Genomic DNA, 55,002 nt, shown 5'->3' with positions numbered 1-55,002 from the left:
CGACCAGCTCCTCCAGGACGTCCTCCAGCGCGACCAGGCCCACCGTCCGGCCGTCCCCGTCCACCACTCCGGCCAGATGCGCGGCCGCGCGACGCATCGCGCCGAGGGCGTCGTCGAGCGGGAGTTCGCCGGAGAGCGTGATGATCGGCCGCCAGAGCCGCCGCGGCACCGGAGCGTCGCGGTCGTCCAGCTCCAGCACGTCCTTGACGTGCAGGTAACCGAGGAATCCGCCGTGGCCGCCGACGACCGGGTAGCGCGAGAAGCCGGTCCGCACGGCCAGGTCCTCGATCTGGCCCGCCGTCACCGCGCTGTCCACGGTGACCAGCTTCTCCTTCGGCATGACGACCTCGCGCACCGGCCGCAGGCCCAGCTCCAGCGCGTCCTCCAGCCGCTCCTGGGCGTGCCGGCCGAGCAACCCGGCGGCGTGCGAGTCGTGCAGCAGGTGGGCGAGCTGCTCGCTGGTGTAGACGGACTCGATCTCGTCCTTCGGTTCCACCCGCAGCAGGCGCAGCAGCAGGTTGGCCAAGGCGTTGAGGAAGCCGATGAGGGGTCGCAGCGGGCGCGCGATCGCGGCCAGCGGCGGACCGAGCCAGAGCGCGGCCCGCTCCGGCGTGGCCAGCGCGATGTTCTTGGGGACCATCTCGCCGATCACCATGTGCAGCGCGACGACGACCACCAGCGCGAGCACGTAGGCGGCCGGGTGGACCAGCTGCGCGGGCAGGCCGACCGCCTGGAAGGGACGCTCCAGCAGCCCGGCCAGGGCCGGCTCGGCGAGCGCGCCGAGCAGCAGCGAACAGACGGTGATCCCGAGTTGGGCCGCCGCCATCATCGCGGAGAGCTCCTCGAGCGCCCGCACGACCGTGGCCGCCCGGCGGTTGCCCGCGTCGGCCAGAGGTTCGACCTGGCTGCGGCGGACCGAGACCAGTGCGAACTCGGCGCCGACGAAGAAGGCGTTGCCCAGCAGGAGCAGCACCGCGAAGCCCAGGGCCAGGACGCTCATCGCCCGCCCTCCCCATGGCCGCGCTGCCCGTAGCCGTTCTGCCCGCCTTCGTGGTGGGTGCGCTCCAGCCTGACCAGTTCGGTGCGGTGGCGCTGGACCTCGAGTACGGTCAGCCGCCATCCGGGCAGCTCGGCCGAGTCCCCCACCACAGGCAGCCGGCCGAGCAGATCGGCCAGCAGGCCGGCGATCGTCTCGTAAGGGCCCTCGGGCGCGTAGAGGCCGACGGACTCCAGCACGTCGATCCGGCAGCGGCCCTCCGCCTCCCAGACGGGACGTCCCTCGACCGGCTCGGCCGGGCGCAGTTCGGGCCGGTCCTCCGGGTCGTGCTCGTCCAGGACCTCGCCGACCATCTCCTCGACGATGTCCTCCAGCGTGGCGACGCCGGCCGTGCCGCCGTACTCGTCGACGACGACAGCGAGCTGCTGCCGGCGGCGCAGCAGGTCGAGCAGGCGCTCGGCCGGCAGCGTCTCGGGCACGAGCAGCGGCGGTGAGGCGAGCGCTGCGACCCGTACGCTCGTCCGGTTCTCGGCGCGGACCGCGAGCGCGTCCTTGAGGGTGACCACCCCGATCACCTCGTCGATGCTCTGCCGGTAGACGGGGAAGCGCGAAAGGCCGGTCGCCCGGGTCAGGTTGAGCACGTCGGCGGCGGTGGCGTGGTCCTCTAGGGCGGCGACGTCGACGCGCGGGGTCATCACGCTCTCGGCGGTCAGCTCGGCCAGGCCGAGCGTGCGAACGAAGAGGTCGGCGGTGTCGCGCTCCAGCGCGCCCTCGCTGGCGGAGTGGCGGGCGAGCGCGACCAGTTCCTCGGCGCTGCGGGCGGAGGCGAGTTCCTCGGCCGGCTCCAGGCCGAGCATCCGGACCAGCCGGTTGGCGATCCCGTTGAGCACGAGGATCAGCGGCCGGCACAGCGTCGAGAAGAGCCGCTGCGGCGCGGCGACGGATCGAGCCACCGGCAGCGGCCGCGAGATCGCCCAGTTCTTGGGCACGAGCTCGCCGACGACCATCTGCACCACGGTCGCGGCGAGCATGCCGACGACGGCGGCGACGCCTCTCACGACGGAGCCCGGCACGCCGATCGAGCGCAGCGGCGGCGAGAGCAGGACCGCGAGGGCGGGATTGGCGAGCATGCCGACGAGCAGCGAGGTGACGGTGATCCCCAGCTGGGCGCCGGACAGCTCGAAGGAGAGCGTGCGCAGCGAGTGGGACACCCTCGCCGCCCGCCGGTCCCCCTGGGCGGCGGCCCGTTCCACCTCCCCCCGGTCGACCGTGACGAACGCGAACTCGGCGGCGACGAAGAGCCCGTTGGCCAGGATCAGCAGGACGGCGATGCCGAGCAGCAGCCAAGCCACGGAAGTACTGTGAGGGTCCATGGACGGTGGAACTTCTCCAAAGGGTTGGTAAAGACTCTTACCGTAGCAGGATGCCTGCGCGGACGCCGCGAACGGCGCAGGTCAGCGCCGCGCCGTGCCGTAGGCGTCGACGCAGGCGCGCAGTTCCGCCGCTGCGCGGAGCGCCTGACGGCGGCCGGAGCCGGGTTGGATGGCGACGACGGCGAGGGTGTCGCCGTCCGCGAGGTCGAGCAGCACCCAGGGGTCGCCCGCGCCGAGGTGGACGCCGAGGATCTCGGGCCACTCCAGCCGACGGGTCCGCAGGAAGTTGACGACGGTCAGTCCCGTCCGGTCGGCCTTGGCCCGGGGGCGCGCCAGGACCACCAGGACCGTCGCGAAGACGACGCCGGAGCAGCCGATCGCGATCCGGTCGTGCCGCTGCCAGTCGGGTGCGCCGAGCACGGCGATCAGCCCGAAGAACGCCACCGAGACCGCCGCCAGCCCGAGCAGGACGACGCGCGTCATCACCGGCTGCCACGTGTGCGGTAGCTCGGGCGGCGCGGAGACGCGGCTCGGGCGGACGGTCATCGTCGGCCTCCTCGGCCGTCAACTCGGGGAGTGTTCAGAGGCGGCAGGCGTGGATGTTGGTGACCAGAATGGCGCGCGCGCCGATGCTCCACAGGTCGTCCATGATCCGTTGAGCCTCCTTGCGCAGCACCATGGCCCGGACCGCCACCCAGCCCTCGCTGTGCAGCGGGGAGACCGTCGGCGACTCCAGACCGGGGGTGAGCGCGACCGCTTCCGCGACGCGCTCGGCACGGATGTCGTAATCCATCATCACGTACCTGCGGGCCACCAGAACACCCTGCAGACGCCGCAGAAACTGGTCCACCCCGGCGTCCTCGGGCGCGCCGACCGGGCGGATCACCACGGCGTCGGAGACCAGGATCGGCTCGCCGAACACCTCCATCCCGGCGTTGCGCAGGCTGGTGCCGGTCTCGACGACGTCGGCGATCACGTCGGCGACACCGAGCTGCACGGCCGTCTCGACCGCGCCGTCCAGCTTGGTGACGGCGGCGGCCTTCACGCCCGCCTCGGCAAGGTGCTTCTCGACCAGGCCGGTGTAGGAGGTGGCGATCCTGCGGCCCTCCAGCTCCTGCACGCTCTTCGCGACGCCGGGCGGGCCGGCGAAGCGGAAGGTCGACCCGCCGAAGCCGAGCGCGAGCACCTCCTCGGCGTCCGCGCCGGAGTCGAGCAGCAGGTCGCGGCCGGTGAAGCCGACGTCGAGACGGCCGGAGCCGACGTAGATCGCGATGTCGCGCGGACGCAGGTAGAAGAACTCGACCTGGTTCTCCGGGTCGACCAGGACCAGCTCCTTGCTGTCCTTGCGCTGGCGGTACCCGGCCTCATGGAGCATGCCGGCCGCGGGTTCGGCGAGTGAGCCCTTGTTGGGGACGGCGATGCGGAGCATGGGTCTGTGCCTTTCGTCGGAACGGTGCGGGGCAGGGGCTGGTCTGGGGCTGGGCTACGAAGAAACGTGGGCAAAGAAGAAGCGGGGCACCGGATACGGCTCGGTGCCCCGCTGCGTCACAACACGCGGGGTCTACAGATGGGCGTAGACGTCTTCCAGGGTGAGGCCGCGCGCGACCATCATCACCTGCAGGTGGTACAGCAGTTGGGAGATCTCCTCGGCCGTCCGCTCGTCGGACTCGTGCTCGGCGGCCATCCACACCTCGGCCGCCTCCTCGACGACCTTCTTGCCGATGGCGTGCACGCCCTGGCCGACCAGCTCGGCGGTACGCGAACCCGCCGCACCCGCGGCGGCCTTCTGCTGCAGCTCGGTGAAGAGCTCTTCGAATGTCTTGTGCGCCATGATGGCCCTACCCTACGTGGTTCCCCGGGAACGGGTCGTGTCGTCCCACCGTACGGACGGTGTCGCGGACATCAACCTGTGTGTCGGCCGGTGCGTCAGCCGTCCAGCCCGCGCAGCAGCACCGCCGCGGCGAGTGCGGCGGTGGTCGCCTCGTGGCCCTTGTCCTCCTTGGAGTCCGGCAGTCCGGCGCGGTCCAGCGCCTGCTGCTCGTTGTCGCAGGTGAGCAGGCCGAAGCCGACCGGGATGCCGGAGTCGACGGATACCTGGGTCAGCCCCATGGTCGCCGCCTCGCACACATACTCGAAGTGGGGCGTGCCGCCCCTGATGACGACGCCGAGCGCGACGATCGCGTCGTAGCCGCGCGCGGCCAGACCCTTGGCGACCACCGGCAGCTCGAAGCTGCCCGGCACGCGCAGCACGGTGAAGTCCGCGACGCCGTACTCGCGCAGCGCGCGCTCGGCGCCGGCGACCAGGCCGTCCATCACCGTCTGGTGCCACTGCGCCGCGATGACCGCGACCTTCAGGTCCTTGGCGCCCGGCACGCCGAGCTGGGGGGCTCCTTCGCCGCTCACTTGCTACGTCCTCTCAAGGGGATCAGATGGAGATCAGGTGGGTGAAGTTCTGGTGATCCGGGCGCCTCCGGCCCGACGGGCCGGGAAGCGGGTCAGCCCCCGCAGGGTTACGCACTGTGGACAACGGGCGCGGGCTCATCGAGCCAGGGCAGGTCGTGGCCCATGCGGTCGCGCTTGGTGAGCAGGTAGCGGAGGTTGTGTTCGCCGACCTGGGCCTGGACCGGTTCGCGGGTCAGCACCTTGAGGCCGTGGTCGGTCAGTGCCCCGTGCTTGTCCGGGTTGTTGCTGAGCAGCCGCACCGAGCGGACGCCGAGGTCCTCCAGGATCAGCGCCGCCGCGCGGTAGTCGCGGGCGTCGGCGGGCAGGCCAAGTTCCAGGTTGGCGTCGACCGTGTCGCGGCCGTCCTCCTGGAGCTCGTAGGCGCGCAGCTTGCGGACCAGGCCGATGCCGCGGCCCTCGTGGCCGCGCAGGTAGAGGACGACGCCGCGCCCCTCCCGCGCTATCCGGTCCAGCGAGGCGTGCAGCTGCGGGCCGCAGTCGCAGCGCAGCGAGCCGAAGACGTCGCCGGTCAGGCACTCGGAGTGGACCCTGACCAGCACCTCCTCGCCGTCCGGCAGCCGCCCGTCGGCGCTCAGGCCGCCGGCGACCAGCGCGATGTGCTCGACGCCGTCGGGCTCGCTGCGGTAGCCGACCGCGGTGAAGGAGCCGTGCTCGGTCGGCAGCGCGGTGGTCGCCGCGCGGGTCACGCTCGCCTCGGCGCGACGGCGGTAGGCGATCAGGTCCTCGATGGAGATGATGGCGAGGCCGTGCCGGCGTGCGAAGACGACCAGCTCGGGCAGCCGGGCCATGGTCCCGTCGTCGTTGGCGATCTCGCAGATCGCGGCGGTCGGCCGCAGCCCCGCCAGCCGGCACAGGTCGGGACCGGCCTCGGTGTGGCCGTCGCGCTCCAGGACCCCGCCCGGGCGGGCGCGCAGCGGGAAGATGTGGCCGGGGCGGACGAAGTCGCCGCTCACGGCGGCCGGGTCGGCGAGCAGACGCATCGTCAGCGCCCGGTCGGCGGCCGAGATGCCGGTCGTGGTGCCCACCTTCGCGTCGACGGAGACGGTGAAGGCGGTGCGCATGGACTCGGTGTTCTGCTGCACCATCTGGCCGAGTTCGAGCCGGTCCAGGTCCTCGCCGGTCATCGGCACGCAGATCAGTCCGCGGGCCTCGCGCATCGCGAAGGCGACCAGCTCGGGCGTGGCCAGCTCGGCGGCGAAGACGAGGTCGCCCTCGTTCTCGCGGTTCTCGTCGTCCACGACGACGATCGGGCGCCCGGCCGCGATCTCGGCGACGGCGAACTCGATGCTGTCGAGCGTCAGGTCCTCGTAGATCTCGCCGTGCTGCTGGGCCAGCTCCTGAATCGCGTTCATGCCACGGCTCCTTCGGTGCGAACTGCCTGCGGGGCGGCGGTGGTTCGGGTGCGCAGCCACCAGGAGCGCATGCCGAGGATCACCAGGACGAAGTAGACGATGTAGATCAGGCCGGAGAAGGCGAGGCCGCTGTTGAAGGCGAGCGGTACGCCCACCAGGTCCACGGCCAGCCAGGCGAACCAGAACTCGACCCAGCCCCTGCCCTGCGCGACCATCGCCGCCAGCGTGCCGGTGAAGAGGTAGGCGTCCTCCCAGGGGGCCCAGGAGAGGTTGTAGGCCTGGAAGAGCAGCGCGACGCCGATCGTCCCGACGGCGGTGCCGACCACCAGCCAGGCCCGCTCGGTCCAGGTGGCGAAGCGCACCGCGATGTCACCGTTGCGCTGCCGACCGCGGCTCCACTGGAGCCAGCCCCACACCGCCACGGCTATGACCACGAGCTGCTTGCCGATGCCGCCGCTCAGGTGCGCGGAGGCGTAGGCGGAGACGAGCACCAGCCCGGAGAGCAGCTGTACCGGCCAGCTGGCGATCGAGCGGCGCCAGCCGAGTGCGAGCGCGCCGAGGCCCAGCAGGTTGCCGATCATGTCGGACCACTTGATGTGCTCGCCGAGCACCGTGAAGGCGGTGCTGTTGAGATCGTCGATGAAGCTCATGATCCGTCAGGCCCCAGTCTGCGCAGTGTTCACACGGTCGCCGAGCAGGCGCTCGACGTACTTGGCGAGGACGTCGACCTCGAGGTTGACCGGCTCGCCGATCGCCTTCAGGCCGAGCGTCGTGTGCGCCAGCGTCGCCGGGATCAGGCTGACGGTGAACGAGTCCACGGCCGCCTCCACCACCGTCAGGCTCACGCCGTCGACGGTGATCGAGCCCTTCTCGACCAGGTACCGGGACAGCTGCGCCGGGAGGCTGAAACGCAGGATCTCCCACTGCGGATTCCCGTCCGCGCCGGGCTCACCGGGGCTGCGGGAGAGCAGGGCGGCGGCGCCGTCGACGTGGCCCTGGACCAGGTGGCCGCCGAGGCGCGCGCCGAGCGCCATCGCGCGCTCGAGGTTGACCCGGGAGCCGACGCCGATCGCGCCGAGGCTGGAGCGGTCAAGGGTCTCGCGCATCACGTCGGCGCTGAACTCGCCAGGGTGGGCGGCCAGCTCGGCGTCGGTGTCGAGGACGGTCAGGCAGACGCCGTTCACCGCGATGGACTGGCCCTCACGGGCGTCGGCGGTGGTGATCGGGCCGCGCAGGCGCATTCGTGCCGAATCGCCCAAGTCCTCGATCGAGAGGACCTCGCCAAGCTCTTCGATGATTCCCGTGAACATTCAGCTCTCCGTGACCTCGCGCCTACTGCGCGGTCTCCGGGGCTGTAGCGGGAGCTGACAACGGACGACAAGCCACGGGACGCGGCACGACACTGGGCCCTCCGAGGGAACGCCCGCGAAACGGGCTGCCCTGGGAGCACACCCTGGGGAGGGTGCACGCGAAGCGGCGACGCCGCAGCCCGACGTCCGCCGCGCACTGCCTCCCATCCGGACTTTAACCGTCGGTCCAGGAATTTCACCTGGTCAACCGGCCGCTGGAAGCGACCGGGTCGCGGACTGTAACCGCCGGTTCGGACTTTCACCGACCCCGGAGTGCGCAAACGTCGTACTGCTGGAGCCAGTCTGCCACGAACCCGAGCCGCGCACGCAAGACCCCTTGCGCCGCAAGCCCTGTGGCATGAATCACCCGCCGAGCGGGGAATGCGGATCCGGACTCGCGCTCGGGCGGACCAGGCCGCTCTCGTAGGCGAGCACCACCAGCTGCGCTCGGTCGCGCGCGCCGAGCTTGATCAGGGCGCGGCTGACGTGCGTCTTCACCGTGAACGGGCTCACCGCGAGCTGCTCGCCGATCTCGTCGTTGGACGCGCCCGTCGCCACCATGGCCACGATCTCGCGTTCACGGTCCGTCAGCACGGCGAGGCTCGTCGGCCCAGCCCCCGGGCCGCCGGGCTCCGGCTGGCGGAGATAGCGGGAGATCAGCTCCTTGGTCGCCGAGGGCGTCAGCAGCGCCTCGCCGCGGGCGACCACGCGGATCGCGTCGAGCAGCGCCTCCGGCTCGGCGCCCTTGCCGAGAAAGCCGCTGGCACCGGCCCGCAGCGCCTGGAAGACGTACTCGTCTATCTCGAAGGTCGTCAGCACCAGCACCCGGACGCCCGCCAGGTCATCGTCGGCGGTGATCCGCGCGGTGGCCTCCAGGCCGTCCAGCTCGGGCATCCTGATGTCCATCAGCACCACGTCGGCGCGTGCCTCGCGGGCCAGGGCGACCGCCTCGAGGCCGTTGGCGGCCTCGCCGACGACGGTCAGGTCCGGTGCGGAGTCGACCAGCACCTTCAGACCCGCCCGAACCAGCACCTGGTCGTCGGCGAGCAGTACACGGATGGTCATGCACGTCCTGTCTGAGCGGAGGAAGCGGAGGAAGCGGAGGAGTCGGTCAGTCCGGTGGAGCGGAAGGCCGCGCGCCGGGCCCGTGGCGCGGCAGTGCCGTCGCCCGTCCCGCAGGGCAGTTCGACAGCGACCCGGAAGCCACCGCCCGGTCGCGGACCGGCGACGAAGCTGCCGCCGACGGAGGCGGCGCGCTCGCGCATGCCGATGATCCCGTATCCGCCGGACGCCTCCGCGTCGGCTCGTCCGGGCGCGACCCCGCCGGGTCCCTCGTCCTCGACCTCGACCCGCAGCGAGCCCGGCCGGTAGACCAGCCGGACGGTGGCGGCGGAGGTCCCGGCGTGCTTGCGGACGTTGGTCAGCGACTCCTGCACCACCCGATAGGCGGTGAGGTCGACGACGGCCGACACCGGCTGCGGTTCGCCCTCAGTGTGCCGTTCGACGCTGAGCCCCGCCCGGTCGAAGGAGTCCAGCAGCTGCGGCAGCTGGTCCAGGCCAGGGGCCGGCTCGCGCGGGGTGGCCACGTCCTCCCCCTCGCCGGTCTGCCGCAGCACAGCCACCGTGGCGCCGAGCTCGGCCAGCGCGGCCCGCCCCGCCTGCCGCACCTGCGCCAGCGCCTCGCGCGCGGCGTCGGGCTGGCTGGCCAGCACGTGCGAGGCGACGCCGGCCTGGATGTTGATCAGCGCGATGTGGTGGCCGACGATGTCGTGCAGCTCGCGCGCGATCCGCAGCCGCTCCTCGGCGACGCGGCGACGGGCCTCCTCCTCGCGGGTGTGCTCGGCGCGGCGGGCCCGCTCCTCTATCGCGGCGACGAAGGCGCGCCTGCTGCGGACGGCCTCGCCGATGGCGACGGTCATCGCGGTCCAGGCGAAGGCGATGCCGTTGACGGCGGAGTCCCATTTCTCCGGCGAGAGCGCCATGCTGGCGATGCCGACGGAGAGCACCGCGACCGCCCCTATGGCGAGCGCGAGCCGCCGTTCCACGACGGAGCAGACGGTGTAGATCGCGAGCCCGCAACCGGCCAGGATCGGCCCGCGCACCGGGCCGACGAACATGTAGCCGACGGTGGCGGCGGTGGTGCAGCCCAGTACCAGTACGGGGTACCGGCGACGCCACACCAGCGGCGCGTAGACCAGTGCGCCCGCGACGACCAGCACCTCGGAGGGGTCGAGGTTGGACCACGCGCTGGGCCGCCCGCCGGTCGGCCAGGCGATGGTCACCAGGAAGAGCGCGAGGGCGAGCGCCGCGTCCGCCCAGTACGGGTGGGCGCGCGCGAGAAGCCGCAGGCGGCGCAGCAGGTCCATGACTCAACCGTAGAGGCAAACCCTGGGAGCCCGGACCAGCGGTGCCTGCCGAGCAGCACGGTCAGAAGCGGATTTCGATGGCCGCGATCGGATTCCTGCGCCGCCGGCCCGTGAGCGAGGCGTACCAGTCGCCGAGGCGGGCCATCAGATACTTCCGGACGAGCAGGCGGCGCACCTTCTCCCTGCCCTCCTCGTCCAGCACCCGGCCGGTCCCCTCGGCGTCCGCCGCGCCGGGCGCGATCCGGCCGCGCACGTCGCAGACGACGACCTTGACCCTGGGGTCCCGGCGCAGCCGCTTGACCTTCCAGGAACCGGCCTCGGTCCAGACGTAGAGAAGTCCTCCGTCCATCACGTGCCAGACAGGGGTCGCCACGGGCGTGCCGTCCTTCCGGTACGTGGTGAGGCTGACGTAGCGGGCGCGGGTCAGCGCGTCGAGGGTGTGCGGGTCCAGTGCGGTCACGCGGCAGACGTTACCGCGCGGCCGTCTGCCCGGGGGCTCACCTTCCCGGGTGAATCCGGTCGGGGCGTTGCCTGGCGCGCTACGGCGACTGCCTGCGCTTGTGCCCTCCGGAAGCCCGGCGCGCAGTGCGGGCAGGCACGGGCGAAACGCCGGGCAGCCGGTACCGTGGCGGCGTGATCGCTGACCTGACACCGGCGGACATGGTGGCCGATCCGATCAGCTGCCTGGCCATCTTCGAGGATCGGATGCGGATCGAGCAGCGCCGGATGGAGCTGCTGGACGCCGTCCTGCGGGAGCTGCGCCAGATCACGCAGGCCAGGAAACGGCTCCACGCGCTGCTCGACGGCGAGCCCGTCCCCGAGCCGCCGGCCCGTCCACGCCCGCCGCGTCCGGCTGCGTCCGCCGGCGCCGTTCCCCGGCAGGCCGCCCGCCGTCCTCAACGTCCGCGCCCGCAGTTGGAACAGGCGATGGAGATCATGGGCGGCGATCCGCAGCGTCGCTGGAGTGCCCCGGAGATCGCCGCGCTGATCGGCGCGGACGCGGACTGGCTGCGCTTCGTCCTGCACAGCGCCGCCAACCGCGGCCTGATCCAGCGGCACGCCCAGGCGAAGCCGACCGGCGCGCGCGGGCGGCCGGTCGCGATCCAGTTCAGCCTCGGGCCGACGTCGGACAACTGAGCTCAGTGGCCTCGGGCCAGCCACTCCCCCAGGTTCGGGGCCTCCGCACCGATGGTGGTGGCGTCGCCGTGGCCGGTCAGGACGACGGTCTCCGGCGGGAGGGTGAGCAGTCGCCCCCGGATGGAGGCGATGATCGTCGGGAAGTCGGAGTAGGAGCGGCCGGTCGCGCCGGGCCCGCCGTGGAAGAGCGTGTCGCCCGAGAAGAGCACGCCCAGCTGCTGCGCGTAGAGGCAGACCGCTCCCGGGCTGTGGCCGGGAGTGTGGATGACCGTCAGGCCGATCCCGCCGGCCTCGACGCGCTGGTCGTTGGCGAGGTCGCCGTCCGGGGAGCGGTCCGGGTGCGTCTGCTTCCAGAGCGGGAGGTCCGCCGGGTGGAGCAGGACCGGTGCGCCGGTGCGCTCGGCGAGCGCGGGGGCGGCGTCGATGTGGTCATTGTGGCCGTGGGTGGAGACGACCGCGACGAGCCGTCGGCGGCCGACGGCCGCGGCGATCACCTCGGCGTCGTGGGCGGCGTCGATGACGAGGACCTCGTCCCCGTCGCCGACCAGCCAGACGTTGTTGTCCACCTCCCAGCTGCCGCCGTCGAGTTCGAAGCGGCCGGAGGTGACCAGGCGTTCGACGCCCTGCGGGAACCCGTTCACAGCAGCACCACCGAGCGCAGCACCTCGCCCTTCTCCATCCGATGGAAGGCCTCCTCGACCTGGTCCAGCGCGATCGTCTCGGAGACGAAGGCGTCCAGGTCCAGCCGGCCCTGGAGGTAGAGGTCGATCAGCAGGGGGAAGTCGCGGGAGGGCAGGCAGTCGCCGTACCAGGAGGACTTGAGCGCGCCGCCGCGCCCGAAGACGTCCAGCAGCGGGAGTTCGAGCGTCATCTCCGGCGTCGGGACGCCGACCAGCACCACGGTCCCGGCCAGGTCGCGGGCGTAGAAGGCCTGCCGGTAGGTCTCCGGACGGCCGACCGCCTCGATGACGACGTCCGCGCCGTTCCCGCCGGTCAGCGCCCGGATCGCCTCGACGGGGTCGGTCTCGCGCGAGTTGACGGCGTGGGTCGCGCCGAGGCGCTGCGCGGTGGCGAGCTTGCCGGCGTCGATGTCCACGGCGATGATCCGGGCAGCGCCGGCCAGCCGCGCGCCCATGACCGCCGCGTTGCCGACGCCGCCGCAGCCGATGACGGCGACGGTGTCGCCGCGTGAGACGCCGCCGGTGTTGACGGCCGCGCCCAGCCCGGCCATCACGCCACAGCCGAGCAGCCCGGCCGCCGCCGGGGACGCGGCCGGGTCGACGTTCGTGCACTGCCCGGCCGCGACCAGGGTCTTGTCCGCGAACGCGCCGATGCCGAGCGCGGGGCTGAGCTCGGTGCCGTCCTCCAGCGTCATCTTCTGCTTCGCGTTGTGCGTGTCGAAGCAGTACTGCGGGCGGCCGCGCCGACATGAGCGGCACTGGCCGCAGACCGCGCGCCAGTTGAGGATGACGAAGTCACCCGGCGCCACCTCGGTCACGCCCTCGCCGACACTCTCGACGATCCCGGCCGCCTCGTGCCCGAGCAGGAAGGGGAACTCGTCGTTGATGCCGCCCTCGCGGTAGTGCAGGTCCGTATGGCAGACGCCGCACGCCTGCACCTGCACCACCGCCTCCCCCGGGCCGGGGTCAGGGACGATGATCGTCTCGATCCGTACCGGCTCGCCCCGGCCCGGGGCGATGACTCCGCGCACGCGCTGTGCCATCTGTTCGCTCTCCTCTGTCCGGCCCTGTCCCGACGGTCTCCCGCTGACCGTTCCGACCGCCCACGCACCCTGACGCGGCGCGGCCCGCGGTCGTGATCCAAGGCGTACCCCGACAGGCCCCGTACGTACCCCACCTGCCGAGAGCGAACGGATCCGCCGCGCTCAGCCGTCTCCGACCCGCACGGGCAGCGGCTTCTCCTCCGCCACCTCGGCGGCGGGAGGAAGGCGGAGAAGGCGGGAGGCCCAGGCGGGCAGCCACCAGTTGGCCTTGCCGAACAACGAGACCAGGGCCGGGAGGAGCAGCATCCGGACCACGACCGCGTCGAGCAGCACGCCCGCGGCGAGTCCGGCGGCGATCTGACGGACCGTGATGTCGTTCGCGGTCGACAGGGAGGCGAGCGCGAAGAACAGGATCAGCGCCGCGCTGGTGACCAGACGCCCGGTGCGGGAGATCCCCTCCACGATGCCGTCGCGGGTGGAGCCGGTGCGGTCGTAGCCTTCCCGGACGCGGGAGAGGATGAAGACTTCGTAGTCCATCGAGACGCCGAAGAGGAACCCGAAGATCAGCACGGGTGCGAAGCTGTCGACGGCTCCGTAGGACGCGCTGCCCCACAGTGCCTGCATGCCCAGGCCGTGCTGGAAGACCAGCACGAGGATGCCGTAGGCGGCGGCCACGGACAGGGCGTTGAGCAGCACCGCCTTGGCGGGTAGCAGGATCGACTTGAGCCCTCGCGCCAGCAGCAGGAAGGTGACGATCGCGACGATCGCGAACAGCAGCGGGAACGAACCGTAGGTCGACTTGACCTGGTCGATGCTGAGCGCGCCCTCGCCGCCGACCAGAGCGCCCTGGGGCACGGAGCTGCGGATGTCGGCGAGCGCGGTGCCGCCCTGGGAGCTGCCGACCTCGCCCTTGGGGATCGCGATGACGACCGCGCTGCCGTCGACCCGCCAGTCGGCCGCGCTGGAGGTGACCGCGCCGTGCAGGCCGGCCACCTGGTCCAGGGAGCTGACGACGGCGGGCGCGTCGGCGGCGTTGGGGACCCAGACGGGCACCGCCGTCAGCGTGCCGCTCGGGAAGCCGTCGGCCTGCAGCGCGTGCAGCCCGTCGGTGTAGCTGCCGGCGCTGGCGAGGGCGGAGCTCGTGGGCTGGGAGATGTTGATGGTGGCCGCCACGCCGGCCAGGCCGATCAGGATGCCGAGGCCGACCATGGCCGCGGCGACGCGGTGCCTGATGACACCGAGCGACCAGCGGGTCCAGAAGCGGCTGGCGCCCCGCTTGGAGCTGCGCCGCGGCCAGTCGACCTTCGGTCCGATCTTGGACAGCACGACGGGGAGCAGGGTGAGCGCGACCAGGGTCGCGGTCGAGGGGATGAACAGCCCGGAGATGCCGATGCCGCGCACCACCGAGTTCGGGACCACGATCAGCGCGAACAGGCCGAGGGAGGCGACCAGGCCGGAGAACCACACCGAGTGCCCCGCGCGCTTCATCGCCTCTCGCACGGCCTCGTCGTTCGGCCGTCCGGCGGCCCGCTCCTCGCGCCAACGGGTCACGATCAGCAGCGAGTAGTCGATCGACAGCCCGAGCCCGAGCAGCGCGACGATGTACTGCACGGAGGGGCCGATCGGCGAGGACGACGGCATGAGGAACGTCAGCCCGTAGATGAGAAGTTGCATCGTCAGCACCGACACCAGCGCCATGATCAGCGGCAGGAGGGCGAGGAACGAGCCGAACACCCAGGCCAGCACCAGCAACGCGCCGAGCGCGCCGATCAGCAATTCGCCGAGCACGCTGGAGTTGCCCGAGGTGGTGTTGCCTGCCGCCAGCGCCTTGAGGCTGGTGCCGTGCACGGTCAGGTCCGGCGCCGCGGCCTTGGCCGCGCCGGTCAGCGCGTCGACGGCGGCGGTGTCGATGTCGTCGCCGTCGTGCGGCGGGTAGGCGAGCACGATGGTGCTCGTGCCGCCGGTGCCGACCAGGTTCTGGCTGCCCGTCGACGCGTAGGAGACGGTGCGCAGCGTCGGGGCCGCCTTCGCGATGGCGGCGTCCACGGCCTTCAGCTCCGCCTGCGCTGCGGCCGACTTCACGTTCTGTCCGGACGGCAGGTCCAGGACGAGCACGCCGGGGTCGGAGGTGACGCCGCCGTACTGCTTGGCGATCTGCTGGTCAGCGGTGTAGGCGGCGCCACTGAGGTGGTTGCCTGACTTGAGCCGGCCCGACACGGACGGCGCCAGCACGAGCCCGACCACCGTGATCACCACCCACAGCAACCCGACGAGCAGTCGATGTCGGGTCACCCACTTGCTGAGTGCGTCCATCCGGTCCTCCAGTAGTTCACGGTCAGAGTTCTGGTCTGTCGCCGTGGAAGCTACGTGGGTCGACCTTGCGAAACGCTTTCGCGTGCATGCTGGAGCCGTGCACATCCTGGTGATCGAAGACGACGAAGCCCTCGGCGCGTCCCTGACCTGGGGACTGCAGGCGGAGAACTACACCGTGCGGCTGGTGTCCGACGGCAACGAGGGGCTGTGGCAGGCGGCGGAGCACGACTTCGACCTGATCATCCTCGACGTCATGCTCCCCGGCCTGGACGGCTACCAGATCTGCGCCCGGCTGCGGGAGGCCGGGAACTGGACCCCGATCCTCATGCTCACGGCCATGGACGCCGACCTGGACCAGGCCGAAGGCCTGGACCTCGGGGCCGACGACTACCTCACCAAGCCTTTCGTCTACCCCGTCCTCCTGGCCCGCATCCGCTCCCTGCTCCGCCGGGGAGCGCCGCCCCGCCCGGCCCTGCTCACAGCGGGCGACCTTGTCCTCGACCCCGCCACCCGAACCGTCCTCCGCGCCGGTCAGGCCCTCGCTCTCACCCCTGGCGAACTGGCCGTGCTGGAATACCTGCTGCGTGCCGACGGCCGCGCCGTGTCCAAGACCGAACTGCTGGAACACTGCTGGGACGCCACCGCGCAGTCCGATCCCGCCGTGGTCGAGGTCCGCATCCACCATCTGCGTCGGAAGATCGACCAGCCGTTCCCCTCCGCGCTGATCGAGACGATTCGCGGAGCGGGCTACCGCATCGACCCGCACCGCTCCTAGCTGCCCACGGTCTCGAGCCACCCGTGGAAGCTGTCGACACGGTGGCCGGTGAGCGCACTGCCGTGGGCGAAGCCGACGGCCCGCACGTCTCTGGGGATCTTGGCCAGGCTGCCCGCGCGCAGCTGAGGGTCGGCGGCCAGGGCGGCCGGGCCCAGTGCGAGATCACCGCGGTGGAAGACGGCGTCGCCGGTAAGGAGGGTCCCGCTGGGCTCGTGCACGAGCACGAGGTGGCCGGGTGAGTGGCCGGGGGTGTGCAGCACTCGCAGGCCGCCGCCGGCAGGCACCAGGTCGCCGTCGGTGAGGGTCGCGTCGGCGGTCAGCGGATGCCAGTGCAGCTTGGGGAGTCGGTCCAGGACGCGGCCGAGGGCTCCTGACCGGCCGTCGGCCGGGACGCGGCCGTTCTGCAGCCACGCCTGCTCCGCGTGGTGGATGAAGAACTGGGCGCCGGTGAGCTCGCGCAGCTTCGCGGCGCCCTGGACGTGGTCGGGGTGGGCGTGGGTGAGGACGACGCGCCGGATGTCGGACGGTTTGCGGCCGAGTTCGGCGAGTGTGTCGAGGATGGCGTCGGGAGCGTTCGCCCAGCCGACGTCGACGAGGGTGAAGCCGTCGTCGCCGTCGACGAGGAAGGCGTTGTCCCGGCGGGTGGTGGGGATACGGATGACGCCGGGGGCGAGCTGGTCGGGCATGCGAGTACTCCAGTGGGTTACGGTGTGGTCGGCAGGGTCACGTAGCCCTCGCGGGCGAGCTTGGGCAGGATGCCGCCGGCGGCGAGGATGTCGAGCACCATCGTGGGGAGGGCACCGCCTTCGAGGCGGGCGCCGGTGGTGGTGTTCTCGACCCGGCCCGCGGCGAAGTCCAGGCTCATGGTGTCGCCGTCGGCGAAGGCGGCGGTCACGCCGGGCACAGCGAGTGCGGGCAGGCCGTGGTTGATGGCGTTGCGCAGGAACAGGGAGTTGAACTCCTCGGCGACCAGCGCGGCCACCCCGAGCTCGCGGAAGAGCGCCGCGACCGGGCGGGAGGAGCCGAGCCCGAAGTTGCGCCCGGCGACGACGATGTCGCCGGGGGCCACCTGATCGGTCCAGCCGGGGCGCAGCTCGTAGAACACGTGCCGGGCGGCTTCGGGGACCGGGAGTTTCATGGCGAAGGCGGGGTACATGGCGTCGGTGGTGACCGAGTCGCCGACGACCCAGACGCGGCCCGTGATCCGGGTGTCCATCAGTTCAGCTCTCCTCGCGGGTCGTTGGTGCGCGGCTCGATGGTCCGCGAGTCGGTGACGTGTCCGGTCAGGGCGGAGGCGGCGACGGTGGCCGGGGAGGCCATGTAGATCTCGGCTTCCGGGCTGCCCATCCGGCCGGTGAAGTTGCGGGTGGACGAGGTCAGGCAGACCTCGCCGGGGCCGAGCAGGCCCATGTGGTAGCCGAAGCAGGCGCCGCAGGTGGAGTTGGTGACCACCGCGCCCGCGTCGGCGAGGTCCTGCAGGTAGCCGGCGCGCATCGCGTCGCGGTAGACCTGCTGGGAAGCGGGGGTGACCAGCAGCCGCACGCCGGGGGCGACCTTGCGGCCGCGCACGATCGCGGCGGCGATGGCCAGGTCCTCCAACTGCCCGTTGGCGCAGGAACCGATGAAGCACTGGTTGACCGGGCGCTTCTCGATCGCCGAGATCGGCACCGCGTTGTGGCTCACCGTGCCGGGGCGGGCGACGTACGGCTCCAGCGCGGACAGGTCGATGCGGCGCACGGCGGCGTACCGAGCGTCCGGGTCCGGGTCGGCGGCCCGGTAGTCGGCCGGGTCGGCTCCGTGGGCGGCGAGGAAGTCGCGGGCCAGGTCGTCGATCGGGAAGGTGGAGAAGTCGGCGGAGATCTCGGCGCCCTGGGTGGCGATGGTGCGCCGGTCGTTCATCGGGATCGAGGCCAGGCCGGGACCGCCGAACTCGAGGTTGTGGTTGGTGGCGTCGCCGTAGGTCCCGGCGATGTGCAGGAAGATGTCCTTGCCGGAGACGCCGTCCGGTCGCGCGCCGGTGAACTCGTAGCGGATGGTGGGCGCGATCTGGAACCAGGTCCGCCCGGTGCAGAGGATCGAGTAAACCTCTGCGGGCCCGAGCCCTCGGGCGGCGGTGTTGTAAGCGCCGGCGGCGCAGGTGTGGGAGTCGGTACAGGCGAGGATCTCGCCGGGTCGGGCGAGGCCGTTCTCGGCGATGACCTGGTGGCAGATGCCGTGCGCGCCCACGTCGTAGAACTTCTCGATGGCGAAGTCGCGGGCGAAGGCGCGGGCCTGGGTGCCGCCCGCGGCGTCGTTGACGGAGGGGGCGGGGACCGCGTGGTCCATGATGACGGCGACCTTGGCCGGGTCGTTGATCCTCACGGGCTGGACCCAGCCGGTGGCGAACTGGAGGTCGATCATGACGGTCATGTCGACGTCGCAGACCACCGTGTCACCGGCGGCCACCTGGTCCAGGCCCGCCCTGCGGGCGAGGATCTTCTCGATCATGGTCATGCCCATCAGGCACCGTCCTCGGTGTGGTCGCGGTAGCGCTCGCCGACGTCGGCCCATTGGCGCAGGCCGACCAGCTCGAACAGGCCCTCGGGGCCGGGGGTCAGGTCGGTGGGCAGGATGCCGCCAAGGCGCTGGAGGGAGTCGAAGCCGGCGAGCACGGTGGGGCCGAGCAGGGCGCCGGGGTGGATCGCGATCCGGTAGCCGAGTGCGGCGAGCCGGTCGGGGGCTGTGTCGGGTGTCAGGCCGCCCTGGACCATGTTGATCAGCAGCGGCGCGTCCACCTGCGCGGCGATCTTCTCGATCTCCTCCGAGGTCTGCGGGGCTTCGACGAAGAGGAGGTCGGCTCCGGCGGCGGCGTAGCGGTTGGCTCGGTCGATCGCCTCGTCGATGCCGAGCGGGCCGCGAGCGTCGGTCCTGGCGACGATCACCGTGTCCGCGTCGGCGCGCGCGTCGAGCGCGGCGCGGAGCTTCGCCTCGAAGGCCGGGACGTCGATGAGCTCCTTGTCCGGCAGGTGGCCGCACTTCTTCGGGAACGCCTGGTCCTCCAACTGGATGGCCGCGACTCCGGCCCGCTCGTAGGCACGCACCGTCCGGACCACGTGCAGGGGTCCGCCGTAGCCGGTGTCCGCGTCGGCGATCAACGGGACCTCGCCCAGGGCCTCGGCGACGATGCGGGCCCGCTCCACCATTTCGGTCGCGGTGAGCAGCCCGATGTCGGGCAGACCGAAGCCGGCCACGGCCACCCCCGCTCCGGTCAGATAGGCGGCCCGGAAGCCGCAGCGGGCGACCAGATGCGCGCCCAGGCCGTCGTAGACGCCGGGTGCGGTGATCAGACCGCCCTGGGCGACCAGCGACCGCAGTCGGCCGCCGGGCGTGGATTGACTGCGCTGGGGTTGGCACACGAGAGGCTCCTCGTCGGTGGTGGTGGGTCAGTCGAGGGCGCCGCGGGCGGAGGCGGCCAGCAGGTCCCCGAGGCGGTGCAGATCGGTTTGGCGTTCGAGGTCCAGGACGATCCGCTCGATCTCGGCGGAGCGGTCGGCGTCGATGACGCGTGCGGTCAGCGCGCGGTACTTCTCGCGGATCTCACTGTTCGTCAGCGGATCGTCCGGCCCACCGTGGGGCTGGTTCAGCGCCCGGCTGAGTACCTCGCCGCCGCGCAGGACGAGAGTGACCCGGGTGTTGTAGCCGGGCTGCTCCCAGCTCGGGTCCTGCGGGGCGTCGACGAGTTGCACCTCGGTACGGCCGATCAGCTGCCAGACGTCGTCGGAGTCGATCCGCTCAGGGGTGAACTGTTCGGGCCGCACGTGACCGTCCAGGATGGCGACCGCGGTGGCGAAGGCGATGTTCATCTGCGCGCCGATCGTCGTCAGCGGCCGTTCCAGCGCCCACCAGCCGTGGTGGTAGATCGCCTCGGGGATCTCGATGCGGATCGCCTCGATGCCGTCGACGGTGAGCTTGCGGTCGGCGCCGAGGGCGAGCGCCGCATCGACGGCGGGGTGCAGCCCGCCCATCGCGGCGTGGACCTTCACCGTGATCTGCTCGGTGCACCACGTCTCGCCCAGGCCCCGCGTGATCTGGGCAGCGTCGGGGTCGTGGCCCTCACCGAAGGTGGAGAGGAAGCCACCGTAGGGGCGCTCGAAGACCCGCTTGATGCCGGTGTAGCCGCCCGCCGCCAGTCCTGCGGCGTAGAAGCCGTTGCGGGAGGCGAAGCCGTGGTGCATCCGCTTGGACATCGCCTCGTACTGGGCGGCCATCAATCCCGCCGACTGGGTCGCGGCCAGGCCGAGAGCGTCCTCGAACGCGGCCCCGTCCAGTCCGCGCAGGGCGCCGGAGGCGGCTGCTGCCGCATGGGTGCCGAACACCGGACCGGAATGCCAGCCGCGCGACAGCATCTGCGGGCCGTGCAGCGCCAGACCGACGCGCGGCCCCACTTCGAAGCCCAGGACCGCGGCGCGCAGGAACTCGCCGCCGGAGACGGCGCCCAGCTGGGAGGCGGTGGACAGCAGCGCGGGCAGCACGAGGGAGGCGCTGTGCAGCGGCGCGGCCGGGTAGTAGTCGTCCAGCTCGAAGCCCTGGATGAAGCTCCCGTTCAGGACCGCGGCCGCCGGGGCGCTGGTGGTGCGCCCCCATCCGATCAGCGGGACGTCACCTGCGCCCTCTAGTCTCAGAACCGCGTCAACGGCCGTACGGGACCAGGGCAGTTGGGCTCCGATCAGCGAGCAGGCCAGACCGTCGAGAACCAGGTGCGCCGCCCGCTCCCGGACCTGAACGGGGATCTGTTCCAGTGAGGTGTCCGCCAGCCAGTCGGCCAGCCGCCCGGTCGGGCCGCCTGGGTCGGTGGGTCGGCGGGTGGCCCCTGGCGTCGGTGGATGCACCGCGCTCACCTCCAAGATCGATCACAGCAGATGTTAGAAAATATAACATCTAGTTTCGCTGGCTGCGCTGGGTAGCATGAGCAGGTGGCCCTGAACCGAACCTCTCTCCCGCGCACCGCCGAGGCGGTAGCGCTCGCGGAACTGCGCGACGCGATCGTCCGCGGGGACCTCGCCCCCGGGGCGCCGATCCGCCAGAGCGCCGCCGCCGAGGAGCTCGGGCTGAGCGTCATCCCGGTGCGTGAGGCCCTCAAGACCCTGGCCGGGGAGGGGATCGTCACCTACGTCCCGCAGCGCGGCTACACCGTCACCGAACTGAGCCCCGACAGCGTGGACGGCATCTTCCGCATCCGCGAACTCCTGGAGGGCGAGGCGGAGCAGACCGCCGCCGCCCGACTGCGGCCCGAGGACGTCGCCGCGATGCGCTCCGCGCTGAACGACCAACGCGCCGCTGTGGAAGCGGTCGACGTCGCCGCCGTGATCGCCGCCAACCGGCGCTTCCACTTCGCCCTGCTCGACCGCTGCGACAACGAGTGGCTGCTGCGCTTCGTCCGCCAGCTGTGGGAGGCCCTGGAGCCGCATCGCGCCCTGTCCTACCGGCGCGCGGCGGCCGCCGGTGACCCCGCGCGGGCCGACGCGATCCTCGCCGAGCACGAGGCAATCGCCACCGCCTTCGACAACGACGACGCCCCGGCCGCCCTCGACCTGCTGGCCGAGCACCGCCGCGGCGGCCGGGGCGACTTCCACCGACTGCTCAACGTGTCCACGCCGAACCCGTAGCGTCGCAGCGCAACGCCCACGATCGCGCGACGTGTGAAGTGCCTCGGCGAACGGCTACCGCTCGGCTCACGGCACCGCCCAGACCAAACCGGCGCCCTCGGACCGTGCTCCCCACCGCCCTGTGGGCGCACATGCGTGCGGAGAGCGCCGAGCCGCAAGGCTCCGGGAACCCTCGACGGCGGGCGGAGAGGTGCCCGCGTGCCGGTCGTGCCCGAGGCCCTCGCGCCTACCGCCGCCCTCGCGGGTCTATCCCCGGCGCGGACCCGCGTCCAACCAGCCCTGGGGTGGGCAGCGGGTTCCGCGCGGCTCACCCCCGCCGGCGGATCCCGTCCAAGGCGACGGCCAGCACGCGATCGCACTGCAGGTCGTCGAGGAAGCTGGTGGCGGTGATGCCTGGTCCTCTGGCTGGCCGTCGAGGCGCGATCGGCGCACCCGCTGATCGACCTGCGCATCATGCGGCTGCCGACCGTGTGGACCACCAACGCCGCCGCCCTCTTGTTCGGCGCCGGCATGTACGCGATCTGGTCGTTCCTGCCCGGCTTCGCGCAGACCCCGCGATCGGCCGGTTACGGCTTCGGCACCAGCGTCACCGGCGCCGGACTGCTGATGCTGCCGATGCTGGTCGCGATGTTCGGCTCCGGCGTGCTGAGCGGCCGCCTGGAGCCGCGCATCGGGGCCAAGCGCCTGCTGGTCGCTGGCACCGTGCTCGGCGCCGTGGCCTGCGGATTCCTTGCCGCCTGGCACCAGATGCAGTGGCAGGTAGCCTGCGCGCGGCCGGCATCTTCGGGCTCGGCATCGGCCTGGCCTTCGCCGCCATGGCGAACCTGATCGTCCGCAGCGTCCCCGCCGAGCAGACCGGTGCCGCCACCGGCATGAACGCCAACATCCGCACCATCGGCGGCTCGATCGGCGCCTCGGTCACCAGCGTCCTGGTGACCAGCCGCCTCCAGCCCTCCGGCCTGCCCTACGCCTCGGGATACACGCACAGTTTTGGCCTGCTGGCCGTGTTCTGCCTCGGCGCGGCCGGCGCCGCCCTGCTCGTCCCGACCCGAACCGCCCGACGGAAGAGGACCGACCAGACCGCCGTCGCCACGTCGACGTCACACGTCGCCACGCGTCTCGAAGGCGGGGACGAGCGCGAGCCCTCGACCGCAGAGGTCTGAGCCCTGGACTGCGGTCAGTTGGCTGACGTGGGGACTTCGAGGTCGACCAAGGGCGCGTACTGCTGGCCGCCGTAGCTGTCGGAGTCGTGGATGTCGCCCTGACGCACCGGCCGGGGCAGGGAAACCTTCACGGCCTGGGCGCGGTCGTGATGGACGACCAGGACCCGTTCGGGCAGGGCCCCGTAGAGCTGCGCGAACAACTGCGGGGTGAGCAGGCCGGAGTCGCGCAGCCGCTCGTAGCTGTCCTGGTCGTGGCACATGAAGTCGAAGGTCAGCACGAACGGTCCGGCGTTCTTCGAGCGGATCAGGGAGCACAGATCGAGCAGCCGGGTCACGGCGCCACCTCCTCGTGGACGGTGCGGAACATCTCGTGCGGGTCGGCGGGCACGAGGACGTGGTTGAGGGTGAACTGGTAGACCGGCCCGCGATCGGTCTCGGGGGGCGAGAACGGATAGGCGACGGTGCTGGCCAGTCCCTCGTACTGGGGGATGGGCAGGTGCGAGCTGATGTGGGTGACGAAGGTCGACACCGCGTGGGCGAGCTCCTGGGTGGGCGCGGTGACCGTGATCAGGACGCCCAGTTCGTGCGGCAGGCGGTCGCGGTCGGGGTCGAGCGCACCCAGGACGGCGTCCTGGCCGTAGAGGCGGTAGTCGATGTCGATGTCGTCGGGGTTGACCTCGCCGGCGAAGATGTCGCGGATCTTGGCGCGGAAGTAGTCCTGGGCCATCGGCAGCAGCTTCGGTAGCTGCTCGATGACGACGCGGTCGCGGATGCCGCCCACCGCGATGGTCTGGTAGCCGACCAGCCGCGAGCCCTCCAGCTTGATGGTGTAGGCGTCGCTGGGCCGGTAGACCGCGCCGGAGACCCGCACCCGCCGCTCGTCCAGGGCGGTGTAGTCGGCGTCCGTGGTGTCGAGCACGCCGGACGGCTCCGTGATCAGGTAGGGGTTGGCGTTCTCGTAGAGGGTGTGGGCGGCCACCGAGTGCGGCGTCAAGCGGGAGGCGGGGTCCAGGGGTTCGACGTCGAAGTGGTCGTCGCGCAGGTGGACGAAGAGTCCGTCGGCGCTGGGCGGGATCGCGCAGGCGGCCCCGCACTCGACGGTCTTGGCCATGTGCCAGGTCAGGCCGGGGTCCGCGCCCATCGCGTGCGGAACGGCCGCGTACAGGGCGGTGTCGCTGGCTCGGCCGGCGAGGACCACCTGCGCGCCCTGCATCAGCGCCCGCTGGATCGGCTCGACGCCCATCATGCCCACCACGTGGCTGCCCAGCAGCGTGTCGAGGTCGATGGAGGGGGCCGGGTCGAGCGGGCGTATACGGGCCTGGAGATAACGTCCGGTCAGGTAGTCGGGGTCCTGGTCGGCGTAGATCAGCGCGAGCTTGAAGCTCAGGCCCTCCTCGGCGGCGATCTGGCGGGCGAGTCCGGCGACGAGGTCGACGCCGGAGTCCCGGCCGCTGGTGCCGCAGGAGCCGATGATCAGCGGCACCCCGAGGGTGTCCCTGGCCTTCAGCAGCAGCCGCAGATCCCGGGTGACGGCTTCGCGGGAGAGCTTGGGCTGCCCGGTGCCCAGGTAGTAGGGGCCGCTGTCGGTGGAGCCGGCGTCGCAGGCGATGACGTGCGGTTGCAGGGCGACGCCGCGTTCCAGCGACTCGGCGCGGAAGCCCGCGCCGAGGGCGCCGGTGGGCGCCAGGATCCTGATCTCCATGTTCTGCTACTCCCTGTCATTTGCAATATGCGATAGCAAATGGTTCAGACGGCGGTGCCGTCCGCTGCCATCGGCCATCCCTTGGGTCAGGTGTCCCAGCCGGCCAGGTCGTTGGAGGCCGAGCCGGCGTGGGCGCGGGCGAGCTGTTCTGCGCGGTCGCCGTCGTGATCGCGCAGGGCGGCCAGGATCTGGTGGTGCTGCCCGTAGCGCTGGACCTGCCCCGCCGTGCCGCCCGCGTGGATCTGCGCGGAGGCGATCTTCAGCCGCTCGGAGCGGCTGAAGGCCCTGACCTGGTCCAGCGTCCGCGAGAGCTGCACGTTGTCGGCCGCCCGCTCCACCTCCGCATGGAAGTCGCGGACGCAGTTGAAGATCCGCTCGATCTGGTCGGGCGCGAGCTCACGGCCCGCGTCCCGGTCGGCGCGCAGCGACTCCCCCGTCGCATCGGCCAGGTCCAGCAACCGCTGCATCCGGTCCAGTTGCTCGGGTGTGGCCTTCTCGGCGGCGAAGCGCGCGGCGACGCCCTCGAGGACCGCCTCGATCGCGCTGCTCTCGATCCGCTCCTGCGGGGAGATGGTGACCACCCGCAGCGAACGCGGGCCGGTGCGCTCGATCAGCTGCTCCTGCTCCAGGCGGCGCAGTGCCTCACGGACCGGGGTGGGGCTGACGCCGAGACTCGCGGCCAGACCGCGTTCGGTGATCTTGTCGCCCCAGGGCAGATCACCGCTGATGATCGCGGCGCGCAGGGCCCGGTAGGCCTGGTCGGCCAGGGACTGGGCGCTGAGTTCGGGGAGTTTCATAGCGCTCATCTGATATCTGCTACAGCAAAGTGTCAAACAGCTCGAAGCGCTGCGCCCGCGGCGGCGGGCTCGGGCGCTGCGGGGGCGTCGGGCACCGGGTCGTCGGTGACGACGGTGGCGGCGTCGGCGTCCAGGTCGACCTGGACGGTGGCGGTGGTCAGGCGTCGGGTGCTGAGGGCCTGGAGGGTGTGGGGTCCCAGCTGCAGGGTGTAGAGGTAGTGGTCGCCAAGGAAGGTGGTGTGGGTGACCCGGGCGTGCCAGCCGGGGCCCGCCGGGCCGGGGGGCGGCTCGTTCAGGGTCAGGGCCTCGGGCCGAACAGCGAGTGTGACGGCACCGGGCGCCGGCGCGGTGTCGGCCTGGAAGGGGACGCCGCCGGGCAGGCCGGGCGCTTCCAGGACGAAGGTGCCGGGTCCGGTGCGGCGGGCGGTTCCGGTCAGGAAGTTGCAGCGGCCCAGGAATTCGGCGACGAAGCGGCTGCCGGGGTGGTGGTAGACCTCCTGCGGCGTGCCGGAGCGGACGATGCGGCCGCCGTTCATGACCAGGATCTGATCGCTCATCGCCAGGGCCTCGGTCTGGTCGTGGGTGACGAAGACGGTGGTGACGCCCAGGTCGCGCTGCAGCTCGCCGAGCCATTCGCGGGCGCGTTCGCGCAGCTTGGCGTCCAGGTTGGAGAACGGCTCGTCCAGCAGCAGCGCACTGGGGCCGTGGGCCAGGGCGCGGGCGAGGGCGACGCGTTGCTGCTGGCCGCCGGAGAGCTCGTGTGGGTGGGCCTTGGCCCGGTGCCCGAGCTCGACCAGGTCCAGGACCTCGCCGACGCGGCGCTTGGTCTCGGCGCGGTCGGTTCGGCGGATCTTGAGGGGGAAGGCGACGTTCTGCTCGATCGTCAGGTGCGGCCACAGGGCGTAGGACTGGAACACCACCCCCAGCTCGCGCTGTTCGGCGGGGACGTTGCGCCGCCGCGCGGCGTCGAAGAGGACGTGGTCGCCGTGGGCGATGGCGCCGTCCTGCGGGGTGTGGAAGCCCGCGATCGACATCAGGGTGGTCGTCTTGCCGCAGCCGGACGGGCCGAGCAGGGTGACGAAGCGGCCGTCGGGCACGGTGAAGGTGACCTCGTCCAGGACGCGGGTCTTCCCGAAGGTCTGGGTCAGCCGGTGAACGGAGATCTCAGGCATGGCGAGCCTTCTTGCGGAGAGTCCAGCCGAGGCCGACCGCCAAGGCGGCGGCGACCAGCAGGATCTGGATGAGGGCGAGGGCGGCGACCGGTCCGGGGAGGCCCTTGGACCAGGTCTGCAGCATGGTGGTGCCGAGCAGTTCAGTGCCGGGCTTGGACAGGAAGACGACCGGGTCGTAGTCGCTGACCAGGGTCACGAACATGAGCACGACCGCGCTGAGGATCGCCGGGCGCAGCAGGGGGACGGTCACGCGACGGAGGGTGGTCCACCAGCCGGCCCCCGAGGAGGCGGCGGCCTTGGCGAGTTCGGGGCTGATCCGGGCCAGCGCCGGGGCGATGATGATGTAGGAGAGCGTCATGTTGCGGACGCACAGGGCGAGTAGTTCTCCCCACAGGCTGTTGCGGAGCATCGCGCCGGGCGGGTTGACGATCAGGAAGAGCCAGAAGAAGCCGACGCCGAAGACGATGCCGGGGGTGGCCCGGGGATAGACCAGCAGCGCGGGCAGGGTCCGGCGCAGCCGGAACGTGGAGCGCCCGGCGATCACCGTGGCGATCGTGACGAGGGTGACGGTCGCGACGCTGCCGACGACCGCGACGATCAGGCTGTTGGTGATCGCCCGGTGCAGGGTGGGGTCGTCCCAGACCTGTTGCCAGTTGCTCGCGGTCCACAGGTGCCAGGGCGCGACCAGGGTGGTCAGGTCGGTGACGCTCGACATCAGGGCCAGCCCGAGCAGCGGGATGACGCAGGTGACGGCGACGAAGCCGGCCATGCCCGCGGCGGCGGGTCGGCGCCAGTGGCCCAGCGCCAGCAGGCGGGCGGGCGGGGTGGCCCGGGTGCCTGCGGTGTAGCGGTTGGCGTGGCGCAGCAGTCGGCCGCGGATGACAAGCAGGGTGGAGGCGACCAGCAGGAGCAGGATCGCGCCGGCGGAGACGATCGGCGGGTCGGGCAGGGTGCTGTTGGACCAGGTGTCGTAGAGGTAGCTGGCGATGAAGCTGATGTTCGCGGGCCGCCCGAGGAAGAGCGGGATGCCCAGGACCTCCAGGCACAGGGTGAGGATGAGCATGCCGGAGTCGAGCAGCGCGGTGCGCAGCATCGGGATGGTGACGGTGCGCAGCACGCGAAGCGTGCCGCCGCCGGAGGCGCGGACGGCGTCCTCCAGGGTGCCGTCCGCGCTCTCCAGGACGGCCTTGCAGGTGAGGTAGGCGATGGGCAGGGTGACGACCGCGCCGAGCACGGACATGCCGGGCAACGAGGTCAGGTTCCACGCGGGCAGGTGCAGGTTCTTGTGCCACAGCTGGGTCAGGTAGCCGGCCGGTCCGTACAGCGACTCCCAGCCGACGATCAGTCCGAGCGGCGGGATCAGCAGCGGGGCCAGCAGGGCCGGGCCGAGCCAGCGCTTGCCGGGCAGGTCGGTACGGGTGACCAGGACGGCGAAGGTCGCGCCGAGCAGCAGCGCCAGTGCGGTGGCGGTCAGCGCGAAGACGCCCGTGTTGAGGGCGGCCTGACGGAACGCCGGGTCGGCGAAGAGCTGCCGGTAGGCGTCGACGCTGAAGACGCCTCCGGGCAGGTAGTAGGGCTTGGACAGCAACGAGGTGACGACCAGCGGGACGAGCGGGGCCAGGGTGAGCACCGCGACCGCGGCCCAGACCAGGTACTGGCCTGGCCCTGCGGGGAGGTGGCGGCGGCGCCGGTCGCGCGGGGCGACCGGTGCGGCGGCGAGCGTGTGCGGGGTCATGGTGCTCAGCGGCCCAGGGCCTTGTTCCACCGGTCGGTGATGGCCTTCTGCTGGTCGACCACGTCCTGGGAGACCGGCACCAGGTACATGGTGCTCGCGGGAACGTGCTTGGCCAGGTCGGTCAGGTCGGCGGTGCAGCCGGTCGCGGACTGGAAGTTGTTCATCGAGGCCTCCATGCCGACCGCGCACATGACCTGCTGGCCGGGGTTGCTGTAGACGAAGTCCAGGAACAGCTGCGCGGAGGCGGGCGAGGCGGCGCCGGCGGTCTGGGCGATCAGGCGCGGGGTGAGCGGGGTCGCGTCCTGCATGTAGCCGTAGGCGGCCAGGCCCTTGTACTGCGGGATGACCGCCTGGGCCAGGCCGCTGGAGAGCCAGCCGAACGAGGCGCCGCCGCCGACCAGGTGGTTCAGGCCGTCGAGGCCCTCGTCGAAGGTCTTGGTGCGGGGCCCGTACGCGTCGAGGTAGGAGTAGGTCTTGTCCGGTCCGAGGATGTGGACCAGGCCGTAAACCGCGTTGTAGCCGAGGGGGTTGGCGGGCGAGTAGCTGACCAGCGGGTACTTCGACGGGTCTGCTTTGGCGTCGGCGGCGAGCTGCGCGTAGCTGGTCGGGACCTGGGCACCGGAGATCAGCTTGGGGTTCCAGCTCGCCAGCACCGGGTCCGGCGACATCACGTACATGCCGTGGCCCTGGTTGATGTAGGCGGGAAAGTCGGCCAGGCCCTGGGGGGTCACGTTCGCGATCAGGCCGCTGGTCTCCGCCTGCAGCGCCTGCGGGATCGCGTCGGAGATCAGCAGGTCCGCGGTGTGGGCGCTCTGCGCGTGCTCGGACTCGAACTTCGTGTACACCTGGTTGTCCGACAGCTGCGAGTACTGCGGCTTGATCCACGGATAGGCCTTGGTGAAGCTGTCGAGCATCGGCTTCATCACCGCGCTGGGCGTGTTGCCGTACAGGATCAGTCCCGACTCCGCGTGGGACTTGGCGACCAGGTCGGCGACGGCCGCCGGGGCGGCGGGGGCGGCGGACGGGGCGGTCGTGGCCGGGGTCGAGCCGGTGCTCGAGGAGCAGCCGGCCAGTGTGGCGCCCAGGGCGAGCGCGGTGACCGCCACGGCAGCGGCGGCGTGGAATCGGCGGGTGGGCATGTCGGCGCCTCTCTCGGATCTCTCAGACAGCGCTAGTGAGATATTTGCTATAGCAAGCTGACTGCAAGGGTCTTCTGCCAGCTATACGAGCGGTAGGGATTTGCTATGGCAACACATGAGAGCATCGGCCCTTCCGGGTGTCAAGGCTCCCGAAACGCGTCGGTCATCTGCCACCAACCTGCCGGAAACCCTCGGCCCGCGCGAGGCACCGGCTTAAGCGAATCGCAAGGTTCGTGCTGCTCCGCGCCGGTGCGGCAGTCGGTTAAGCGAATCGCAAGGTGCTCTCACCTAGCTTCGGAAACGTCGCCGGACTGCACCTGAGAGCCGGTACCGCACCTGGAGGTGGATTTCGTGGAACGCTTCGCTGCATTCGTCATGCGGCACCGCATATGGGTGGGCCTGGCCTGGGTCGTGCTCACCGTCGTCGGGGTGATGCTGGCGCCGCAGGTCGCGGGCCGCCTCAAGAGCGGTACCACCATCAACACGGCCAGCTACCACGCCAACGTCTCGCTCGCCCAGCAGTACGGCGGCGCGAGCGCCAACCCCAGCGTCCTGGTCGTCGACCTGCCCAGCGGCACCACCGCCGACAGCCCCGCCGTGAAGGCGGGCCTTCAGGCCGCCGACAAGGTCGCGGCCTCCGTGCCCGGTGTGCGGGACCTCTCCTTCGCCAACACCGGAGACCGCGCCCTGGTCGGCACCGGCGGGACGTCCACCCTGGTGATGGTCTACCCGCCACAGCCCGGCACGGCCGTCGCGCCTCAGGTGCTGGACACGATGGGCGGGGCGATCAGCCACGCGGTGCCCGGCGCGACCGTGCACCAGACCGGTCTGGAACAGCTCAGCTCCGGTGGCACCAGCTCGGGCTCCAGCGTGCTGAGCGAAATGCTCGTCGGCGTCGCGCTCGCCCTGCTGGTGCTGGCCTGGGTCTTCGGCTCCGCCCTCGCCGTACTGCCGCTGCTGTCCGCCATTGTGTCGGTGCTGACCATGCAACTGGCCATCTGGGGCCTGACCTACGTCACGAACATCGCCATCAACCCTTCGGTGCAGTTCATCGTCGCCCTGCTGGGCCTCGGCCTCTCCGTCGACTACGCGCTGCTGCTGGTCAACCGCTGGCGCGAAGAACGCGACGCCGGGGCCGACAACCGCACGGCGGTCGTGCGCTCGCTGCACCGCGCGGGACACTCGGTCGCGTTCAGCGCGCTGATCGCCTCGCTGGGGCTGTTCGCGCTGATGGTCGTGCCGGTCTCGTTCCTCCAAGGTGTCGGTCTGTCCGGTCTGTTCATCCCGTCCATCGCGGCCCTGGTCGCACTGACCACCGTCCCGCTGCTTCTGTCCGCCATCGGACCGCGCCTGGACAAGATCCGGCTGCGTCGCCGCAAGAACACCGGCCCGGGAAGCATGTGGACCCGCACCGCGCGCACCATCGTCGCCCGGCCCAAAACCGCCGCGCTGGCCGGCGCCGCGATCCTGGGCACCCTGTGCGCGTTCGGACTGACCATCAACATCGCCGCCCCCGCCTCCAGTTCGCTGGCCGCCGGCGGCCCCGCCGAACAGGGCCTGCTCGCGCTGCAGCACGACGGCTTCCCCACCGGCGTGCTCACCTCCGTCCCGATCGAGCTCCCGGCCGGCACCGACCCCTCGGCCACCGCCGCGACTCTGCGCACCCTGCCGGACATGCACGGCGTCCTGGTCGCCGACACCCCCGCCTGGCAGCACGCCGGCCACAGCTCAGTGATCATGGCGCTGCCGAATACCGAGATCGGCTCCGCCCACGCCGGTCCCGCCCTGGCCGACCTGCGCGCCGCGGCCCCGCACAACGCGATGATCGGCGGCGGCGCGGTGCAGCAGACGGACGTCGCGCACATCATGTCCACCTGGTTCCCGGTGCTCATGGCCGTGGTGGCGCTGGTGACCTTCGTGCTGCTCGCCCGCGGCATGCGCTCGCTGCTGCTGCCCGCCAAGGCCGTCGCGCTCAACGTGCTCTCCGTCGGCGCCGCCTACGGCGTGCTGGTGCTGATCTGGCAACTCGGCTGGGGCTCCAACGCCATTTGGGGCATCCCGGCCACCGGATCGATCAGCCCCTTCGTGCCGATGCTGCTGTTCGGATTCCTCTTCGGGGTCTCCATGGACTACGAGGTCTTCATCCTGGCCCGGGTCCGCGAAGCCTTCGACCGCACCGGAGACACCAACGGCGCCGTGGTCGAAGGGGTCTCCCGGACCGGACGGCTCGTCACCAGCGCGGCCCTGATCCTCTTCCTCGCGCTGATCTCGCTCTCCTCCACCCCGGACGTGACCATCAAGATGATGGCCACCGGCATGGCCGCCGGCGTCCTGATCGACGCCCTGGTCGTGCGCACCCTGCTCACCCCCGCCCTCGTCGTCCTCTTCGGACGCGCCAACTGGTACCTGCCCACTTGGGCCGCCCGCCTGCTGCGCGTCAAACCCACCACGCCAGGCGCCGGCAGCACTCACAGCAACGGCAGCGACGGCGACCGTGGCGAGGACGAGCCGAGGACGCCGGAGCCCCAGCCCTCCCTGACGGCCTGAACCCGCACCCTGACCACGGATCGGAACTGACGCCCCATGAGAATCCGCCGTCCGCGCCTGCTCATCCTCGGCGGCATCGCCGTGCTCTCCGTCGCCGGGACGGGCATCACGGATGCCGTGGTCGTCAACACCGCGGAGCAGCGCATCGTGAAGGCAGCCGACTGCCGCCTTCAGGCGACGGGGCCGGTCACCGCGCGACTGACCGACCCCTTCGCCGGCCTGCGAACGCTGACCGGGACCCTCGGCACCGTCCGCATCACCGCTGACGGCGTCCATCGCGGCGGCACCGACATGAACGTCAACGCCGTGCTGTTCAACGTGACCACCCACGGCAGCACCGACGGCGGCACCGCGACCGCCACGATCCCCTACAGCTCGCTGCAGACCAAGCTCGGCAGCGCGGGAGCGTTCATGAAGGTCGGCACGGACGGCACCGGTCTCATCCTGACCGGCGTGGTGGGCAGCATGGGCCTGCCCGTCACCGTGAGCACCAGCGTTTCCACGACCGCGACCAGTCTCACCATCACTCCCACCAACCTCGGCGTGCTCGGGCAGTCGATCCCGGTCAGCGCCGTCGGCACACTGCCCGGCGGCGCCGGCCTGGCGGGGAGCCTCAAGCCGCACACCGTGACCCTCCCCTCCCTCCCCGCCGGAGCCCGGCTCACCGGAGCGAACGCTGACACCGCGGGACTGAACCTGACCCTGTCCATCCCGCACAGCGCCGCCCTCGGCACGTCCGCCGGCGCCGGCGGTCCGTCGACGGGCGCGCAGCCGTGCACCCCGGCGAAGGTGTGATCACGTGCGGATCCTGGTCATCGAAGACGACGAGGCTCTGGGCGCGTCGCTGACCTGGGGACTCCAGGCCGAGAACTACGCTGTCGAGCTCGCGACCGACGGGAAGGAAGGGCTGTGGCAGGCGACCGAGCACGACTTCGACCTGATCATCCTCGACGTCATGCTCCCCGGTCTCGACGGCTACCAGGTCTGCACCCGACTGCGCGACGTCGGGAACTGGACCCCGATCCTCATGCTCACCGCCATGGATGCCCCGCTCGACCAGGCCGAAGGCCTGGACCTCGGAGCCGACGACTACCTCACCAAACCCTTCGCCTATCCCGTCCTCCTCGCCCACATCCGCTCCCTGCTGCGGCGCACCGCGCCCCCGCGCCCGTCCCTGCTCCAGGCCGGCGACCTCACCCTCGACCCGGCCACCCGAACCGTCCACCGCGCCGGTCAGCAGATCTCCCTGACGCCGCGCGAACTGGCCGTGCTCGAATACCTGCTGCGTGCCAATGGCCGCGCCGTGTCCAAGACCGAGCTGCTGGAACACTGCTGGGACGAGTTCGCTCAGCCCGCCGTGACGGTGGTCGAGGTCCGAGTCCACCATCTGCGAAGAAAGATCGACCAGCCGTTCCCCACCGCACTGGTCGAGACGGTCCGAGGATCGGGGTACCGCATTGACCCGTATCAGCCGTAGCCGTTCGCTGCGCCTGCGCCTGACCGCGCTGGCCACCCTCGCCATCACCGTCACCGTCGCGCTCACCGCGGCCGTGCTGGTCTTCACGCTGGTCAGCGCGGTCCGCGCGAATGTGGGCACCACGCTGAGCGCCTACGCGGACTCCATCGCCCAATCCGGCCAGTCAACGCCGTCGGGCCGTTGGCCCGCTCCCCTGCCGGAGTCGCGCGGCGATGTGGGCGTCTGGGCCCAGGTCGTGGATTCGTCCGGCCACGTCCTCGCCGCGACGGCCAACGTCGAGGGTCTGCCACCCCTCTACACACTCCCCGCCGGCAGCACCACACCCCGGCCGACCGCCGCCGCGTCCCCGAACCGCGGGGACGAGCGGGTCGTCGGTCAGCGCTACGTGGTCGGCACCACGCCGGTGGTCATCTACGTCGGCGGCTCCACCGAACTGCTCGGGATCCTCACCAGTGACATCCAGGGGCACCTCCTCTTCGCCCTGCCGCTGATCCTGTTCGCCGCCGTCGCCATCTCGTGGTTCCTGATCGGCCGGACCCTGCGCCCGGTCGAGCGCATCCGCGCGGAGGCCGCCGAGATCACCGGCAGCGACCTGCACCGGCGGATCCCCGAACCCGACAGCGACGACGAGATCGGCCGCCTCGCCCGCACCCTGAACACGATGCTCGACCGCCTGGAGTCCTCCGCCACCCGCCAACGCCGGTTCGTCGCCGACGCCTCTCACGAACTGCGCACTCCCCTGGCCGCAGTGCGCACCACGATGGAGGTCGGCCTCGCCCACCCCGACAAGGCTCCATGGCCCGAACTGGCCGAGCGCACCGTCACCGAGACCACCCGCCTGCAGCGCCTCGTCGAGGCGCTGCTGCTGCTGGCCCGGTCCGACGACGACACCCTGATCACCCGACGCGAGCCCGTCGACCTCGCCGAGCTCACCCGGGCCGCCATCGCCCTCGCGCCAGCGCGCGTGCCGGTCGAACTCGTCGTCCGGCAGAACGCCCGCGTGACGGGCGACCCCGACCAGCTCACCCGCCTGATCCGCAATCTCCTCGACAACGCCGACCGGCACGCCGAGCGCCGTATCGTCGTCACCCTGGCCTCCGACGGCCCGACCACCGCCGTCATCACCATTGCCGACGACGGTCCGGGCATCCCGCCCGCCGACCGCGATCGGGTCTTCGACCGCTTCGTCCGTCTCCAGACGTCCCGCACCCGCCACGCCGGCGAGGCCACCGGAACCGGACTCGGGCTGTCGATCGCCCGGGACATCGCCATCGCCCACGGCGGCGCCCTGACCGTCGGCGACCCCACCCTCCCGGGCGTGGCGACCAGCGCTCAGGCCACCGGCGCGACCTTCACGATCCTCCTGCCCACCCGCGGGGCCGATGCACCCACATGACCGCGCCGGGGGTGCCGAGCGGCCGCAGTCGTCGCAGGCTGGACAACGCAACCAGAAAGCCGTCTCCTTGAGGAGCAGAACGATGACCACGCCTCCCCGCAGCGCGCTGACCGGGACCTACGTGCTCGACCCCGCCCATACCCAGATCGGCTTCGTCGCGCGTCACGCGATGGTCACCAAGGTGCGCGGCGCGTTCAAGGAGTTCGACGGCACCCTGCTGCTGGACGGCACGGATCCGTCGAAGTCCTCGGCGCAGGTCACCATCAAGGCGGCCAGCATCGACACCCGCAACGAGCAGCGCGACGGACACCTGCGCACCAACGACTTCCTGGACGCCCCGAATCATCCCGAGATCACCTTCGGGTCCACCCGGGTGGAGGAGCTGGACGACACCCACTTCCGGGTCACCGGGGACCTGACGATCAAGGATGTCGCCCGGTCGCTCAGCATCGACTTCGAGTTCCAGGGCAGCGCCATGGACCCGATGGGCAACCTGCGCGTCGGCTTCGAGGGCTCCACGACCGTCAGCCGGAAGGACTTCGGCATGACCTGGAACGCCGCGCTGGAAGGCGGAGGCGTCCTGGTCGGCGACAAGGTCGTGCTGGAGTTCGAGATCTCCGCGATCAAGCAGTCCTGACCGACGGCACCGCGCAGGCCCTACGCCCCGCGGCGAGCCTGCTTTCCGGCTGACTTCCCCGCTGCGTCGGACATGCGGATGTCGATGGCGTCCAGCACCTTGTCGAGGAGCGCCAGTTCGCGCTCCTCGAGCCCGCCGAAGATGTCGCGCACCACGTCCTCACCCGCCGAGGTGCCCGCCGCCAGGGCGGCGGCGCCTTCCGTCGTGAGGGTGACCAGTTTGGAGCGCCGGTCCTCCGCGGAGGGCGTCCGCTCGACCAGCCCCTCGCGCTCCAACGCCTCGACGGACTGGGTGACCGAGCGTGGCGCGTGGCCGAGCGCGTCGGCGAGCGCCGACTGCTGCATGGGGCTGCGACGCGAGAGGACTTCCAGAACCTTGCTGCGAGCGAGCGAGAGACCGCCTGCCGTCATGGTGTCGTCGACCACCTTGCGCAGAGCGTGGCCGACCGCGAGGTAATGCATCCCGACATCGACAGATTCCGGCCGGTCGCTCACAGCGCTCCCTTCATGCCACTTGCTGAGGTACCTCACCGATGCTACGTTAATGAGGTACCTCATTAAAAGTTGCGAGAGGCAGTTCCATGGAGACTCCACCCGTGGTCGTCATCACCGGCGCGACCAATGGCCTGGGCAGGCTCGCCTCGCTCGACCTGGCCCGCAAGGGCGCGCACGTGGTTATGATCGCGCGGAGCCGGCAGAAGGCGGACGCGCTGACACAGGAGATCGCGCAGATCGCACCGGGATCCAAGGCCGACGTCTTCCTGGCGGACCTGTCACTGCTCGCCGACGTCGAGCGGGTGGGTCGGCAGATCACCGCAGGCTTCCCGAGGATCGACGTACTGATCAACAACGCGGGCGTGCACGCCTTCTCCCAGCGGGTCACGGCCGAGGGTCTGTCCGAGATGACCGTCGTGAACTACCTGGCCCCCTGGATGCTGACGGACCTGCTGCGGGAGCGCCTGACGGCATCCGCCCCGTCGAGGATCGTCACCGTCGCCTCACAGGCCTCCAAGCACTCGGGGGACTCGGGCCCGGTCAGGGACCTCGGCGACACCGCGCCGTACTCCCGCCGCGAATCCTCGCTGCGCTACGGCTGGACCAAGTTGCTCGACATCATGTTCACCCAGGAGTTGGGACGCCAACTGCAGGGCACCGGTGTCGCGGTCACCTGCTGCGACCCCGGGTTCAACGTCACCGGACTCGGTCGCGACCTACCGGGAGCCGGCACGCTGGAGAAGGTGCTCAAGGCCCTGCCGATCGGCGACCCCCAGCACGGCGCCGACATCATCGTCCGGCTCGCGACCGATCCGGCCTTCGCCGAGATCACCGGCGGCTACTTCGGCGCCAGGGGCGGCAAGCCGCTCACCTGCCCACCTGCGGGAAGCGACGAGGAGATCCAGCGCGAACTGTGGTGGGCCACCGCCGACTTCCTTCACGAGGTGCGCAGCACGTGGCCGTGACCAACCCGCCGTGACCAACCCGCCGTGAACAGCCCGCCGCGAACGACCCGAAGCGCCGGGCCCCGGATGGTCAGGAGTGCAGGGCGGTACGCACGCAGTCCGAAAGGGCGTCCCTGAGCTGGGCCCTGGTCGTGATGCCCAGCTTCGGGAAGATCTTGTGCAGGTGGTAGCCGACGGTGCGCGGCGACAGGTAGAGCCGGGAGGCGATGTCCCGGTTGGTGAGTCCCCGTGCGGCCAGTTCGGCGATCTGCAGCTCCTGCGGCGTCAGGTCGACCCTCGCCGTCGGCTCGGCGGCCTGGGGGACGCTGGCTCCCGCGGCCCGCAGCTCCGCCGTGGCGCGGTCGAGCCAGGGGCGGGCGTCCAGGCGTCGGAAGGTCTCCAAGGCCCCGCTCAGCCGCAGGCGCGCTTCGGTCGAACGGCGCTGTCGGCGCAGCCACTCACCGAAATCCAGCTGGGCGAGCGCGTACTCGAAGGGCCAGCGGGCAGCCGCGGGGTCGGCGAGAGCGGAGCGGAAGTGCTGTTCGGCGTCCGCCGCTGAACCGCTGAGCAGGGCGGTGGCGCGGTGTACAACGGCGTTCAGCCGGGGCGACCGGTCAGCGCCGAGCGTGCGCTCGGTCGACTCCAGCACCGTCCGGGCGTCGTCGATCCGTCCGACCCGGACGGCGGCTGCGGCGAGGTCGGCCAGGTAGTACACCGAGGCGTGGTAGTGCACAGGGAGGGGCAGGTAGTCGCGGGTGAAGGTGCTGCGCAGCTGCTCGTAGGCGCCCTCGAGGTCGCCCTCCACCACGCCGGCCATGCCCAGAGCGTAGTGGTAACGGACCAGCAGGCTACGGGCCTTGCGCAGGTCCACTCCGCACACCGCGTCCTGCGCCCGGGCGCAGGCGGCCTCGTGGTCCCCCCGGAAGGCGCCGATGGTGGCTTTCAGGATGACGGAACCGATGGTGACGTTCTCCGCCCCGGCCTCGGCGGCCATCCAGTAGGCGTCGTCGGCCGTGGTCAGGGCGGCCGCCCAGGCCCCGGACTCGCAGTGGGCAAGGGCCAGGGCTTGCGCGACGGTGGCGTTGGAGCCGGCGGTGCCGCCCCGCCGAAGGTGGTCCATGGTGCGGCTCAGCAGGCGGGTCGCCTGCTCCGTCTCGTCGAGGATCCAGGCCGCTCCGCCGAGGGTGGTGAGGTCGCCGAGCGAGTCCTCCGACATCGCCGCGACCGCGCAGTGCAGCAGTTCGAGTGCCCGGCCGCGCTGCGTGAGCGGATGGATGACCCCCTGGACCCAGGCGTGGCCGGGGAGGTTCCCGTGGTCCGGGATCAGCGCGTAGAGGCGTTCCATCTCGGTGCGGTAGTAAGGATCGCCGGAGTTGTAGGCCGAGGTCGCCCCGGTCGCGAGGGCCTGGAGTGCCAGCGGCGGAGCGGCGGTCGCCATCGACTCCACGACGGACAACAGGGCGGTCAGGGCCTCCTGGTGACGCAGGGTGAGCCCAAGGGCCCATCCGCTCATGAGGGATGCCTCGGCGCGGACGACCGGATTCCGCGTCAGGCCGTCCACGCCGGCGGTGATCTCCCCCACCCACTGCGGGTGCCCGGCGAACATCGCCGACTGCGCCGCGGCCAGCAGGTGCCGGGAGCGCAGCTCCGGGTCGGGGGTGAGCTCGGCCGCGCGTTCCAGGGCCGCTGCCGCCGCCGCGTAGCCGCCACGGCCGCGGGACCGTTCCGCGCTCGCGGCAAGCGCCTCGGCGACCTCCTCGTCCAGGCCCGCGGTCGCGGCGGCCAGGTGCCAGGCGCGGCGGTCGGGCTCGTCCGTGAACGCCGCCGCCAGGGCGAGATGGGCCGCACGGCGTTCCGCGAAGGTCGCCGCCTGGTGGACGGCGGAGCGCACCAGCGGATGACGGAGCAGCACCTGCCCGCCGTCCATCCTCAGGAGTCCGGCCTTCTCGGCGGGCAGCAGGTCCTGGACGAGGTCGCTGCCGGGGGCCGCCCTCAGGACGTCCGCGAGCTGTGTGGTGCCGGAGGCGGCGACGAGCAGCAGCGCGGCGCGGGTTTCCGCCGGCAGGTCCGGGAGGTCGGCGGCGAACAGGTTCTCCAGCCGACGGGTGAGCGGCAGGGTCTGCGCGGTGCCGAGGTGGCTGGTCCCCTTCGCGAGGGCCCGGGTCAGCTCGATGAGGGCGAGCGGGTTGCCGGCTGCCTCCTGGAGGATCTGCGGTCGGGCCCTGCCGGTCGGCGCGTTCGGCTGGGCGTCCAGGAGCAGTCCGGCCTCCGCGCGGGCCAGCGGGCCTGCAACCAGGTGAGGGAAGTCCCGGTCGAACCGCGCGGGCACGGCCGACTCCCGGGACGCAAGCAGCATGACCGCCGCCTCCCCGTCGAGCCTCCGGGCGACGAAGGCCAGGACGTCCAGTGAGCCGAGGTCCAGCCACTGGATGTCGTCGACCAGGAGCAGCAGGGGCTGCCGGGCGGCGGCCTCGGTGATCAGGGTGACCACGCCCACGCACAGGTGCAGCGGATCGGCCGGTGCCTGCCCGGCGGTGTCCAGCCCGAACGCGCAGCGCAGCGCGTCACGTTGACGCTCCGGCAGCTGGTCGAGGCCGGAGAGCAGTGGGCGGATCAGCTGGTGGAGCGCGGCGAGCGGGAGACCGGCCTCCCCCTCACTGCCCCGCACGCGCAGGGCCCGCAGCCCGCGAGCGCCGCCCTGATCGGCCGCCCACTCGACGAGCGTGCTCTTCCCCGCGCCGGGCTCGCCGGTCAGGACCAGGACACGCGGGCCGTCGCCCTGAACGCCGCCGCCCCGGACGGAGTCGAGGAGGCTGCGGATCCGGGCCAGCTCCGGCTCCCGGCCGAAGATCGCAGCGGTGGCCGACCGATCCGTGCCGGTGCTCACATTTCTTCCTGTTCTGCCAGGTCAGGGCGGGTCGCCCCGAAGCGGTGGAACCATCCTGCCAGCCGGGTCATTCCGACGCGGAGCGTCCAGGTCGAGCGAGGACTGGTCATCTGACAGAAGCGTGGCGAGCACGTCCGGAGAAAGATCGACAAGGCGGGAGAAATGCCGCAGTACCGGGGCAGGCAGTGCGGAGTGCGAGTATGGCGAGCGCGAACATGGACACAGCCTGGGTCACCCCAGTAGCTCTCGGCCTGGTGGGACGCGACGCCGCGTTTGAGCGCCTGCGCCGCTGCGTGCGGCAGCCGGAGGAGGTTCGCCTCCTCTCCCCTGCGAGGCCGCACACGCAGCTGCTGACCACCCGGTCGGTCCAGGTCCACGAGAGTCTGGACTTCTGGCAGGACGCCGTGCTCGCCACCCTCGTCGGCATGGACATCCGCGCCTACGGCCGCACCCACGACGCGGCCATGCGCATCAGCCAGGTCGGCGACCTCAAGATCGCCACCATCGACTCCGACCCGGGCGAGGTTCATCGGGCGCCGCGCTACATCGCGCGCGGCGACGGAGGGGACATCTTCGTCGCGATTCAGAACACCGGCGTCTCTCAGGTCGAACAGGACGGACGCACCACCGAACTGAGGCCGGGGGACATCGGGTTCTTCGAGACGATCCGGCCGTTCCGGACCCGCTTCCCGGAACGCTTCCAGCAGATTGTCTTCTCCGTGCCACGGCACATGCTGGGGCAGCAGGAAGGCGACATCCAGCGACTCACCGCGCGGGCGCTCCGGCCTGGCAACGGCCTGGGCGGACTCGTTTCCGCCTTCCTGGCCCGTCTGGCGGACTCCGCCGACAGCTACGACGCCCCTCTGGCCGACAGCCTCGCCCGGGGCGCCGTGGACCTGCTCGCCGCCACCGCTGCCGACCAACTGGGCCTGCAGGCGGACGAGTTGCCCGGCGCGGATCGCGTGATGCTGCTCCGCGTGCAGCGCTACGTCCGCTGGCACCTCTCCGATCCGGGTCTCACTCCTCCGGTCATCGCCCGCGCTCATGGCATCTCCGTGCGCTACCTGCACAGGCTCTTCGAGGGCGAGGGCCACACCCTGTGCCAGTGGATCAGGGACCTTCGTCTGGAGGAGTGCCGCAGGGCGCTCGCGGCGGCCCCCGCCGACTCGGTCGGCGTCGGGCGCATCGCCCGGCGGTGGGGCTTCACCAGCGGAGCGCAGCTGAGCCGCGCCTTCCGCGGTGCCCACGGGATGTCGCCCACCGACTGGCTCAAGCAGGAGCGCCACCACCGAACGACCGCCGAGGAGGCACCGTGCTCGTTGGCTCGCTGACGGACCCAGGAACTCCGGACGTCCGCTACGCCCGCGAGGCTCCGCTGCAGCGCACGGTGCAGCGCGCGGCCGAGTGGCAGCAGGCCCTGTCGCGGGCCTTCGCGCGGGTGGAGGTGACCGCGTACGACCCGGGCGGCTGGGCCGCGTCCCTGGCCTCCACGCGCCTCGGGAGCCTCCAGATCGCCGACGAGTCCTCCGGCCCGGCGACGGTCCTGCGCGGCCCGGAAGCGGTCGACGCCGACCCGTGCGGGCACGTCGTCGCGCGGCTTCAGGTGAACGGCACCGCCCGGGTGTTCCAGGACGACCGCTCCGTCCAGCTCCGGCCAGGCTCGCTCACGTTCCTGGATCTGAGCAGGCCGTTCAAGATCGTCCTCCCGCAGCCGCAGCGCGCCCGGACCCTGATGGTTCCCAGGTCCGTGCTCGGGCTCGGCGAGAGCGCCCTGCGGCGGTTCACGGCGACCCTCGTCGAAGCGGTCGACGGGGGCGCGGGGGCGCTACTGCTCCCCTTGGTGGCCGGGATCGGCCGGGAGATCTCCGGCGGGTCACTCCCGGTCAGGGAACAGGCCGCGCGAGCCGTCGCCGACCTGCTGGCCGCTCTGGCCGCGGACCACGCGGCCCGAACCGTCCCCGACAGGCGGCCCGCCGCGCAGTCGCTCTTCGCGCGCATCACCGCCTCCGTCGAGGCCTCCCTCGGGGACCCCGGCCTGTCCCCGCAGGCGATCGCCGACCAGCACGGCGTCTCCCTGCGCTACCTGCACCAGCTGTTCCAGCGCCAGGGCAGCACGGTCAGCGGCTGGATCCGCTGCCGGCGACTGGAGGGGGCCCGCCTTGAACTGGCCCACCCCGGCGCGGCCCGGCGCACGATCTCCGCCGTCGCCGCCCGCTGGGGCTTCACCAACGCTTCCCACTTCAGCCGCGCGTTCCGCGACGCCTACGGAATGTCCCCCAACCAGTGGCGCAGCCAGGCCGGCACAAGCGCCGCTACCCGCCCCAGTGCTGACGGAACGTGATACATCCCAGGCTGGACGTCAACGCCGACCTCATCCCGAGACGCCCGGTGGCTGTGCCGTCCGCGCCCACCACTGTGCCGACGCTGCACGGCTGCGGACGTGCGCCCCGGGGCAACTCGCCGTGCGCTCTGCCGACGCCGATCGGGGCGCGGCTGCCTATCGTCGGAGGGCTGTGTCCCTTCGAGCGAACACGACGGATGCCCTATGAACAACAGCCCGAAGCAACCCGCTCGTCCCCCGGTCGAGGCGGCGCGGGTCGGCGACGCGCACCCGCTGTCCCTGGCGCTGTTCGCGCTCACCCTCGCCAGCGGACTGATCGACGCCGTCAGCTACCTGGGCCTGGGCCACGTCTTCACGGCCAACATGACCGGCAACGTCGTCGTGATCGGATTCGCGCTGGCAGGCGCCCCGGGCTTCTCCATCACCGGGTCGCTGATCTCGCTCGGGGCGTTCCTGGTCGGCGCCGTCGTCGCGGGCCGCCTCGCCGCGCGCTTCGCCGCCGGGAGCCGGCAACCGTGGGTCCGTGCCGCGCTGATCACGGAGACCACGCTGCAGGCGGCGGCGACGGCCGTCGCGTTCGCCACGCACGGGCAGACCGAGCTGCTCATCGGACTGCTCGCCCTCGCGATGGGGCTGCGCAACGGGACGGTCCGCAAGCTCGGCATCCCCGACATGACGACCACCGTGCTGACCCTCACCATCACCGGCATCGGCGCCGACTCGTCGCTGGCCGGCGGGAACAACGCGCGGGTGCGGCGTCGGCTGCTCGCCATCGCCCTCATGGTGACCGGCGCGACGCTGGGCGCGGTGCTGGTGCTGCACGGGCATCTGCCGTGGGCGCTGCTCGCCAGCACGGTCGTCCTCGTCGCGGCCGCGGTCGGATACCGGGAGCCGAAGACCGACCGGTCTCAGACGGCGGGCGCCTGACGCGGGGCGCCGCAGCTGTCCGGGGCGGCAACAGGTCGGGCGCGGTGCGCAAACCGGCACCGCGCCCCGCTGCCCGGATTCCGGCCGGGCGTGCTGTCAGATGGTTCCGCGGAGCTTGGCCAGCGCCTCGGCGAGCAGGATCTCGCCGTCCTCCTGACTGCGGCGCTGCCGGACGTAGCCCAGGTGGGTCATGTAGGGGGTGCTGCCCGGGGCAGCGGGGACATTGTCCTGGTCCGGGCCGGCCGGCAGGCCGCACCTCGGGCAGTCCCACACCTCGGGAACCACGGCTTCGAGCGCGAAGTTCGGCCGGCTGTGGTGGCCGTTGCCGCACCAGAACGACACCGCCCTGCGAGGGGCGAGGTCACCGCGCTCCGGCTCCCCCATCGGCCCCGACCCGATCCGGGCGCCTCGGATGCCGCTACGTCCCTGTGCCATCTGCTCTCCTCGGCCATGATGTCCACGCCTCGGATGTGCATGGGACGCCCAGCGTACGTGCACTTTTCGACTACGTGAACCGCAGCCCGCAGGACGTACCGTTCGGGCCCCGCGGCGAGGCCGCCTCTGTCCTCGTCGAACCCCCGCCGCGAAGGCAGCCCTGTCATGGTGCAGGGCTGCCTTTACCCTGGGCGGACCATGCCATGCCCTATCGCGCGTGCTCCCTGGCGAACGCGCGTCCGCCGAGATCTGCCGCCGCAACCGCGCCGCTCTGATCGCGCGTAAAGATGCCGCGCTGCCCGGCCAGCCCGCCCTCGGTGACGATGAACTCGTCCGCCTCGCCCGGCAGCAGACCCATGCTCGCGACCGACAGGTCGGGAGGAAGTTCGGTGTCCGTGGCCGCGCGGACCTCCGGCCGGAAGAACGGTGATCTCAGCGGCGGCCTTCGCGTCCGCGAGTGTGAACTCCGGCAGGTAACGCTGGACCGGCGCGTCCAGCTCGACCCTCCCCTGCTCCACCAGGACCATCAGCGCGCTCGCTGTGTAACTCTTCGAAACCGAACCGAGCAGGAACAGCGTGTCCTGATCAACCGGCAGCGGGTTCTCGGTGCTCGTCACCCCGTGCGTCGCGTAGCTCTCCCGGCTCTCCGTCCACACCCCGACTGCGGCGCCCGGGATGCCGAACTTCCCGGCGAGCCCTGCGACCACTTCCGCCAACGTGTACTGAGACATCAGTCCCCTTGCCCATCGTTCAGCTCGGCGTCAAGCCACACCCCCCCCGGGCGTGATCAGCGAAAGTAGCAGCACCGAGGTCCGAGTCAGGGAGCTTTTGATCTTTGTCCGCCTTTGTGGTGATCACTCAACCGAGCAGGAGTGTGGGAGGTGCCCGTCAACCGGGCACCTCCCACGGGCGCGTGGACGCGTCGAGGCTCGGCTCTCAGCTTCCGGCGGTGAAGGCGGTGCGGAGGAAGGTGATCGCCTGGGTGATCGCCGCCTGGGCCGCGTGCGTGGGGCGCAGGGCGTTGAGCATCACGAAGTCGTGGATGATGCCCTGGTACCGGGTCGCGGTGACGCGGACGCCGGCCTGGCGGAGCTTGTTGGCGTAGGCCTCGCCCTCGTCGCGCAGGACGTCGGCCTCGCCGGTGATGACGAGCGCCGGGGGCAGGTCGGCGAGCTGCTCGAGGGTGGCGCGCAGCGGCGACGCGGTGATCTGCGCGCGCTCGGACTCGTCGGTGGTGTACTGGTCCCAGAACCACTGCATGGCGTCGCGGCGCAGGAAGTAGCCGGTCGCGAACTGGTGGTAGGAGTCCGTGTCGAAGCTCGCGTCGGTCACCGGGTAGAACAGCACCTGGCCGACCAGCGGGATGTCGCCCTCCTCCTTGGCCATCAGGGTGAGGGCGGCGGCCATGTTGCCGCCGACGCTGTCACCAGCGACGGCGATGCGGGTGGCGTCCAGGCCCTTGCTCGCACCGTCACTGACGATCCATCGGCCGACCTGGTGGTTCTGCATGATGGCGACGGGGTAGGCGGCCTCGGGCGAGAGGTCGTACTCGGGGAAGACGACGGCGGCGTTCGCTCCGACGGCGAGTTCGCGCACCAGGCGGTCGTGGGTGTGGGCGTTGCCGAAGACCCAGCCCGCGCCGTGGATGTAGATGATGACGGGCAGCGCGCCCGTGGCGCCCGCGGGCTTGACGATCCGGACCTTGACGTGGCCTGTGGGCCCGCCGGGGACAGTGATCCACTCCTCGTCGACGGCCGGCTTGGCGATCTCCCCGGACTGGACCTCGTCGACGGCCTTGCGGCCCTCGACCGGACCCAGGTCGAACAGGTACGGCGGGTTCGCCGTCGCCTCTGCGAACCCCTGCGCCTCGGCCTCGAGTACCGGAGAAACGGGCGTGTAGTCGTCAGACATTTCTGATCTCCCTCAGCGTCGAACAAAGATGTCGGCGGGACCGGCACCGGCCGATGGCCCCGTCCAGCATGCTGCCGATTCTGGTCGCCCGCACCCCAGACTCGTTGACGTTCCGCGCATGGTCCTGACCCGGGAGTGCACCGCTTGGGCCGCCGGTATCCTGCGGGACCGACCGTGGACCAGAGGAGTTGGACTTGTCGGACGACCACGGCCACCCGCGCCGGTTCACCCGCTCGGAGACCGCCAGGGCCGAAGCGTTCAGCGACGGCGTGTTCGCCATCGCGGTGACCATCCTGGTCCTCGGGCTCACGGATCCCCCGCACAAGCCGGGCGGACTGGGACGCGCCCTGCTGAGCCAGTGGCCGGTCTATCTCGGCTATCTCGCGTCCTTCAGCTACGTGGCGGTGATCTGGCTGAACCACCATCAGGCCTTCGTGCGGATCCGCGCGATGGACCGCGGACTGCATGCCGCCAACCTGCTCCTGCTCTTGACCTCCGCCGCACTCGCGTTCCCCACGGCGGTGGTGTCGGAGGCGCTGCAGCGGAACGTCTCGGGCGCCGACGCCCGCGTGGCCGTAGCCCTGTACGGCGGGATAGCAGCCGCGATGTGCGGCAGCTGGCTGCTGCTCTACGCCCAGCTGGGCCGGCACCCGGAACTACTGGACCACGCGGCCGAATCCACGTACGTCGCCCATGGCCGACTCCGTTCCTGGTTCGGAGCGGTGGCCTATCTCCTGGCCGGGGCGGTCGGCGTACTGGTCTCGCCGCTCATCGCCCTGGTCGTGTTCATGGCGCTGCCGGTCTTCTACTTCATGACCACCGAAGGGCTGCCCGGCCGCCCCTCGACCACCCCTGCTGGCGACCCCTCCCCCCGCGCCGAATGACGAAGGACCGGCACAGGGACGGTCGTCGCCCCTGGGCCGGTCCGCACGTTCGTCCGCTCACCCCAGCTGGTCAGCCCAGTCGGCGGGGACCCGCTCGGCAGGGCCCGGGACGGTCTGGTCGGCAGGGTGGCTCTCCGGCGGCGCCAGCTGCGGACCCGACTCGTACATCTCCGAGGTGTCGTAGTCCCAGAACCACGTCTCGCCCGGCTCGAAGCTGCGGATCACCGGGTGTCCGGTGGCCTTCGCGTGAGCCGTGGCGTGCTTCGACAGCGAGTCGTCGCAACAGCCGATGTGGCCGCAGAGTGCGCAGCGACGCAGATGGAACCACCATCCGCCGGCGGCGTCGCACTCGACGCAGCCGGTACCGCTCGGCGGGACGGTGGGGTCGATCGCGTTCTGTGCGGTCATGTCTGCTCCCTATGGGCGTCGGGTTCGATGTCGCTGTCGGGTTCGGTGAGCGGGAGGCGTACCTGGAAGCGGGTGTCGCCCGGCACGGACTCGACTCTCAGGTCGCCGCGGTGGCGGTTGACGACGATGCGCCAGGAGATGTCGAGACCGAGCCCGGTGCCCTCGCCGACGGGCTTGGTGGTGAAGAACGGGTCGAAGACGCGGTCGCGGATGTCGCGAGGGATTCCGGGACCTGTGTCACCGATCTCGACCAGCACGCGGTCGCCGTCCCGCGCCGTGCGCACCGTGAGAGTGCCGTCCGCAGCTGACCCGCCGAGCGCGGAGACGGCGTTGTCGATGAGGTTGGTCCACACCTGGTTGAGCTCGCCGGGGTAGCAGGGGATCGGGGGCAGCGTGCGGTCGTAGTCCTTGACGACGCGGATGCTCGGGCCGATCTTCCTGGAGAGCATCACCAGCGTGCTGTCGAGGAGTTCGTGGACGTCGGCCCTCCGGTGCGGGGCGCGATCGAGCTGGGCGTACTGCTTGGCCGCCGTGACCAAGGCGGAGACGCGGCCGGTCGAGTCCTCGATCTCGTTCATGAGGAGCTCGGTCTCGACGGTGCTGTCGAGCCAGCGGAGGGCCGGGCCGAGAAACTCCGCGGGCAGGGCCTGCGCGGCCCGGTCCAGCCAGTCGGCGTCGAGACCGGCTTGCACGAACACCGGCGCGAGCTGCCACCCGTCCGCGACGTCGTGCTCGTCGAGCCAGTCGAGGACGGCGTCCTCCTGGTCCGCGGCCTGCAGCGGGCTGAGTTCAGCGAGCTGGGCGAGGCGTTCGGCGGCGCTCTCGTGGAGTTCGGTCAAGGCGTCCAGGTTGGCGCGGTGGTGGGGGTCGGCCGCGATCTCGCCGAGCCAGCGGTGCATTCCGGCGACGCGCTCCCTGAGGGCCGAGGCGGCCCGCGCCGCGGCGGCGGCCGGGTTGTTGAGCTCGTGGGTGAGTCCCGCGGTCAGCGAGCCGAGGGCCAGCAGTCGCTCCCGCTGGCCGATCGCTTCCTGGGTGTTCTTGGCTCCGAAGAACAGCCCCTCCAGCAGATGGACGGCCATGGGGAACCACTCGAGCATGATCTCCGCGAACGTGTCCGCGGGAAGGACGAAGAACCGTGAGGGCTCGGTGATCCGCATCGAGTTGTTGTAGACCTGTGGCACCTGGTCGCCCAGGTACGCCTGGAAGGCCCCGGCGTACACGCCGCGCGCGGAGCTCCGATTGACGTCGATCTCCTGCCCGCCGACCTGGCGCGAGAGGATCACCGTCCCCTCCAGCAGAACGAACAGGCACGCGGCCGGATCGCCCTCCCGGTAGACCGTGCCGGTGTCGAAGCGGTACACGCGGCCCTCGCGGCAGAGCCGCGCCAACTGGTCGGATCCGAGCTTCTCGAACAGGAACAGCGAACGCAGCTCGTTCTCCTCGCACAGCTCGGGGCCGCCGGTCACGACTGCTCCAGATAGCGGTGCACGAGCATCACGGCCATGGCTCCCTCGCCGACCGCTGAGGCGACCCGTTTGGCGGACTCGGCGCGTGCGTCCCCTGCCACGAACACTCCCGGCACGTTCGTCTCCAGGTGGTACGGCGGCCGGTCCAGCGCCCATCCGGCCGGCGGGCGCCCGTCGGCCGTCAGGTCGGGGCCGGTCGGGATGAATCCGTGCGCGTCCCTGGTCACCGTGCCGTCCAGCCAATCGGTCATGGGGGCCGCGCCGATGAACACGAACAGCCACTGTGCGTCGACATCTTCGGTCTCCCCGCTCACGGTGTTGCGCAGCCTCAGCCGCTCCAGATGCTCTTCGCCGTGGACCGCCGCCACCACCGTGTCGGTGCGCACGGAGATCGAGGGGGCGTCCTCGACCCGCTCCAGCAGATAGTGCGACATCGAGGCGGACAGCGACGCGCCGCGCACCAGCAGGGTGACCGACTTGGCGCCCCGGGCCAGGAACATCGCGGCCTGGCCCGCCGAGTTCGCCCCGCCGACCAGGTACACGTCCTGGCCCTGGCAGGCGGGGGCCTCGGTCAGCGCCGAGCCGTAGTACAGCCCGCGGCCGGTCAGCTCGGCCGCGCCCGGCACGTCGAGCTTCCGGTAGGACACGCCGGTCGCGAGGATCACGCAGTGCGCAGAGACGGTGGAGCCGTCGGAGAACCGCACCGTGCGCGCCGCGCCGTTCACCTCCAGCGCGGTGACCTGCCGCGTCGTCAGCATCTCGGCGCCGAACTTCGCCGCCTGCCGGCGGGCCCGATCCGTGAGCTGAGCCCCGGAGACGCCGTCGGGAAAGCCCAGATAGTTCTCGATCCGGGAGCTCTGGCCCGCCTGGCCTCCGGTCGCCGAGCGCTCGACCAGGACCGTCCGCAGCCCCTCCGAGGCCCCGTACACGGCCGCGCCCAGTCCCGCCGGCCCGCCGCCGACGATGACGAGGTCGTAGAAGTCGGCCGCCGGAGTCGTCGAAAGGCCGACCCGCGTGGCCAGCTCCCGTTCCTCCGGCTCGACGAGCACCGCACCGTCCGGAGTGACCACGAGCGGCAGCCGGAGCCCGTCCTGTCCCGCGGCGGAGAGCAGCCTGCGGCCCTCCGGCTCATCGGAGGAATACCAGCGGTAGGGCACCTGGTTGCGGGCCAGGAACTCCCGGATCTGCGAGGACGCGGCCGACCAGCGGTGCCCGACGACCTTGGTGGTGCCCGCCTCGCGGCCGTCGGTGGCCCGCCAGGTCGCGAGCAGATCGTCCACGACGGGGTAGAGCTTCTCCTCCGGCGGTTCCCACGGCTTGAGCAGATAGTGGTCGAGGTCGACCACGTTGATCGCGTCGATCGCCGCGTCGGTGTCGGCGTAGGCGGTCAGCAGCACCCGCCGCGCGCCGGGGAACAGGTCGATTGCCTGCTCAAGGAACTCGATCCCGTCCATCTGCGGCATCCGGTAATCCGCCAGGATCATCGCGACCGGGACGCCCCGCAGCTTCAGCTCACGCAGGGCGTCGAGCGCCGACTCGCCGGACTCGGCGCGCACGACCTGGTACGCGTCTCCGTAGCGCCGGCGCAGATCACGGGCGACGGAGCGGGACACCGCGGGATCGTCGTCCACGGTCAGAATGACGGTCCGTGCCGTGCCGGTCGGGTCTGCCATGTGTCTCCACCCGGGACTGGTTCAGGAATGGTCGACGGGTCTTCCGCAAGGGATACCCGCCGTCCATTGTGCTCGTCGATCACGCGAACGGCCGCTCAAACGACCCCGCCGTGCGCGGTCGGAACAGGACTGCGCGTGTGCGGTCATCGACGCCGTCCGCGGCGCTCGCCGTGGTGACGGCGACCACACGGGCGGTACTGAACCGTCAACATTCACCCGGCTCCCGTCAGGATCGCGTCAGGGCCGCTCACAGCCCCCGGAACAGCGGGAATAGCGTTCGTGATGCGCCGCGGCCCACTGCTGCGGCTGAGGTCTGACGCTTCTCCTGTGAAGGGTTGCCACCATGAACGCGTACCTGTGCGGGGACGATCCGGAGCCTTCGGAACGTGTCCCGGCCGGACTTCTCCTGGTCCCGGTCCGGTCGGGTCCCGCAGGATGCACCACCCGCCTGTTCCGCACGCCGCTCGGCGGCCGGACGGCGGTCGGCTTCACCAGTGCGAGGCAGTTGACCGAGGTGCTCGGCCCGGGTCAGCCCTGCGTCCGGCTGTCCGAGACCGCGCTGCGGTCCCTCGTGGCCCCGCTCGGCGTCACCACCGTCACGATCGACCCGCAGCTGGCGGCGTCGCCCGCCGCCGCGCTGCACGACCCGGCTGCGTGGCACGGCTGGGAGTCCGGACGTCTCGGCAGCCCCCGCCTACGGATCGCCTGAGGAGTGGCAACCATGACAACCACTCTGCCGCACCCGGTAACTGACGCCCGCGACGGCGAGGACCTGTCCGTCTGGCCGGCCTCGACGCGGGTCGCGCCGCACGGTGACCTGACCGTCGGCGGCGTATCACTGGCTGAGCTGGCCGAGCGCTTCGGCACTCCCGTCTACCTGCTCGACGAGGATGAGGTCCGCGGCCGTTGCCGCGCCTACCGGCAGGCCTTTCCCGACGCCGAGATCCTCTACGCCGCCAAGGCGTTCCTCTGCCGGGCGATGGCTCACTGGGTCCGCGAGGAGGGCCTGGGCCTGGACGTGTGCTCGCGCGGCGAGCTGGAGTTGGCGGTGACCACCGGCTTCCCGCCCGAGCAGATGGTGCTGCACGGCAACGCCAAGAGCCCGGACGAGCTGGACGCCGCCCTGCGGCTTGGCGTCGGCCGCATCGTCATCGACTCCACCGCCGAGATCGCCCGGATAGCGGCCCTGGTGCCGCAGGGCGCACGGCAGAAGGTACTGTTGCGGATCGCGCCGGGCATCGCCGCCGGTGCCCATCCGGCCATCCGCACCGGCACCGTGGACCAGAAGTTCGGCCTGGCCAGCACCGACGGCAGCGCGCAGCACGCGGTCGCCCGGGTCCTGGAGCAGCCCCGCCTCGAACTGGTCGGCCTGCACTGCCACCTGGGCTCGCAGATCACCAGCGTCAAGCCCTACGTGCAGGCCGTGCGCCGCCTGGTCGGCATGCTCTCCTGGGCCCGCCAGGTCCACGGCGTCACCCTGCCCGAGCTCGATCTGGGCGGCGGCCACGGCATCGCCTACCGGCCGGGCGAGACCGCGCTCGACATCCGGGCCCTGGCCGTCCGGGCGCAGGCCGAACTGCACTCCGCCTGCACGACGGTGGACCTGCCCGTGCCCCGACTGACCCTGGAGCCGGGACGGGCGGTCGTCGGGCCCGCCGGAGTGGTGCTCTACCGGGTGCTGTCGGTCAAGCGCACCGGCCGCCACACCTTCGTCGCCATAGACGGCGGCATGAGTGACAACCCCCGACCGGCTCTCTACGGCGCGCAGTACGCGCCCCGGCTGATCGGACGCGTCGGCTCCGCGGAGCTGCAGCCGGTGAACATCGTCGGCCGTCACTGCGAGGCCGGGGACGTGCTGGCGAGCGGCGCGCTGCTGCCGAGCGACATCCGTCCCGGCGACCTGCTGGGTGTTCCGGCGGCCGGCGCCTACCAGGTGTCGATGGCGTCCGGCTACAACCTGGTCGGCCGCCCGCCAGTCGTCGCCGTCACCGGCGGCACCGCGCGGCTGCTGGTGCGTCGCGAATCCCTCGCCGACCTGCACCACCGCGACATCGGCCTCTGACTCCCCCTGACCGTGCCCCCGATCCCATGGTCGGGGCGTCGGTCCCGCCTGCCCACATGTCTGCCCACATGTCTGTCAATTGTCCCTGTTCATCCGTGAATGCGAGATTCCCTCGTGAGTGCTGACCACGTCATCGGCCTCCTGATCGCGGCCGCTCTGATCGGTTACCTGATCGCCGCCGTGAAGTTCCCGGAGCGCTTCTGATGACCGCCCCCGCCTCCGCCGCCGCCAGACCCGAGCAACCGGAGCGCCCCGTGCGTCCGCCCGATCCCGTCCGCCCGCACCGCGTCGGCGCGGGCATGCTGGACCCCAGACAGCTGTGGCGCAGCCTGCCCGCCGCACTGCGCAAGCTCGACCCGCGCACCCTCTACCGCAACCCGGTCATGTTCGTCACCGAGATCGGCGCCGTACTGACGGCGGACGTCCGCGCCGTGGGCGCGGAGCCTGGCGGCGTGCGCCGGCGGGGTGCTCCCGGGCAGGAAGATCGTCGCGGGGACCGGTCTGACGGCAGCTCACTCCAGCCTCTTCGGCTGGCTGATCACCGGCTGGCTGTGGCTGACCATCGTCGCCAACCTCGCCGAGGCCGTGGCCGAGAGCCGCGGCAAGGCGCAGGCCGACACGCTGCGCCGCACCCGGCAGCAGACCACCGCCCGCCGGCTCGTCGGCTGGGAGCCCGGCGCGGACCTGGCCTCCTGCCTGGAGGAGAGCGTCCCGGCCACCGAGCTGCGGCGCGGCGATCTCGTCGCGGTCGCGGCCGGGGAGCTGGTGCCGGGCGACGGCGATGTGGTCGCCGGTGCCGCCTCGATCGACGAATCGGCCATCACTGGTGAGTCCGCGCCGGTGATCCGTGAGTCCGGCGGCGACCGGTGCGCGGTGACCGGCGGCACCACCGTGCTGTCGGACCAGGTCGTGGTGCGGATCAGCCAGGAGCCAGGCGAGAGCTTCCTGGACCGGATGATCGCCCTGGTCGAGGGCGCCAACCGGCAGAAGACCCCGAACGAGCTGGCGCTCAACCTGCTGCCGGTGATGCTGACCTTCGTCTTCCTGGTCGCGGTGGTCACCCTCCAGCCGATGGCGATCTTCTCCAAGCACTTCATGGGCGCGGCCCACGACACCGCCGCGATGACCGGCCAGGGCGTCACCGGCATCGTGCTGGTCTCGCTGCTGGTCTGCCTGATCCCGACCACCATCGGCGGCCTGCTCTCCGCGATCGGCATCGCAGGCATGGACCGGCTGGTGCAGCGCAATGTGCTGGCCATGCCCGGCCGCGCGGTCGAGGCGGCCGGTGACGCCAACACCCCCGGCATCAACTTCAGCGCCCTCGCCACGGGAGCAGCACTCATCCTGGCCCTGCTCAACTTCCTCCCCGCGCTCTCCCTCGGGCCCGTCACGGAAGGACTGCAATGAGGAGTTCACCCTGAAGGCTGCAGGTCACCTGGGTCCGGCATAGGCCGAGGGTCGGGCGCTTGGACCGAACGCGCGCGAGCGCCTGGTCCGCGCTCCATCAGCGAGTGTGTAGCCTGCCGCCGGAGACGCCCCTTCCCAACCGCGGTTCTGGTGACCCGCCCGCGCCCCCACCCGTGACCTGAAGGAACGACAGCCATGGCCAGCACCACCCCCGCCCTTCCCGCCGAGACCGACCTGGGGCAGTTGCGCAACCAGGCCAAGGACCTGCGCCGGGCCGTCCAGCGCGGCAAGCCCGGCGCCGTCGAGCGCACGGCCACGACCGGCCGGGTGGACCCGGCCCGGTTCTCGATACGCGATGCGCAGCACGTCATCGCCCGCGAGCACGGCTTCGCCCGCTGGCAGGACCTGGTCTCCGCGTTCGGCAACCGGCAACCGCGTGAGCGCGATCTCCACCGCTGGTTCGCCGTCGAGCTCAACAACGCGCTCGGGGACCTGCTCTTCGACCTCACCCCCGACACCCCGCGCGCAGAGCAGGACCGCGCCCTCTACCAGGCCTACGCAGCGTGCTACCACTGGCTGGAGGCAGGCACCCCGGCCAACCACGGCCGCGGCGAGTACAGCATCGCCCAGACCGCGCTGGCCATCGGCCGCCCGGAGACAGCCGCCCACCACGCCCCGCGCTACGCAGAGCTGATCGCCGAGCACCCCGACGCGTTCAGCGACTGGGACCGGGCCCTCGCCACCGAGATCCGGGCCCGGACGGCCGCCGCCACCGGCTCACCGGACGCATGGGAACTCAAAGCCCAGGCCCAGTCCCTCACCGACCACATCGCCGACCCCGACGCCCGCGAGGTCGTACAGGACCGCCTCGACCGCGGCCCCTGGTTCGCGCTGGAAGGGCAGCCTGAAGCCACGGACCCGATGGACTGACGCTGGGGTGACTTCCGTACGCCGAGCTCGGCCTCAGCGCGCGGTGTTCGGGCGTTCCGCGGAGTCGAGGGCGGAGCCGGCGTGGTCGGCGAGGGTCACAGCGGTGAGGCGGGCCTGGAGGGAGGGGGTCGCGCCGGGGGTTGGGCGGATCATGAAACGGCCGACGAAGCGGCCGCTCGCGAAGGCGCGCAGCTCGAGCTCCTCGTCCGGGAGCCCGGCCCGGTCCACGTCCCAGACCCGGCGGCCGAGCAGGATGCTGCCGTCCTGGTCGAGGCGTGGCGGGTGGCCGAGCAGGGATCCGTACTCGAAACGGCAGGAGCGCGCCTGGAGCAGTCGGATCAGTTGCTCGGAGACGTGGGCGATGACGGCGTCGGGGGACGCGCTGGACTGGGCGAGCTGGGCGGTGTCGTGGATCTGCGCGAGGTAGCCGGCGTCCGTGACGGCGATGACCCGCATCCGGCGGGCGTGGACGGCCAGCTGCGAGACCACCAGGCCGACCGCCAGCAGCAGCACCGCGGTCGTCACGTCGCTGGACTTGCTGATGGTGAAGCGCTGGTAGGGCACGGTGAAGAAGAAGTCGAACCACAGGGCCGCCGACAGGGCCGACAGCGCGCCGGCGATCCGGCTGCCCAGCACCGCCACCGCGACCACGGCCACCACCAGGACGAGCGCGACATCGGTGTTCGACAGATGCGCGCGCCACGGCAGCAGCACAGCGCACACCGCCAGTGGTGCGGCGATCCCGACGATCACCGGCACCGGCCCGCGGACCAGGTACCGAGGCATGGTTCACCTCCCGCAACCGCGCGGCAGAGCCGTTCCTGCCCGTCAGGGATGTTATGCCCACTGGCGGTGCGGTGATGTCCGACCGCTTCGGGCTCGGGTCAGCAAGCCGAAGCCCTTACGGGCAGACCCTGACCGGGTGAAAATCGGGTTGGTGGCCGTCTGGCCGACGTCGTGCCGCCTTGGCGCGTT

General features: G+C 71.5%; 52 protein-coding genes, 3 pseudogenes and 1 riboswitch (1 of these 56 only partly in view). Of the genes and pseudogenes, 19 read left to right on the top strand and 36 right to left on the bottom strand.

What is annotated here, in order from left to right:
- From ABIA32_RS29455 to ABIA32_RS29400, 12 genes are all read right to left on the bottom strand, one after another.
- On the bottom strand, positions 1 to 1,000 hold the 5' portion of the coding sequence (locus ABIA32_RS29455; protein WP_370102001.1) for a hemolysin family protein. Its footprint begins 35 nt before the window's first position; 1,000 of the gene's 1,035 nt are visible here — the first part of the coding sequence; the start codon lies at positions 998 to 1,000; its stop codon lies beyond the left edge, outside the window.
- Positions 997 to 2,370 (bottom strand): hemolysin family protein, encoded by a 1,374-nt coding sequence (locus ABIA32_RS29450; RefSeq protein ID WP_370101998.1) that lies wholly within the window; start codon positions 2,368 to 2,370, stop codon positions 997 to 999. The genes ABIA32_RS29455 and ABIA32_RS29450 overlap by 4 nt, the downstream gene beginning before the upstream one ends.
- An 81-nt stretch (positions 2,371 to 2,451) precedes the next feature.
- Positions 2,452 to 2,916, bottom strand: a complete 465-nt coding sequence (locus tag ABIA32_RS29445; RefSeq protein WP_370101995.1) for a PH domain-containing protein — start codon at positions 2,914 to 2,916, stop codon at positions 2,452 to 2,454.
- A 34-nt stretch (positions 2,917 to 2,950) separates the two neighbouring features.
- Complete coding sequence (hisG, locus tag ABIA32_RS29440; protein ID WP_370101993.1) at positions 2,951 to 3,799, bottom strand: ATP phosphoribosyltransferase; 849 nt, start codon at positions 3,797 to 3,799, stop codon at positions 2,951 to 2,953.
- Positions 3,800 to 3,931: 132 nt separating this feature from the next.
- On the bottom strand, positions 3,932 to 4,201 hold the full coding sequence (locus ABIA32_RS29435) for a phosphoribosyl-ATP diphosphatase (RefSeq protein ID WP_370101990.1): 270 nt from the start codon (positions 4,199 to 4,201) through the stop codon (positions 3,932 to 3,934).
- 95 nt (positions 4,202 to 4,296) lie between these two features.
- Positions 4,297 to 4,773: a 6,7-dimethyl-8-ribityllumazine synthase gene (gene ribH, locus ABIA32_RS29430; protein WP_370101988.1), complete on the bottom strand. Its 477-nt coding sequence runs from the start codon at positions 4,771 to 4,773 to the stop codon at positions 4,297 to 4,299.
- A gap of 107 nt (positions 4,774 to 4,880) precedes the next feature.
- Positions 4,881 to 6,185 carry a bifunctional 3,4-dihydroxy-2-butanone-4-phosphate synthase/GTP cyclohydrolase II gene (locus tag ABIA32_RS29425; RefSeq protein ID WP_370101985.1) on the bottom strand — a complete coding sequence of 435 codons (1,305 nt, stop codon included), beginning with the start codon at positions 6,183 to 6,185 and terminating at the stop codon, positions 4,881 to 4,883.
- Positions 6,182 to 6,835, bottom strand: coding sequence for a nicotinamide riboside transporter PnuC (locus ABIA32_RS29420; protein ID WP_370101983.1), 654 nt, complete (start codon positions 6,833 to 6,835; stop codon positions 6,182 to 6,184). The genes ABIA32_RS29425 and ABIA32_RS29420 overlap by 4 nt, the downstream gene beginning before the upstream one ends.
- Positions 6,836 to 6,841: 6 nt before the next feature.
- Positions 6,842 to 7,495: a riboflavin synthase gene (locus tag ABIA32_RS29415; RefSeq protein ID WP_370101980.1), complete on the bottom strand. Its 654-nt coding sequence runs from the start codon at positions 7,493 to 7,495 to the stop codon at positions 6,842 to 6,844.
- Positions 7,496 to 7,684: 189 nt separating this feature from the next.
- A riboswitch (FMN riboswitch) is annotated at positions 7,685 to 7,815 on the bottom strand.
- An 82-nt stretch (positions 7,816 to 7,897) separates the two neighbouring features.
- On the bottom strand, positions 7,898 to 8,599 hold the full coding sequence (locus tag ABIA32_RS29410) for a response regulator (protein ID WP_370101978.1): 702 nt from the start codon (positions 8,597 to 8,599) through the stop codon (positions 7,898 to 7,900).
- Positions 8,596 to 9,900, bottom strand: a complete 1,305-nt coding sequence (locus ABIA32_RS29405) for a sensor histidine kinase (protein ID WP_370101975.1) — start codon at positions 9,898 to 9,900, stop codon at positions 8,596 to 8,598. Before ABIA32_RS29405 ends, ABIA32_RS29410 begins: the two co-directional genes overlap by 4 nt.
- Before the next feature lie 61 nt (positions 9,901 to 9,961).
- Entirely contained in the window at positions 9,962 to 10,360 is a 399-nt protein-coding gene (locus ABIA32_RS29400) for a PPOX class F420-dependent oxidoreductase (protein ID WP_370101972.1), read from the bottom strand.
- 173 nt (positions 10,361 to 10,533) lie between these two features.
- Between ABIA32_RS29400 and ABIA32_RS29395 the strand changes: the two genes are divergently transcribed.
- On the top strand, positions 10,534 to 11,037 hold the full coding sequence (locus tag ABIA32_RS29395) for a hypothetical protein (protein ID WP_370101969.1): 504 nt from the start codon (positions 10,534 to 10,536) through the stop codon (positions 11,035 to 11,037).
- A 2-nt stretch (positions 11,038 to 11,039) separates the two neighbouring features.
- On the opposite strand, the gene ABIA32_RS29390 is transcribed toward ABIA32_RS29395, so the two are convergent.
- The 3 genes from ABIA32_RS29390 to ABIA32_RS29380 form a co-directional block, all read right to left on the bottom strand.
- Positions 11,040 to 11,678: an MBL fold metallo-hydrolase gene (locus ABIA32_RS29390; RefSeq protein ID WP_370101966.1), complete on the bottom strand. Its 639-nt coding sequence runs from the start codon at positions 11,676 to 11,678 to the stop codon at positions 11,040 to 11,042.
- On the bottom strand, positions 11,675 to 12,760 hold the full coding sequence (locus tag ABIA32_RS29385) for an S-(hydroxymethyl)mycothiol dehydrogenase (protein ID WP_370101964.1): 1,086 nt from the start codon (positions 12,758 to 12,760) through the stop codon (positions 11,675 to 11,677). The genes ABIA32_RS29390 and ABIA32_RS29385 overlap by 4 nt, the downstream gene beginning before the upstream one ends.
- A gap of 162 nt (positions 12,761 to 12,922) precedes the next feature.
- Positions 12,923 to 15,073 (bottom strand): MMPL family transporter, encoded by a 2,151-nt coding sequence (locus ABIA32_RS29380; RefSeq protein ID WP_370101961.1) that lies wholly within the window; start codon positions 15,071 to 15,073, stop codon positions 12,923 to 12,925.
- Positions 15,074 to 15,170: 97 nt separating this feature from the next.
- On the opposite strand from ABIA32_RS29380, the gene ABIA32_RS29375 reads away from it, so the two are divergent.
- Complete coding sequence (locus ABIA32_RS29375) at positions 15,171 to 15,848, top strand: response regulator transcription factor (RefSeq protein ID WP_370101958.1); 678 nt, start codon at positions 15,171 to 15,173, stop codon at positions 15,846 to 15,848.
- Here ABIA32_RS29375 and ABIA32_RS29370 read toward each other — a convergent pair.
- The 5 genes from ABIA32_RS29370 to ABIA32_RS29350 are packed head-to-tail and all read right to left on the bottom strand — an operon-like array spanning position 15,845 to position 20,716.
- A complete protein-coding gene (locus ABIA32_RS29370) occupies positions 15,845 to 16,534 on the bottom strand; it encodes an MBL fold metallo-hydrolase (RefSeq protein WP_370101955.1) in 690 nt (229 codons plus the stop codon). The genes ABIA32_RS29375 and ABIA32_RS29370 overlap by 4 nt on opposite strands.
- A 17-nt stretch (positions 16,535 to 16,551) precedes the next feature.
- Positions 16,552 to 17,064, bottom strand: a complete 513-nt coding sequence (locus ABIA32_RS29365) for a 3-isopropylmalate dehydratase (protein ID WP_370101952.1) — start codon at positions 17,062 to 17,064, stop codon at positions 16,552 to 16,554.
- On the bottom strand, positions 17,064 to 18,347 hold the full coding sequence (locus ABIA32_RS29360; RefSeq protein ID WP_370101950.1) for an aconitase/3-isopropylmalate dehydratase large subunit family protein: 1,284 nt from the start codon (positions 18,345 to 18,347) through the stop codon (positions 17,064 to 17,066). The genes ABIA32_RS29365 and ABIA32_RS29360 overlap by 1 nt, the downstream gene beginning before the upstream one ends.
- Positions 18,347 to 19,243, bottom strand: coding sequence for an oxaloacetate decarboxylase (locus tag ABIA32_RS29355; protein WP_370101947.1), 897 nt, complete (start codon positions 19,241 to 19,243; stop codon positions 18,347 to 18,349). Before ABIA32_RS29355 ends, ABIA32_RS29360 begins: the two co-directional genes overlap by 1 nt.
- A gap of 27 nt (positions 19,244 to 19,270) precedes the next feature.
- Positions 19,271 to 20,716, bottom strand: a complete 1,446-nt coding sequence (locus ABIA32_RS29350; protein ID WP_370101945.1) for an MmgE/PrpD family protein — start codon at positions 20,714 to 20,716, stop codon at positions 19,271 to 19,273.
- Between the two features lie 84 nt (positions 20,717 to 20,800).
- Between ABIA32_RS29350 and ABIA32_RS29345 the strand changes: the two genes are divergently transcribed.
- The gene (locus ABIA32_RS29345; protein WP_370101942.1) at positions 20,801 to 21,493 is read left to right on the top strand and encodes a GntR family transcriptional regulator; all 693 of its coding nucleotides are present in this window, start codon (positions 20,801 to 20,803) and stop codon (positions 21,491 to 21,493) included.
- Between the two features lie 399 nt (positions 21,494 to 21,892).
- Positions 21,893 to 22,656 (top strand): annotated as a pseudogene (locus tag ABIA32_RS29340) (MFS transporter); the annotation flags it as partial.
- A 14-nt stretch (positions 22,657 to 22,670) separates the two neighbouring features.
- Here the strand turns inward: ABIA32_RS29340 and ABIA32_RS29335 are convergent.
- The 6 genes from ABIA32_RS29335 to ABIA32_RS29310 all read right to left on the bottom strand — a co-directional run bounded on the left by ABIA32_RS29335 (position 22,671) and on the right by ABIA32_RS29310 (position 29,201).
- Positions 22,671 to 22,991 (bottom strand): DUF4387 domain-containing protein, encoded by a 321-nt coding sequence (locus ABIA32_RS29335; RefSeq protein WP_370101939.1) that lies wholly within the window; start codon positions 22,989 to 22,991, stop codon positions 22,671 to 22,673.
- Positions 22,988 to 24,358 (bottom strand): acyclic terpene utilization AtuA family protein, encoded by a 1,371-nt coding sequence (locus ABIA32_RS29330; protein WP_370101937.1) that lies wholly within the window; start codon positions 24,356 to 24,358, stop codon positions 22,988 to 22,990. Before ABIA32_RS29330 ends, ABIA32_RS29335 begins: the two co-directional genes overlap by 4 nt.
- A gap of 86 nt (positions 24,359 to 24,444) precedes the next feature.
- Positions 24,445 to 25,164 carry a GntR family transcriptional regulator gene (locus ABIA32_RS29325; protein WP_370101934.1) on the bottom strand — a complete coding sequence of 240 codons (720 nt, stop codon included), beginning with the start codon at positions 25,162 to 25,164 and terminating at the stop codon, positions 24,445 to 24,447.
- Between the two features lie 23 nt (positions 25,165 to 25,187).
- Positions 25,188 to 26,327: an ABC transporter ATP-binding protein gene (locus ABIA32_RS29320; RefSeq protein ID WP_370101931.1), complete on the bottom strand. Its 1,140-nt coding sequence runs from the start codon at positions 26,325 to 26,327 to the stop codon at positions 25,188 to 25,190.
- A complete protein-coding gene (locus ABIA32_RS29315; RefSeq protein ID WP_370101928.1) occupies positions 26,320 to 28,062 on the bottom strand; it encodes an ABC transporter permease in 1,743 nt (580 codons plus the stop codon). The genes ABIA32_RS29320 and ABIA32_RS29315 overlap by 8 nt, the downstream gene beginning before the upstream one ends.
- Before the next feature lie 5 nt (positions 28,063 to 28,067).
- Entirely contained in the window at positions 28,068 to 29,201 is a 1,134-nt protein-coding gene (locus ABIA32_RS29310) for an ABC transporter substrate-binding protein (protein WP_370101926.1), read from the bottom strand.
- A 351-nt stretch (positions 29,202 to 29,552) separates the two neighbouring features.
- Between ABIA32_RS29310 and ABIA32_RS29305 the strand changes: the two genes are divergently transcribed.
- The 5 genes from ABIA32_RS29305 (at position 29,553) to ABIA32_RS29285 (ending at position 35,258) form a co-directional block, all read left to right on the top strand.
- Positions 29,553 to 31,748: an MMPL family transporter gene (locus tag ABIA32_RS29305; protein WP_370101923.1), complete on the top strand. Its 2,196-nt coding sequence runs from the start codon at positions 29,553 to 29,555 to the stop codon at positions 31,746 to 31,748.
- A gap of 36 nt (positions 31,749 to 31,784) precedes the next feature.
- Positions 31,785 to 32,543 carry an LmeA family phospholipid-binding protein gene (locus ABIA32_RS29300; protein ID WP_370101920.1) on the top strand — a complete coding sequence of 253 codons (759 nt, stop codon included), beginning with the start codon at positions 31,785 to 31,787 and terminating at the stop codon, positions 32,541 to 32,543.
- A gap of 4 nt (positions 32,544 to 32,547) precedes the next feature.
- On the top strand, positions 32,548 to 33,225 hold the full coding sequence (locus ABIA32_RS29295) for a response regulator transcription factor (protein ID WP_370101917.1): 678 nt from the start codon (positions 32,548 to 32,550) through the stop codon (positions 33,223 to 33,225).
- On the top strand, positions 33,206 to 34,621 hold the full coding sequence (locus tag ABIA32_RS29290; RefSeq protein ID WP_370101914.1) for a sensor histidine kinase: 1,416 nt from the start codon (positions 33,206 to 33,208) through the stop codon (positions 34,619 to 34,621). Before ABIA32_RS29295 ends, ABIA32_RS29290 begins: the two co-directional genes overlap by 20 nt.
- 82 nt (positions 34,622 to 34,703) lie before the next feature.
- Positions 34,704 to 35,258, top strand: a complete 555-nt coding sequence (locus tag ABIA32_RS29285) for a YceI family protein (RefSeq protein ID WP_370101911.1) — start codon at positions 34,704 to 34,706, stop codon at positions 35,256 to 35,258.
- Positions 35,259 to 35,278: 20 nt separating this feature from the next.
- On the opposite strand, the gene ABIA32_RS29280 is transcribed toward ABIA32_RS29285, so the two are convergent.
- Positions 35,279 to 35,719, bottom strand: coding sequence for a MarR family winged helix-turn-helix transcriptional regulator (locus ABIA32_RS29280; protein WP_370101908.1), 441 nt, complete (start codon positions 35,717 to 35,719; stop codon positions 35,279 to 35,281).
- Positions 35,720 to 35,838: 119 nt separating this feature from the next.
- Between ABIA32_RS29280 and ABIA32_RS29275 the strand changes: the two genes are divergently transcribed.
- Positions 35,839 to 36,717, top strand: coding sequence for an SDR family NAD(P)-dependent oxidoreductase (locus ABIA32_RS29275; RefSeq protein WP_370101905.1), 879 nt, complete (start codon positions 35,839 to 35,841; stop codon positions 36,715 to 36,717).
- Positions 36,718 to 36,787: 70 nt separating this feature from the next.
- Here ABIA32_RS29275 and ABIA32_RS29270 read toward each other — a convergent pair whose 3' ends face one another.
- Positions 36,788 to 39,583, bottom strand: a complete 2,796-nt coding sequence (locus ABIA32_RS29270; RefSeq protein ID WP_370101903.1) for an AAA family ATPase — start codon at positions 39,581 to 39,583, stop codon at positions 36,788 to 36,790.
- Positions 39,584 to 39,783: 200 nt separating this feature from the next.
- On the opposite strand from ABIA32_RS29270, the gene ABIA32_RS29265 reads away from it, so the two are divergent.
- The 3 genes from ABIA32_RS29265 (at position 39,784) to ABIA32_RS29255 (ending at position 42,851) form a co-directional block, all read left to right on the top strand.
- Positions 39,784 to 40,914, top strand: a complete 1,131-nt coding sequence (locus ABIA32_RS29265) for a helix-turn-helix domain-containing protein (RefSeq protein ID WP_370101900.1) — start codon at positions 39,784 to 39,786, stop codon at positions 40,912 to 40,914.
- On the top strand, positions 40,896 to 41,924 hold the full coding sequence (locus ABIA32_RS29260) for a helix-turn-helix domain-containing protein (RefSeq protein WP_370101898.1): 1,029 nt from the start codon (positions 40,896 to 40,898) through the stop codon (positions 41,922 to 41,924). Before ABIA32_RS29265 ends, ABIA32_RS29260 begins: the two co-directional genes overlap by 19 nt.
- 204 nt (positions 41,925 to 42,128) lie before the next feature.
- On the top strand, positions 42,129 to 42,851 hold the full coding sequence (locus ABIA32_RS29255; RefSeq protein WP_370101895.1) for a YoaK family protein: 723 nt from the start codon (positions 42,129 to 42,131) through the stop codon (positions 42,849 to 42,851).
- Between the two features lie 96 nt (positions 42,852 to 42,947).
- Here the strand turns inward: ABIA32_RS29255 and ABIA32_RS29250 are convergent, their stop codons facing one another.
- The 4 genes and pseudogenes from ABIA32_RS29250 to ABIA32_RS29235 form a co-directional block, all read right to left on the bottom strand.
- Positions 42,948 to 43,286 carry an RNA polymerase-binding protein RbpA gene (locus tag ABIA32_RS29250; protein WP_370101893.1) on the bottom strand — a complete coding sequence of 113 codons (339 nt, stop codon included), beginning with the start codon at positions 43,284 to 43,286 and terminating at the stop codon, positions 42,948 to 42,950.
- Positions 43,287 to 43,494: 208 nt separating this feature from the next.
- The gene (locus tag ABIA32_RS29245) at positions 43,495 to 43,644 is read right to left on the bottom strand and encodes a hypothetical protein (RefSeq protein ID WP_370102114.1); all 150 of its coding nucleotides are present in this window, start codon (positions 43,642 to 43,644) and stop codon (positions 43,495 to 43,497) included.
- 76 nt (positions 43,645 to 43,720) lie between these two features.
- A pseudogene (locus tag ABIA32_RS29240) lies at positions 43,721 to 44,017 on the bottom strand (serine hydrolase domain-containing protein); the annotation flags it as partial.
- 205 nt (positions 44,018 to 44,222) lie between these two features.
- Complete coding sequence (locus ABIA32_RS29235) at positions 44,223 to 45,197, bottom strand: alpha/beta hydrolase (protein WP_370101890.1); 975 nt, start codon at positions 45,195 to 45,197, stop codon at positions 44,223 to 44,225.
- Between the two features lie 194 nt (positions 45,198 to 45,391).
- Between ABIA32_RS29235 and ABIA32_RS29230 the strand changes: the two genes are divergently transcribed.
- Positions 45,392 to 46,081, top strand: a complete 690-nt coding sequence (locus tag ABIA32_RS29230; protein ID WP_370101887.1) for a TMEM175 family protein — start codon at positions 45,392 to 45,394, stop codon at positions 46,079 to 46,081.
- A gap of 57 nt (positions 46,082 to 46,138) precedes the next feature.
- On the opposite strand, the gene ABIA32_RS29225 is transcribed toward ABIA32_RS29230, so the two are convergent.
- From ABIA32_RS29225 to ABIA32_RS29215, 3 genes are read right to left on the bottom strand one after another with little or no spacing between them, the layout of a single operon-like run.
- Positions 46,139 to 46,489: a UBP-type zinc finger domain-containing protein gene (locus ABIA32_RS29225; RefSeq protein WP_370101885.1), complete on the bottom strand. Its 351-nt coding sequence runs from the start codon at positions 46,487 to 46,489 to the stop codon at positions 46,139 to 46,141.
- Positions 46,486 to 47,955 carry an ATP-binding protein gene (locus tag ABIA32_RS29220; protein WP_370101882.1) on the bottom strand — a complete coding sequence of 490 codons (1,470 nt, stop codon included), beginning with the start codon at positions 47,953 to 47,955 and terminating at the stop codon, positions 46,486 to 46,488. Before ABIA32_RS29220 ends, ABIA32_RS29225 begins: the two co-directional genes overlap by 4 nt.
- Positions 47,952 to 49,628: an FAD-dependent oxidoreductase gene (locus ABIA32_RS29215; protein ID WP_370101879.1), complete on the bottom strand. Its 1,677-nt coding sequence runs from the start codon at positions 49,626 to 49,628 to the stop codon at positions 47,952 to 47,954. Before ABIA32_RS29215 ends, ABIA32_RS29220 begins: the two co-directional genes overlap by 4 nt.
- 343 nt (positions 49,629 to 49,971) lie before the next feature.
- Here ABIA32_RS29215 and ABIA32_RS29210 point away from each other — a divergent pair, with 343 nt between their 5' ends.
- The 5 genes and pseudogenes from ABIA32_RS29210 (at position 49,972) to ABIA32_RS29190 (ending at position 54,027) form a co-directional block, all read left to right on the top strand.
- Positions 49,972 to 50,337 (top strand): SAV_915 family protein, encoded by a 366-nt coding sequence (locus ABIA32_RS29210; protein WP_370101877.1) that lies wholly within the window; start codon positions 49,972 to 49,974, stop codon positions 50,335 to 50,337.
- A gap of 12 nt (positions 50,338 to 50,349) precedes the next feature.
- The gene (gene lysA / locus ABIA32_RS29205) at positions 50,350 to 51,690 is read left to right on the top strand and encodes a diaminopimelate decarboxylase (RefSeq protein ID WP_370101874.1); all 1,341 of its coding nucleotides are present in this window, start codon (positions 50,350 to 50,352) and stop codon (positions 51,688 to 51,690) included.
- Positions 51,691 to 51,804: 114 nt separating this feature from the next.
- A complete protein-coding gene (locus ABIA32_RS29200; RefSeq protein WP_370101871.1) occupies positions 51,805 to 51,894 on the top strand; it encodes a potassium-transporting ATPase subunit F in 90 nt (29 codons plus the stop codon).
- A gap of 95 nt (positions 51,895 to 51,989) precedes the next feature.
- A pseudogene (locus ABIA32_RS29195) lies at positions 51,990 to 52,989 on the top strand (potassium-transporting ATPase subunit B); the annotation flags it as partial.
- 303 nt (positions 52,990 to 53,292) lie between these two features.
- Positions 53,293 to 54,027, top strand: a complete 735-nt coding sequence (locus ABIA32_RS29190) for a hypothetical protein (protein WP_370101868.1) — start codon at positions 53,293 to 53,295, stop codon at positions 54,025 to 54,027.
- A gap of 33 nt (positions 54,028 to 54,060) precedes the next feature.
- Here the strand turns inward: ABIA32_RS29190 and ABIA32_RS29185 are convergent, their stop codons facing one another.
- The gene (locus ABIA32_RS29185) at positions 54,061 to 54,813 is read right to left on the bottom strand and encodes a DUF4118 domain-containing protein (protein WP_370101865.1); all 753 of its coding nucleotides are present in this window, start codon (positions 54,811 to 54,813) and stop codon (positions 54,061 to 54,063) included.
- Between the last annotated feature and the right edge of the window lie 189 nt (positions 54,814 to 55,002).

This window comes from Streptacidiphilus sp. MAP12-20 (assembly GCF_041262525.1).
Taxonomy (GTDB): Bacteria; Actinomycetota; Actinomycetes; order Streptomycetales; family Streptomycetaceae; genus Streptacidiphilus.
The sequence above is the reverse complement of the archived record's forward strand: the minus strand, read 5'-3'. Positions and strand labels throughout refer to the sequence as shown.

What these genes read in the sequence shown, in the direction of transcription:
- ABIA32_RS29450 (WP_370101998.1), bottom strand. Translation starts at nt 2,370, where the DNA reads ATGGACCCTCACAGTACTTCCGTGGCTTGGCTGCTGCTCGGCATCGCC.
- ABIA32_RS29445 (WP_370101995.1), bottom strand. Translation starts at nt 2,916, where the DNA reads ATGACCGTCCGCCCGAGCCGCGTCTCCGCGCCGCCCGAGCTACCGCAC.
- hisG (WP_370101993.1), bottom strand. Translation starts at nt 3,799, where the DNA reads ATGCTCCGCATCGCCGTCCCCAACAAGGGCTCACTCGCCGAACCCGCG.
- ABIA32_RS29435 (WP_370101990.1), bottom strand. Translation starts at nt 4,201, where the DNA reads ATGGCGCACAAGACATTCGAAGAGCTCTTCACCGAGCTGCAGCAGAAG.
- ABIA32_RS29425 (WP_370101985.1), bottom strand. Translation starts at nt 6,185, where the DNA reads ATGAACGCGATTCAGGAGCTGGCCCAGCAGCACGGCGAGATCTACGAG.
- ABIA32_RS29420 (WP_370101983.1), bottom strand. Translation starts at nt 6,835, where the DNA reads ATGAGCTTCATCGACGATCTCAACAGCACCGCCTTCACGGTGCTCGGC.
- ABIA32_RS29415 (WP_370101980.1), bottom strand. Translation starts at nt 7,495, where the DNA reads ATGTTCACGGGAATCATCGAAGAGCTTGGCGAGGTCCTCTCGATCGAG.
- ABIA32_RS29410 (WP_370101978.1), bottom strand. Translation starts at nt 8,599, where the DNA reads ATGACCATCCGTGTACTGCTCGCCGACGACCAGGTGCTGGTTCGGGCG.
- ABIA32_RS29405 (WP_370101975.1), bottom strand. Translation starts at nt 9,900, where the DNA reads ATGGACCTGCTGCGCCGCCTGCGGCTTCTCGCGCGCGCCCACCCGTAC.
- ABIA32_RS29385 (WP_370101964.1), bottom strand. Translation starts at nt 12,760, where the DNA reads ATGGCACAGCGCGTGCGCGGAGTCATCGCCCCGGGCCGGGGCGAGCCG.
- ABIA32_RS29380 (WP_370101961.1), bottom strand. Translation starts at nt 15,073, where the DNA reads ATGGACGCACTCAGCAAGTGGGTGACCCGACATCGACTGCTCGTCGGG.
- ABIA32_RS29370 (WP_370101955.1), bottom strand. Translation starts at nt 16,534, where the DNA reads ATGCCCGACCAGCTCGCCCCCGGCGTCATCCGTATCCCCACCACCCGC.
- ABIA32_RS29365 (WP_370101952.1), bottom strand. Translation starts at nt 17,064, where the DNA reads ATGGACACCCGGATCACGGGCCGCGTCTGGGTCGTCGGCGACTCGGTC.
- ABIA32_RS29360 (WP_370101950.1), bottom strand. Translation starts at nt 18,347, where the DNA reads ATGGGCATGACCATGATCGAGAAGATCCTCGCCCGCAGGGCGGGCCTG.
- ABIA32_RS29330 (WP_370101937.1), bottom strand. Translation starts at nt 24,358, where the DNA reads ATGGAGATCAGGATCCTGGCGCCCACCGGCGCCCTCGGCGCGGGCTTC.
- ABIA32_RS29325 (WP_370101934.1), bottom strand. Translation starts at nt 25,164, where the DNA reads ATGAGCGCTATGAAACTCCCCGAACTCAGCGCCCAGTCCCTGGCCGAC.
- ABIA32_RS29320 (WP_370101931.1), bottom strand. Translation starts at nt 26,327, where the DNA reads ATGCCTGAGATCTCCGTTCACCGGCTGACCCAGACCTTCGGGAAGACC.
- ABIA32_RS29315 (WP_370101928.1), bottom strand. Translation starts at nt 28,062, where the DNA reads ATGACCCCGCACACGCTCGCCGCCGCACCGGTCGCCCCGCGCGACCGG.
- ABIA32_RS29310 (WP_370101926.1), bottom strand. Translation starts at nt 29,201, where the DNA reads ATGCCCACCCGCCGATTCCACGCCGCCGCTGCCGTGGCGGTCACCGCG.
- ABIA32_RS29300 (WP_370101920.1), top strand. Translation starts at nt 31,785, where the DNA reads ATGAGAATCCGCCGTCCGCGCCTGCTCATCCTCGGCGGCATCGCCGTG.
- ABIA32_RS29285 (WP_370101911.1), top strand. Translation starts at nt 34,704, where the DNA reads ATGACCACGCCTCCCCGCAGCGCGCTGACCGGGACCTACGTGCTCGAC.
- ABIA32_RS29280 (WP_370101908.1), bottom strand. Translation starts at nt 35,719, where the DNA reads ATGCATTACCTCGCGGTCGGCCACGCTCTGCGCAAGGTGGTCGACGAC.
- ABIA32_RS29275 (WP_370101905.1), top strand. Translation starts at nt 35,839, where the DNA reads ATGGAGACTCCACCCGTGGTCGTCATCACCGGCGCGACCAATGGCCTG.
- ABIA32_RS29265 (WP_370101900.1), top strand. Translation starts at nt 39,784, where the DNA reads ATGGCGAGCGCGAACATGGACACAGCCTGGGTCACCCCAGTAGCTCTC.
- ABIA32_RS29255 (WP_370101895.1), top strand. Translation starts at nt 42,129, where the DNA reads ATGAACAACAGCCCGAAGCAACCCGCTCGTCCCCCGGTCGAGGCGGCG.
- ABIA32_RS29250 (WP_370101893.1), bottom strand. Translation starts at nt 43,286, where the DNA reads ATGGCACAGGGACGTAGCGGCATCCGAGGCGCCCGGATCGGGTCGGGG.
- ABIA32_RS29245 (WP_370102114.1), bottom strand. Translation starts at nt 43,644, where the DNA reads ATGGGTCTGCTGCCGGGCGAGGCGGACGAGTTCATCGTCACCGAGGGC.
- ABIA32_RS29235 (WP_370101890.1), bottom strand. Translation starts at nt 45,197, where the DNA reads ATGTCTGACGACTACACGCCCGTTTCTCCGGTACTCGAGGCCGAGGCG.
- ABIA32_RS29225 (WP_370101885.1), bottom strand. Translation starts at nt 46,489, where the DNA reads ATGACCGCACAGAACGCGATCGACCCCACCGTCCCGCCGAGCGGTACC.
- ABIA32_RS29215 (WP_370101879.1), bottom strand. Translation starts at nt 49,628, where the DNA reads ATGGCAGACCCGACCGGCACGGCACGGACCGTCATTCTGACCGTGGAC.
- ABIA32_RS29210 (WP_370101877.1), top strand. Translation starts at nt 49,972, where the DNA reads ATGAACGCGTACCTGTGCGGGGACGATCCGGAGCCTTCGGAACGTGTC.
- lysA (WP_370101874.1), top strand. Translation starts at nt 50,350, where the DNA reads ATGACAACCACTCTGCCGCACCCGGTAACTGACGCCCGCGACGGCGAG.
- ABIA32_RS29190 (WP_370101868.1), top strand. Translation starts at nt 53,293, where the DNA reads ATGGCCAGCACCACCCCCGCCCTTCCCGCCGAGACCGACCTGGGGCAG.
- ABIA32_RS29185 (WP_370101865.1), bottom strand. Translation starts at nt 54,813, where the DNA reads ATGCCTCGGTACCTGGTCCGCGGGCCGGTGCCGGTGATCGTCGGGATC.